Here is a 56,179-nt window from a genome sequence, read left to right on the forward strand (position 1 = left end):
GTAGACCCGAAACCAGGTGATCTACCCATGTCCAGGGTGAAGTTCAGGTAACACTGAATGGAGGCCCGAACCCACGCACGTTGAAAAGTGCGGGGATGAGGTGTGGGTAGCGGAGAAATTCCAATCGAACCTGGAGATAGCTGGTTCTCCCCGAAATAGCTTTAGGGCTAGCCTTAAGTGTAAGAGTCTTGGAGGTAGAGCACTGATTGGACTAGGGGTCCTCATCGGATTACCGAATTCAGTCAAACTCCGAATGCCAATGACTTATCCTTAGGAGTCAGACTGCGAGTGATAAGATCCGTAGTCAAAAGGGAAACAGCCCAGACCGCCAGCTAAGGTCCCAAAGTGTGTATTAAGTGGAAAAGGATGTGGAGTTGCTTAGACAACTAGGATGTTGGCTTAGAAGCAGCCACCATTTAAAGAGTGCGTAATAGCTCACTAGTCGAGTGACTCTGCGCCGAAAATGTACCGGGGCTAAATACACCACCGAAGCTGCGGATTGATACCGAATGGTATCAGTGGTAGGGGAGCGTTCTAAGGACAGTGAAGTCAGACCGTAAGGACTGGTGGAGTGCTTAGAAGTGAGAATGCCGGTATGAGTAGCGAAAGACGGGTGAGAATCCCGTCCACCGAATGCCTAAGGTTTCCTGAGGAAGGCTCGTCCGCTCAGGGTTAGTCAGGACCTAAGCCGAGGCCGACAGGCGTAGGCGATGGACAACAGGTTGATATTCCTGTACCACCTCTTTATCGTTTGAGCAATGGAGGGACGCAGAAGGATAGAAGAAGCGTGCGATTGGTTGTGCACGTCCAAGCAGTTAGGCTGATAAGTAGGCAAATCCGCTTATCGTGAAGGCTGAGCTGTGATGGGGAAGCTCCTTATGGAGCGAAGTCTTTGATTCCCCGCTGCCAAGAAAAGCTTCTAGCGAGATAAAAGGTGCCTGTACCGCAAACCGACACAGGTAGGCGAGGAGAGAATCCTAAGGTGTGCGAGAGAACTCTGGTTAAGGAACTCGGCAAAATGACCCCGTAACTTCGGGAGAAGGGGTGCTTTCTTAACGGAAAGCCGCAGTGAATAGGCCCAAGCGACTGTTTAGCAAAAACACAGCTCTCTGCGAAGCCGTAAGGCGAAGTATAGGGGGTGACACCTGCCCGGTGCTGGAAGGTTAAGGAGAGGGGTTAGCGTAAGCGAAGCTCTGAACTGAAGCCCCAGTAAACGGCGGCCGTAACTATAACGGTCCTAAGGTAGCGAAATTCCTTGTCGGGTAAGTTCCGACCCGCACGAAAGGTGTAACGATTTGGGCACTGTCTCAACCAGAGACTCGGTGAAATTATAGTACCTGTGAAGATGCAGGTTACCCGCGACAGGACGGAAAGACCCCGTGGAGCTTTACTGTAGCCTGATATTGAATTTTGGTACAGTTTGTACAGGATAGGCGGGAGCCATTGAAACCGGAGCGCTAGCTTCGGTGGAGGCGCTGGTGGGATACCGCCCTGACTGTATTGAAATTCTAACCTACGGGTCTTATCGACCCGGGAGACAGTGTCAGGTGGGCAGTTTGACTGGGGCGGTCGCCTCCTAAAGTGTAACGGAGGCGCCCAAAGGTTCCCTCAGAATGGTTGGAAATCATTCGTAGAGTGCAAAGGCATAAGGGAGCTTGACTGCGAGACCTACAAGTCGAGCAGGGACGAAAGTCGGGCTTAGTGATCCGGTGGTTCCGCATGGAAGGGCCATCGCTCAACGGATAAAAGCTACCCCGGGGATAACAGGCTTATCTCCCCCAAGAGTCCACATCGACGGGGAGGTTTGGCACCTCGATGTCGGCTCATCGCATCCTGGGGCTGTAGTCGGTCCCAAGGGTTGGGCTGTTCGCCCATTAAAGCGGTACGCGAGCTGGGTTCAGAACGTCGTGAGACAGTTCGGTCCCTATCCGTCGTGGGCGTAGGAAATTTGAGAGGAGCTGTCCTTAGTACGAGAGGACCGGGATGGACGCACCGCTGGTGTACCAGTTGTTCTGCCAAGGGCATAGCTGGGTAGCTATGTGCGGAAGGGATAAGTGCTGAAAGCATCTAAGCATGAAGCCCCCCTCAAGATGAGATTTCCCATAGCGTAAGCTAGTAAGATCCCTGAAAGATGATCAGGTTGATAGGTTCGAGGTGGAAGCATGGTGACATGTGGAGCTGACGAATACTAATAGATCGAGGACTTAACCATATAATATGAAGCAATGTTATCTAGTTTTGAAAGAATATAAAAAACTTGTTGACTTTAAAAGTTAAATAAGTTAAAATGATTCTTGTCTTAAATGAATACAGTCTGGTAATGATGGCAGAGAGGTCACACCCGTTCCCATACCGAACACGGAAGTTAAGCTCTCTAGCGCCGATGGTAGTTGGGACCTTGTCCCTGTGAGAGTAGGACGTTGCCAGGCAAAATGGAGGATTAGCTCAGCTGGGAGAGCACCTGCCTTACAAGCAGGGGGTCGGCGGTTCGATCCCGTCATCCTCCACCATATATGTCGGAGGGGTAGCGAAGTGGCTAAACGCGGCGGACTGTAAATCCGCTCCTTCGGGTTCGGCAGTTCGAATCTGCCCCCCTCCACCATTCTTAATTAATGGGCTATAGCCAAGCGGTAAGGCAACGGACTTTGACTCCGTCATGCGCTGGTTCGAATCCAGCTAGCCCAGCCATTAAGAGCCATTAGCTCAGTTGGTAGAGCATCTGACTTTTAATCAGAGGGTCGAAGGTTCGAGTCCTTCATGGCTCACCATTTTAATGAAATATGCGGGTGTGGCGGAATTGGCAGACGCACTAGACTTAGGATCTAGCGCCTTTGGCGTGGGGGTTCGACTCCCTTCACCCGCACTTTTAATAAAATAACTCATACATGTCTTGCGGAAGTAGTTCAGTGGTAGAATACAACCTTGCCAAGGTTGGGGTCGCGGGTTCGAATCCCGTCTTCCGCTCCAATTTTCAATATGACATGCCGGGGTGGCGGAACAGGCAGACGCACAGGACTTAAAATCCTGCGGTGGGTGACCACCGTGCGGGTTCGACCCCCGCCCTCGGCACCATATGCGCCCGTAGCTCAATTGGATAGAGCGTTTGACTACGGATCAAGAGGTTAGGGGTTCGACTCCTCTCGGGCGCGCTTTTATTAACGGGAAGTGGCTCAGCTTGGTAGAGCACCTGGTTTGGGACCAGGGGGTCGCAGGTTCAAATCCTGTCTTCCCGATATTCCCAAAAAACATGGGGCCTTAGCTCAGCTGGGAGAGCGCCTGCCTTGCACGCAGGAGGTCAGCGGTTCGATCCCGCTAGGCTCCACTTTATTTAATATATGTCTCGGAGGTATACCCAAGTTCGGCTGAAGGGATCGGTCTTGAAAACCGACAGGCGGTGAGAATCGCGCGGGGGTTCGAATCCCTCTACCTCCTCCATTTTTTCTTTAATGGTTTAGACATATAATAATAAAATATTTATTTTTTCCTTCATGGAGGTATACCCAAGTTCGGCTGAAGGGATCGGTCTTGAAAACCGACAGGCGGCGAGAGTCGCGCGGGGGTTCGAATCCCTCTACCTCCTCCATTTTTTAAAAATTTATATTGTCGCGGGGTGGAGCAGCACGGTAGCTCGTCGGGCTCATAACCCGAAGGTCGCAGGTTCAAATCCTGTCCCCGCAACCAAATGGTCCCGTGGTGTAGTGGTTAACATGCCTGCCTGTCACGCAGGAGATCGCCGGTTCGACCCCGGTCGGGACCGCCATTTATGTTGGCTCGGTAGCTCAGTCGGTAGAGCAGAGGACTGAAAATCCTCGTGTCGGCGGTTCGATTCCGTCCCGAGCCACCATTTTTTTATGCCGGCTTAGCTCAATTGGTAGAGCAACTGACTTGTAATCAGTAGGTTGGGGGTTCAAGTCCTCTAGCCGGCATCATTTAGGGGCATAGTTTAAAGGTAGAACTGAGGTCTCCAAAACCTCCAGTGTGGGTTCGATTCCTACTGCCCCTGTAAAGTATATGGGCCTATAGCTCAGCTGGTTAGAGCGCACGCCTGATAAGCGTGAGGTCGATGGTTCGAGTCCATTTAGGCCCACCATATATTATTCCGCAGTAGCTCAGTGGTAGAGCTATCGGCTGTTAACCGATCGGTCGTAGGTTCGAGTCCTACCTGCGGAGCCATGGCCCGTTGGTCAAGTGGTTAAGACACCGCCCTTTCACGGCGGTAACACGGGTTCGAATCCCGTACGGGTCATACAAAAAAGAGTCAGCATTATGCTGACTCTTTTTTATTTTGTTAATCCTTTTTATTACGTTACTTTCCAGAAATAAATAAAGGAATTTTGGAAAAGCTATGGTATGTATAAAAAGGAGGAAATCATAATGACACGAGTTAGAGACTTAATGAGTACCCATATTGTACATTGTACACCGCTAGACAATGTATATGAGGCAGCTGTTAAAATGAAGGAAGAATCAGTTGGATTAATTCCTGTTGTTGAAAATGAGCAAGTTGTTGGGCTTGTTACTGATCGTGATTTAGTCGTTCGAGGGATTGCTGAAAAACATCCTGGATCTAATAAAATTACAAATGTAATGACAACAAATATTATCTCAGTTTCTCCAAATGATTCTATTGAAAAAGCTACAGAGCTAATGGCACAGCATCAAATTAGACGATTACCAGTAGTTGATAGTGGTCAACTTATTGGCATGTTAGCACTAGGAGATTTAGCTATAAGGGAATCAGCAGATGATCAAGCTGGATTTGCCTTGAGCGAAATCTCAGAGCATACAGAGTAAATTGAAACTTTAATTAACCGAGAGTCTAATGGTCACTCATAAAGAGCTAAATTATATATAAAGTTCAGATACATTATTCTAGCATATATGGATTAAACTAATATGTTAGCGTGATGTATCTGAGACATTATATAATAAGGATACGGTTAATAATTTCGACAGTTTTTTTTAATTTCTTATTCTTCATTTTTAATAAGAGAAAAGATGATATACTGATAGATATAAGTATTATGAGAGATTTTGAATATAACAATATTAATTTTTAGTGGTGCGATAATAAATTAATATTTCCTACATAGATGAAAAGGGAAGGGGAATTATATGAAGGCTGTACAGGGCGATCCAAATTGGAATTTGGTTACAGATACATATATAGAACCAAATAATTTCGCTGAATTATTTTCTTTGCTTGTACCTTGTCACCCAAAAGGTGAGGGAAAAGAACGAACTATATTAGTATGGAAAGAAAAAGAATTTTATAAAGAAGAAAATTTAGCGGCATTTATCGTATATGGCATGAATAAAGCAAAGAAATTACCGCAGTTTCATAAAGATGAAATTCCAACTTTAGTGCGTATTCTTCGCTTATGCCAAGAGATTGGTTGGTATGAAGAGGCAAATGATTTTATGATAGCGCAAGGATTAGCTGAGTTTGTTCATACTTCATTGGAATATGAAACATGGGATCTTTTGACACAATCAGTTGCTTTAAATTATTTAATTATTAAATATCGTATAGGTGAATTGACAGATAGGGATATTGAAATTTGGGATAGAGTTAAATTTAATGAGAAGTGTATAACCGATTGTAAACATTTATTATCTCATAAAGAAGTATTGGAATTTACATTCTTTTATATGTGCAAGAGAGCGAAATCATTATCAAAAGAGCAATTAAATAGTGATATGATGAGTTTAGCAATGTATTGTAATACTTTTGTATATGATTTGTATACACATGATTTATTACGGAAATATCGTAAGTGTACAGATTTCCTATCATATTATGGACCTAGTCAGGCAGTTTTAGCATGTCAAAGAGCTGTATTATCTCAAATTTCCGATCGCTTAGACCCATTAAAGACAACGCATGTAGATGATTATTTATATGTGATGAAAGAAATGATGGAGCATATGACGATAGGAGTAATGGATCGATACGGTCATTTTATTGGAAAGCTACTATCTTATGTGCCATTTTTCGAAATGATACAAGTTCCACAGCATGCATATTATTGTGAAGAATTACTGTATATTTGTAAGGGCATTGAATATAAAGAAGAAATACTACGCAATTATATATTTATACAATTACATGATTGTTTACCATCATTCTTTAGGCTATTTCTTAAAAATAAGCGTTACGCAACGATTCATGATATTCTTTTCTATTGGTGCGATGACGAACAAAGAATGAGCTTAGAGAAAAAATATAATCTGAGCTTTATTTATGAAAAATATGCTTGTGGATAAACAATATTTCCGATATGAAAAATTAATATAAATTAAAAAGGATCTCCAGTTTATGTGAGATCCTTTTTTGTTAGTAAAACAAGGAGAAAGTGATTAAGACAAGAAACAACATTCCATATAGGAGAAGTTGTTCAGTATAACTTCCTTGTATACCAAAAAAAGTATTGGCTTTCTTATACAAATTCAATATGTATTTTATTGGAGTATCTTTGAAAGATTGGTACACAGTGTCTCCTCTTTCTAAGCTTCTTGTTCTTGTTTTTGTTTATAAGGGACATTAATATATCTAGCTACAAATAATAAAACAGCCATAAAGAATACTGGAAATACAGTAGATAAATAAAAGCCATTACTAATTATATTTGTTATGAGAGCACTCAAAAGAAAAATAGCATTATAAATATGGGCAATTTTTTGTTTTAGTTGCACTTGAAATGATTCCATCATAATTTCTAATGCAACAAAAGCAATAATAATAGATAAAAATACAATGTTTGTATTGTAAATGATTAAACAGCAGATTAAACCTAAAAAGGCTACGTATTCAATTATAAGAGGTATATTGCGTGGCATACAATTTACCTAACTAAATATGGCAGTGGATTTACTGCATTTGTTTTTTCAAAATTCCATTCTCCATTATGTAATTCAAAATGAAGATGTTGCCCGTATGAATGACCTGTGTTTCCCATATGACCTATTAATTGTCCAGTTTGTACTTGATCACCAGCTTGTACAGTGCGATCCTTCATATGAGCATAAACAGTTGTATATAATTTCCCATTGATTTGATGCGCAATGAAAACAACATTGCCATAGCTAGCTGAATAATAAGATTTCACAACTTTACCTGCAGCAGCAGCATGGATAGAGACGTTTCCTGGAGCGGCAATATCTATACCATAATGCATTTGTTCCCAGCGTATATCAAAGGTTGAGCTAATTCTTCCTTGAGCAGGGAATTTGAAAGCAGCTGGAATTGATGAAGGTTGATCTGTTTTAGCTTGTGGTTGATTTTGTACTACATAGTGTTTTGCTACATATCCGTATCCTGTGCCAAAACGAATTTTATACCAAGTTCCTACAGTTTCTACTACTTGTACTTGTGTACCGTTTTGTAATGAACCGAGTAGAGCGCTACTTGTACTAGCGTTGCTACGTACATTTAGATTAGGTGTTGCAACAGTATATTTTGTATTATTTTGAACGGTGATTCCTTTTACTAAGGGTTGTGAACCATTAGAGATGAATGCTTTTTGTACGTAACCTGTTTGGCCATTATGCGATATTTTATACCATTCGCCTTGATCTTCTTGAACGGTAATAAACTTGCCATTTGGTAATACATCTAAAATGGAAGATTCTAAATTAGGTTCAGAGCGAACGTTTAATGCATTAGCATTAACGATGTATTGATCATTAGAATGAAGTTTGTTTTTTAGTAAAATAGCATCTTTTTGTACATAACCTACTTTATTATGAACAGATACTTTATACCACTCATTAGTTGTTTCAAGGATGTTCACTTTTGTATTAAAGCGAATTGTATCAATTGATGTGCTTTTTACGTTATCTTCTGTATGTAATGCTACTTGATCGACTTTGACATACCCAGTTTTAATATTAGATAATTGTTCAGCGTTTGCTTTTTGTACATTTGTTTCACCCATAGAAGGAAGTAAAGAAGCAATCGCTACAGTAGTTGCTGTTAAAGCAGCAGCTTTCATATTCATGGAATAGAGACCTCCTCTAGTTGTATAGTTGTAATTTTATTATAGTATAAAGATATAATATAGTGGGTGTATTCACATAAATGTAATATGAAATCAATATAAAAATAAATTTTTTGAGGATAATGATTCCTTTTTATACAATTAATTGGGGTTTTATTTTCTAAAATAGAATGTATGTATTGTATAACTTTGATATTTTGTTAATAATTAAGAAAATTAAAAAAGTTGATGATGTCTTATTAGGGTGTTATACTGACAGTGATAATTTTATAGTTTGCTAGGAGAGCTGGTGTTGCCAGCTGAGAGTAGGCCGTAAGCCTTTGATCCTTTTTATTACCTGATCTAGATTATGCTAGCGTAGGGAAGCAATTCGGACACTAACAATGAGTCCCCGTTTCTTTGCGTATAGAAACGGGGCTTTTTTATTTGAAAATTTCATATTGAAACCACTAGGGGTGCTTGATTTGCTGAGAGAGGAATAATCCTTAACCCTTACAACACCTGATCTAGGTAATACTAGCGAAGGGAAGTGGAACATCGAATAAATGTATAACTTTATTTGCTGTAACCACTTCTTATATATAGAAGTGGTTTTTTATTTAGATACATATATTGAAAGGGGATAGAGAAATGAAATTTTGCGATAGATTATTAGAAACTGTGCAACCGGTTTGGGAGATGAGTCATAATCATCCGTTTGTAGTGGGTATGGGAGATGGCACGTTAGAAAAAGATAAATTCCAGTATTATATTATTCAAGATTATTTATATCTGCTAGATTATGCAAAGTTATATGCGATTGGTGTTGTAAAAGCAACGAATCCACAAGTAATGGGAAAGTTCGCTGAACAAATTGATGGAATATTAAATGGCGAAATGACAATCCATAAACAATATGCAAAAAGACTTGGAATTTCTATAGAGGAGATAGAGTCTGCGAAACCATCTGCTAAAAATTTAGCTTATACAAATTACATGATGTCTGTATCTCAAAATGGCACACTTGCGGAATTAATAGCAGCGCTTCTTCCATGTATGTGGAGCTATTGGGAAATTGGAAAGCGTTTAAATGATATTCCTGGAGCAAGAGATCATGAGTTTTTTGGTGAGTGGATTCAAGGATATAGTTCGGAAGAATACGGTAATCTTTGTATTTGGTTAATAGATTTATTAAATAAAATGGCAGTTGGAAAGTCTGAGACAGAACTAGAAAGATTAGAGGAGATTTTCTTATATTCCAGTCGATTTGAATATTTATTCTGGGATATGTCCTATCGTAAGGAGATGTGGGGATTTGAGGAGCAAGAACATACTACAGTTTCATAATGTTTCTTTTCATTACGATGAGAAACCAATCATCCATGAATTAAATGCTTCTATACATGAGAAAGAGTTTGTCAGTATTATCGGACCGAGTGGATGTGGGAAAAGTACTTTATTTCGCCTTATTACAGGTCTAGAAAAGGTAAGTACTGGACAGATAGAACTGACAGAAACAAAGCACCATCCTGTAGGATATATGCCGCAAAAAGATATGCTTTTGCCGTGGAGAACAATTATTGAGAATGCTGCCCTGCCGCTAGAGTGCCAAGGTGTACAGAAGAAAGAAGCACAAGTAAAGGCAAAGGAACTGTTACATAAATTTGGTTTGCAAGGGTATGAGAAAAAATATCCGAAAGATTTATCTGGTGGTATGAGACAACGTGTATCTTTTATTCGAACTTTATTAACAGGCGGGGAAATATTGCTGTTAGATGAACCATTTAGTGCGTTGGATGCTTTAACGAAGACCTCTTTGCAAGAATGGTTGTTTGAACAATGGCAAGAGTGGGAAAAAACAATTTTATTCATTACTCATGATGTTGAAGAAGCGTTATTTCTTTCAAACCGAGTTTTAGTAGTGGAACAGCAGCCGATAACGACTTTGACTGAGCGGACTGTACCGCTTGATCATAACAGAACACGAAAAGATTTATATAAACCGGAAGTATTAGCGCTGAAAGATGAGCTTCTTAGTATGTTACAAAGGCAGGTACTTGTGTGATGAACCGATTGAAAGAATTAGTTCCTGCTATTACACTTTCTAGTATTTTACTAGCTGTGTGGGAAATAGGAGCAAGAATTGTAGATGAGATGTACATTTTACCGTCACCTTCTGCGATTGTAATGAAGATATGGAAACTAAAAGACATATTATTTACAGTTCATTTACCTGCAACGTTATACGTCGTTTTAATAGGTGTTGTTATCTCTATCGTATTAGGTGTAGGGCTAGCGATGTTAATGAATGCGAGTACATGGATGGAGAGAGCATTTTATCCATTATTAGTTGCTTCACAAACGATTCCGATTACTGCGCTTGCTCCGCTATTTGTTTTATGGTTTGGATACACAATTTGGAGTAAGGTTGTTGTCACAGTTTTAATTACGTTTTTCCCAATTGCGGTCAATACGTATGATGGACTGCGTAGTACGAAAAAAGAATGGGAGGAGCTCTTAGTTACATATGGAGCAACAAAAAGAGATATTTTTCTTAAATTAAAGTTGCCGTCTGCTCTTCCTTATTTTTTCTCAGCTTTAAAAATTGCAGTTCCGCTTAGTGTTATCGGAGCAGCAATTGGAGAATGGCTCGGTGCACAAGCTGGGCTTGGATATTTCAGTAAGAGAATGATGACGCAGTTAGATGGAGCTGGCGTATTTGCACCTATTGTATTGTTATCATTATTAGCTATTTTCTTCGTCGTAATTATTTCCATATTAGAAAAGAAATTCATTAGTTGGAGGAAGTATTCATGAAATTTTTAAAGCGCATCTTTGTGTTTACATTATTAATTGCAATAATTGCAGGATGTTCGAGTAATTCAGCATCAGACAAAAGTAAAAAAGAGAAAGAAATAACAGTCATGTTAGATTGGTATCCAAATGCGGTACATAGCTTTATCTATGCAGCAATTGAAAAAGGATACTTTAAAGAAGAAGGTGTAAAGGTAAATATTAAATTCCCTTCTAATCCGACTGATCCATTAACGCTGGCAGCAGCAGGGAAGGTGACAGTTGGCTTGTATTATCAGCCAGATGTTGTTATGGCGAGAGCGAATGAGCAAATTCCAGTGAAATCAATTGGAGCTGTCGTACGTTCACCATTAAATCATGTTGTATCACTGAAATCAGCGGGCATTCAATCACCGAAAGATTTAGAAGGAAAAACAGTAGGATACTCTGGAACACCTTTAAGTGAGATGTATTTAAAAACGATGGTAAAAGAAGCTGGTGGTAATCCTGATACAGTGAAAGTAGTTGATGTTGGCTTTGATTTAGTACCAGCATTAATTACGAAGAAAGTAGATGCGGTGACAGGGGCATATATTAACCATGAAGTACCTGTTATGCGTCATGAAGGCCATGAACCAGCGTACTTTAATCCAGCTGATTACGGAGTACCAAACTACCATGAGCTTGTGTTTGTAACAGGTGATAAAACGTTGAAAAAAGATAAAGAAGCGTTGCAAGCTTTCTTACGTGGTACGAAAAAAGGCTATGATTTCATGAAGAAAAACCCAGATGAAGCATTGAATATTTTATTAAATCATCAAGAAAAAGAAAACTTCCCACTTGTGCCAGAAGTTGAAAAGGAAAGTATGAAAATTTTATTAGAGAAGATGGAAACGAAAGATGAGCCATTTTTATCAGATTCAAAAGAATCTTGGGAGAAACAAAATAAGTGGCTGAAGGACAAAGGAATGACGAAAGAAACCGTCCCAGCCGATGAACTATTCGAAAATATTTTAAAGTAGGCGAATGAATATGAAAAATGAGCTCCACGTAATCTCAAATGGCCATATGCCATTCGAAGAGTTAGTGAATGTAGCGATGCAAATTGAGAGTGAGATTGATTATTTGCATATTCGTGAGCGTGAGAAGAGTACAAAGGAATTGTATGAAGGTGTGGAAAGTCTTTTGAGGAAAGGCTTTCCAGCATCGAAAATAGTGATAAATGACCGAATTGATATTGCTATTTTATTAAACATTCCGCGCGTGCAGCTAGGATATCGAAGCGCAGATGTAAGGTCAGTGAAAGAAAAGTTTTCTTATTTGCATGTCGGTTATTCTGTGCATTCTTTAGAAGAGGCGATCGATGCATTTAAGAATGGGGCGGATTCACTTGTCTATGGCCATGTATTTCCGACAGATTGTAAAAAAGGTGTGCCAGCGAGAGGGCTTGAAGAAATTTCAGACATTGCAAGGTGTTTATCTATACCGATTACAGCAATTGGAGGAATTACCCCAGAAAACACAGTGGATGTTCTTACTAACGGTGTAAGTGGTATAGCAGTTATGTCTGGAATTGTAAGTAGTAGTAACCCGTATAGCAAAGCGAAATCTTATAAGGAATCAATAAGAAAGTGGGCGGAAAAACATGTGTGAGAAGTATGATGTAGCGATTATTGGTGGTGGTGTAATTGGCAGTTCAGTTGCACATTTTCTAGCAGAAAGAGGACATAAAGTAGCGATTGTGGAGAAGCAAAGTATTGCATCGGAAGCTTCCAAAGCAGCTGCTGGTTTACTTGGTGTTCAGGCAGAATGGGATGTGTATGATCCGCTATTTGAACTTGCTAGAGAAAGCCGAGCTATATTTCCACAACTTGCAGCAGTTTTACGTGAAAAGACGGGTATTGATATTGGATATGAAGAAAAAGGAATTTATCGTATTGCTCAAAATGAAGATGAGAAGGAAAGAATTCTTCACATTATGGATTGGCAGCAGAAAACAGGTGAAGATTCTTATTTTCTAACGGGAGACCATGTGCGGGAAAAAGAGCCATATCTATCCGAATCTATTATAGGAGCAGTATATTATCCGAAAGACGGTCATGTTATTGCACCAGAGCTTACGAAAGCATTCGCACATTCTGCGGCAATTTCCGGTGCTGATATATATGAACAGGCAGAAGTATTTGATATCCGTATTGAAAATAATAAAGTGACTGGAGTTATTACAAGTGAAGGTATTGTCACATGTGAGAAAGTCGTTATTGCAGGAGGTTCATGGAGCACGAAGTTACTCAGTTATTTTCACCGTGATTGGGGTACATATCCAGTTAAAGGAGAAGTGGTTGCGGTAAGAAGTAGAAAACAACTTTTAAAAGCACCTATTTTTCAAGAAAGATTTTACATTACTCCAAAGCGCGGTGGACGTTACGTAATTGGGGCAACAATGAAGCCACATACGTTCAATAAAACTGTGCAGCCAGAAAGTATAACTTCTATATTAGAGCGTGCTTATACAATATTGCCAGCTTTAAAAGAAGCAGAATGGGAAAGCACGTGGGCAGGATTACGACCACAATCGAATCATGAAGCTCCTTATATGGGAGAGCATGAAGAAATAAAAGGTTTATATGCTTGCACGGGCCATTATCGAAACGGTATTTTATTAAGTCCTATTTCTGGCCAATATATGGCTGATTTAATAGAAGGAAAGCAAGAGAATCATTTGCTAGATTCATTGCTTTCTAGAAGAGTTTAGAAAGGGGATGGAAGTTTGAATTTAAAAATTAATGGTAACCAAATTGAAGTGCCAGCGAGTGTAAAAACAGTAGCTGAGCTACTTACACATTTAGAGTTAGATAACAGAATTGTTGTAGTAGAGCGTAATAAAGATATTTTACAAAAAGATGATCATACAGATACATCTGTTTTTGATGGAGACCAAATTGAGATTGTAACTTTCGTAGGAGGCGGTTGATTATGTTAAACATTGGACCATTTTCATTTCATTCTAGACTTTTATTAGGAACAGGTAAATTCCCTGATTTTGACGTACAGCAAAAGGCAATTGACGTTTCTGAAGCTGAAATTTTAACGTTTGCAGTACGTCGTATGGATATCTTTGATGCAAAGCAACCTAATTTATTAGAGAAACTTGATGTGAAAAAATATACGTTATTACCAAATACAGCAGGAGCAAAAAATGCTGAAGAGGCTGTTCGTATTGCAAAATTAGCAAAAGCTTCTGGGCTTTGTGACATGATAAAGGTAGAAGTTATTGGTGATGATAGAACGTTATTACCTGATCCGGTAGAAACGTTAAAGGCATCTGAAATGTTACTGGAAGAAGGATTTATCGTACTTCCGTATACATCTGATGATGTTGTATTAGCACGTAAATTACAAGAGCTTGGCGTGCATGCGATTATGCCAGGAGCATCTCCAATCGGATCAGGACTTGGTATTGTAAATCCATTAAATTTGGGCTTCATTATTGAACAAGCGACAGTACCAGTTATCGTTGATGCCGGTATTGGTAGCCCAGCTGATGCGGCATTTGCAATGGAATTAGGAGCAGATGGCGTGTTATTAAATACAGCTGTATCAGGAGCAAAAGATCCTATTAAAATGGCAAAAGCAATGAAATTAAGTATTGAAGCAGGCCGTTTAGGATTTGAAGCAGGTCGTATTGCACGTAAGCGTTGTGCAACTGCAAGTAGTCCTTTAGAAGGAATGAGCGTAGTTGAATAATCGATATTCTCGCCAAGAACTATTTTCTCCAATTGGAGAAGAAGGACAGCAAAAGATAAGAGAAAAGCATGTGCTTATTATCGGTGCAGGTGCATTAGGTAGTGCAAATGCAGAGATGTTTGTAAGAGCAGGTGTTGGCAAGATAACAATTGTTGACCGTGATTATGTAGATTGGAGTAATTTACAAAGACAACAATTGTATGCAGAGAGCGACGTAAAGAATAATCTTCCAAAAGCTATAGCGGCTAAAAAACGTTTAGAAGAGATTAATAGTGATGTAACAATAGAAGCTCTCGTTCAAGATGTAACAGCTGAAGAGCTAGAAGAACTTGTTACAAATGTTGATGTAATTATTGATGCGACTGATAATTTTGAAACACGCTTTATTGTGAATGATATAGCACAAAAATATTCTATTCCATGGATTTACGGTGCATGTGTAGGTAGTTACGGTCTTTCTTACACAATCCTTCCTAGTAAAACACCATGTTTATCATGTTTATTACAGTCGATTCCGCTTGGCGGGGCAACATGTGATACAGCGGGTATTATATCACCTGCTGTATCTCTTGTCGTTTCTCATCAAGTAACAGAAGCTCTTAAACTGTTAGTAGAAGATTACGAATCACTTCGAGATGGGCTTGTATCGTTTGATATGTGGAAGAATGAGTATTCATGTATGAATGTGCAAAAACTTCGCCAGCATAATTGTCCTTCATGCGGAGAGAATGCATTATATCCGTATTTAAATAAAGAGAACACATCAAAAACAGCAGTTTTATGCGGGCGAAATACAGTTCAAATTAGACCACCTTATAAAGATGAAATGAATTTTGAACAATATAAAGAGTTGCTGGAAGGTCGCGTGAATGATTTAAATATAAATCTATATTTATTATCATTTTCTGTTGAAGACAAGAGGTTAGTAGCCTTTAAAGATGGCCGTGTGCTCGTACATGGAACGAAAGATATAAGCGAAGCAAAAACGATTTATCATCGCTATTTTGGATAGAAAAGGATGAGTGGGATGAAAGTGAATAAAGCTTTAACAATTGCAGGGTCTGATAGCGGCGGCGGTGCTGGAATTCAGGCAGATTTAAAAACATTCCAAGAGCTTGGTGTATACGGAATGACGGCTATTACGGCAATTACTGCTCAAAACACGCTTGGCGTTCAAGGGGTATATCCTGTTCCGTTAGAAGGTATTACAGAACAGCTGAATTCAATTGGTACGGATTTAACACCAGACGCAGTGAAACTAGGAATGTTATTTAGTAGTGAAATAATTCAAATTGTTGCAGAACAAATTAAAAAGTTTGGCTGGAATAATATTGTGCTAGATCCCGTTATGATTGCAAAAGGCGGTGCATCATTATTACAGCAAGAAGCAGTTCAAGCATTAAAAGAATATTTATTACCAGTAGCAACTGTTATAACACCGAATGTCCCAGAAGCAGAAGTGTTAACTGGGATGGAGATTCATAATGTTGAAGATAGTAAGGAAGCTGCAAAAGTATTGCATGAATTAGGTGCTAAATATGTGCTTATGAAGGGCGGACATGCAGAATATCAAGGGAATGAAGTAATTGATTTCCTCTTTGATGGAGAAAAATTTATTGAGTTTAGAAGCGAGCGAATTCCTTCAAAGCAAACGCATGGAAGTGGGTGTACATTTGCTTCAGCGGTTACAGCAGGACTTGCGAAAGGATACTCAATTGAAGATGCTGTTCAAGAAGCAAAACGATTTATTAGTATAGCAATTGAAGAGCCATTGAATATTGGTAGTGGTCATGGACCGACGAATCATTTTGCATATAAAGTGAATAGAACGCGTGCATAGGTAAGTGAAAAGCCAGTTTTATAACTGGCTTTTTTTCTGTTTACTTTTTCAAAATACAGGAGTAATATATCAGCCAGAATACATTTTTTTGTAAACGCTGAGTCCAATTATATGGAGCGGAGGAACCAATTTGTGCGTAGGCACTAGGGGTGAATCTTTCAAGTTTGAAAGTAGGGCTACTCTCAAAGTCCGAATCCGACAGCTAACTTCGTAAGCGTCTTGAGAGAGGACGGTGCCATGATGGATACATCACTTCATCGATCTGATTAGTATAGGGGAATATCAATCTATGTTTGATTTCTTTTATACTAAGGAGGATGAGGTACATGGAACTAACACTTATTTGTGTTGGAGAAGAAAGTAAGGTAGATAGTTTAAGAGATCTAGTACCATTTCAACATAAGTTAATTATTTTTACAGCAAATGAAGAGATAGCGGCTGAAGTTAGGAATTGTGGGTTTGATTGGACTTATAGCTGCAGTAAGGAGCAGGACTTTACTAGTATTTGTGAGTGTATTAAGAAGGTGATTTTACTAGGGGATGAGCTTCCAATCGTTAGTTTTTTCACAGAACACATTCGCTTTTCTTTTCAAGCACCTATTACTGTTGTTACAAGGAATAAACGATATCCAGCGAGGCTCTATGAAACAATTGGAGCTAAGTTTGTCGTGTTTACAAATTGTGATAATATTTCTTTTTTATTTTTTGAATAGGGCGGGGGAAGAAATGATGAAGGTATTATTACTTGGAGATATAGCAAATCGTTGGGCAGTATCGGTAGAGCGAGTTCAAGAATTGGTTCAGATCGATCCCCTTTTTCCAGGGCCGTATATTATATTACCATCAAAAGATGCTTTGTATTTAGAGGTGGATATTACCGAGTATGAGCAGCTACATGCAGAATTGACACAAGTTTATATTCGCGGGAGAAATTTACGTGCATTTTTACGAGGAGAATAAAGGTTGAATAAAAAAGAGCGAATGCTGAGTGCAACAAGCTATGCACTTCATCTCATTCGCTCTTTTTATTTCATATTTAAAAGGTCATTTTTAAGAAAAGAGAAGAGAAATAAAGAAAATAGATGAAATAATAGTAATAATCTTCAATGTAAGCGTTTAAATGAATATAAATATTATTATTTTCAGTAATTTAACCCTTTACAAGTGAAATATAGAGGAGTATATTTACTCTCATAAATCATTCATAAAATTTCCAAAAAAACCTAAAATCGCTGAGTTCCAGAAATGGAGCGGGGGAACCAATTTTGTGCATCGTCACTTGGGGTGAATCTTTCAGTTTTGAAAGTAGGGCTACTCTTTAGGCCCGAATCCGACAGCTAACCTCGTAAGCGTTTAGAGAGGAGGTTTACTTTTTGTTGTTCATTTTTTGAACACTGAGTAGAGCTCAGTGTTCTTTTTTAATAATTAAATGGTAAATTTTAACAAAAACAAAGCGAGGGATAGCTATGTTAGATGTTGTAATGGTCGGGATTTTTATTTTATTAGTTGCATCAATGGCAAGTCTTGCAAGTTGGTCAGATAAAGTTGTGAAAGAAGGAAAGCAATCATGATGATTGTCTTATCGGTTATTGTCGCAGCAATTACAGTGTATTTAGTGTATGCATTATTAAATCCAGAGAAGTTTTAATTAGGGGGAATCATTCATTATGATTTGGGTTGCAGTCATTATTACAATGCTCTTGTTTATTTTAGTAGCAAAGCCAATGGGGATTTATTTAGAAAAAGCTTTTCAAGGTAGCAAAATGCTAGATAAAGTATTCGGGCCTTTTGAAAAACTTATTTTTAAAATTATGGGTGTAAAAGAATACAATCAAACGTGGAAACAGTACGCATTATCATTAGTTTTACTCAACGGATTTATGATTGTTATTGTATATTTCATTTTCAGATTACAAGGTGTGTTGCCGCTAAATCCAGCGCATATTGAAGGGATGGAGCCTACGCTCGCTTTTAATACAGCGATTAGTTTTATGGCTGATACAAACTTACAGCATTATAGCGGTGAAAATGGTTTATCCTATTTATCACAATTAATCGGGATTACATTTTTAATGTTTGCGGCACCAGCAACGACATTGGCGCTCGTTATGGCTTTTATAAGAGGACTTGCTGGAAAAGAACTTGGTAACTTTTTCGTTGATTTTACAAGAGCGTTAACGAGAGTGTTTCTTCCTATCGCATTTATTGCGGCACTAGTTTTTGTTGCACTTGGCGTACCGCAAACGTTAGATGGGGCGGTTACAGCACAAACGATTGATGGGGCAAAGCAAAGTATATTACGTGGCCCTGTTGCATCATTCGTTTCTATTAAGGAACTTGGAAATAACGGCGGTGGATTTTTCGGAGCAAACTCTACGCATCCTTTTGAAAATCCAGGACAAATGAGTAATATTTTGCAAATGATGCTTATGATGTTATTACCAACAGCACTTCCATTTACGTACGGACGAATGGTAGGAAATAAAAAACAAGGTCGCATCCTTTTCGTGTCACTATTTATGGTATTTTTACTAGGGTTTATAACGATTACGACATCTGAACTAAACGGGAACCCGGCATTAAATGGAATGGGTATCGAACATGTACAAGGAAGTACAGAAGGGAAAGAAGTACGATTTGGAACAGTATTTTCTTCACTATACGCAACGGTAACGACAGCTGCTGAAACTGGGGCTGTTAATACGATGCATGATACGTTAACACCAATTGGCGGTCTAGTTCCACTTGTAAATATGATGTTAAATACAGTGTATGGCGGCGTTGGAGCAGGCTTTGTAAACATTATTATGTATGCAATTATTGCAGTGTTTATATCTGGGTTAATGGTTGGACGGACACCAGAGTTTTTAGGTAAAAAGATTGAAGGTAAGGAAATGAAATTAATTGCGGTCACGATTTTATTTCATCCATTGCTCATTTTAGGCTTTTCGGCATTAGCTCTTTCAACAAATTTAGGGACGGATGCTATTTCTCATTCTGGTTTCCACGGTTTAACGCAAGTTGTATATGAATATACATCGTCAGCTGCAAATAACGGATCTGGATTTGAAGGATTAGGAGATAATACACCGTTTTGGAATATTACGACTGGTTTAGTTATGTTTTTAGGACGCTACTTCAGTTTAATTACGATGTTAGCTGTGGCAGCTTCGCTGAAAGAAAAAACGGTAGTGCCAGAAACAGTTGGAACGTTCCGTACAGATAATAGTTTATTTGGTGGCATCTTCATCGGAACAATTGTAATTGTCGGTGCATTAACATTCTTCCCGATGTTAGTACTCGGTCCAATTGCAGAATTTCTTACATTGAAGTAATGGAGGGTAAATGATGAGACCGGTAGTAGTAAAAGAAAAACAATTAAATGAGTCACAAATACATGCTGTAGAAGATGAAGTTAGACAAGCGAAAACGATGGATCGTGATATCGTAACACATGCGATGAAGCAATCCGTTGCGAAATTGAATCCGAAAGTCATGATAAAGAATCCGATTATGTTCGTTGTGGAGATTGGATTTATCATTACGTTCATTTTATCTTTTCTTCCAAGTAGTTCTAGTAGTATACCAGATTGGTTTAATATAACAGTTTCTCTCATTCTATTATTTACAGTTTTATTTGCGAATTTTGCAGAAGCATTAGCAGAAGGTCGTGGTAAAGCGCAAGCCGATTCTTTAAAGCAGTCGAAGAAAGATGTGTTTGCAAATGTAGTAAAAGAAAATGGAGACATTGTCCAAGTTTCAGCAACTGATCTTAGAAAAGGTGACGTTGTTATCGTAAAACAAGGAGAAATGATTCCGAATGATGGCGAAGTAATCAAAGGATTAGCATCTGTAGATGAATCTGCAATTACAGGGGAATCAGCTCCTGTTATAAAAGAAGCAGGCGGTGATTTTTGTTCCGTAACAGGTGGAACGATGGTCGTAAGTGATGAAATTACAATTGTCATTACGAGTAATCCTGGTGAATCATTTATCGACAAAATGATTTCTTTAGTAGAAGGAGCTGCTCGTCAAAAAACGCCGAATGAGATTGCTTTAAATACAGTATTAACGAGCTTAACTCTTATTTTCTTGATCGTTGTTGTGACGTTGCCGATTTTTACAAATTATTTAGGGTTTCAAATTGATACTGCTGTGCTAGTTGCATTATTAGTTTGTTTAATTCCAACGACAATTGGTGGGCTATTATCGGCAATTGGTATTGCTGGGATGGACCGTGTGACAAAGTTTAACGTGTTAGCGATGTCGGGGAAAGCAGTAGAAGCTGCTGGCGATATTAATACAATTATTTTAGATAAAACAGGTACAATTACTTTTGGGAACCGGATGGCTCATACATTATTGCCTGTAGGAAATGAAACGATTGAGCAAGTTGGAAAGTGGGCCGCTATTAGTTCTGTTTTAGATGAAACACCAGAAGGTCGATCTGTTATCGAGTATGTGCAGGGAAAATCTATATCATACAATAGGGAACTTGCAGAACAAGGTGAGTTTGTTCCGTTTAAAGCAGAAACGAGAATGAGTGGTGTTGATTTACAAGACGGAACAAAAGTGAGAAAAGGTGCTGTAGGTGCCGTTATTGAATGGGTTGAGTTACAAGGCGGAATAATTCCGAAAGATGTAAATCAAAAAGCAGACTTAATTTCAAAAGAGGGTGGAACACCACTTGTAGTTGCAGTAGATAATCGTATTTATGGTTTAATTTATTTAAAGGATACAGTAAAACCGGGTATGCGTGAGCGTTTTGAACAGTTACGCCAAATGGGGATTAAAACGGTTATGTGTACAGGTGATAATCCGTTAACGGCAGCAACGATTGCAAAAGAAGCTGGAGTAGATGAATTCGTTGCCGAGTGTAAACCGGAAGATAAAATTGCTGTTATTAAAGCAGAGCAAGATAAAGGGAAACTTGTAGCAATGACAGGTGATGGTACAAATGATGCTCCAGCATTGGCACAGGCGGACGTTGGATTAGCGATGAACAGTGGTACGACAGCAGCGAAAGAAGCGGCCAACATGATTGATCTAGACTCGAATCCAACGAAAATTATTGAGGTTGTAGGAATCGGTAAGCAATTGTTAATGACGCGAGGTGCTTTAACGACGTTTAGTATTGCGAATGATATAGCGAAATATTTTGCAATCATTCCAGCAATGTTTACACTTGCGATTCCGCAAATGGAAGCATTGAACATTATGAAATTAACATCACCACTGTCAGCGATTTTATCAGCATTAATATTTAACGCTGTTATTATTCCATTACTCATTCCGTTAGCGATGAAAGGTATTGCATATAAACCGATGAGTTCTAATGCATTGCTTAGCCGAAACTTACTTATTTATGGGCTTGGTGGAGTTATCGTTCCGTTCATTGGAATTAAGGTAATTGATATGATTGTCGGCTTGTTTATATAAGGAAGAGGGGAAAAAGATGGAGAAGAAACAAAGTATACTATCACCAATTATCCGTATTACTTTTACATTTCTAGTATTGTGTGGACTTGTATACCCACTTATTGTTACTGGTATTGCACAAGCAGTGATGAAGGATAATGCGGATGGAAGTCTAATATATAATGATAAAAATGAAGTGATTGGTTCTAAATTAATTGGTCAAAACTTCACGGATCCACGTTATTTTCAAGGGCGTGTTTCTAGTATTGAATATAAGGCTGAAGCATCTGGTTCAAATAACTATGCACCATCTAATCCAGATTTAGCAAAGCGAGTAGAGAAAAGTATTGCGGACTGGAAGGAAAAAAATCCAGCTGTTCCAGTTACAGAAGTACCGATAGATTTAGTGACAAATTCAGGTTCAGGGCTTGATCCTGATATTAGTCCAAAGGCGGCCTCGGTGCAGGTGAATCGCATCTCAAAATTAACGAATATTCCGAAAGAAAAACTTAATCAATTGATTAAAGATCAAACAGAAGGTGCTGCGCTTGGTTTATTTGGAGAAGATCGAGTGAACGTCTTAAAGCTAAATTTGGCATTACAGAAATTAATGAAATAGTAACAGTGCTACCTCAATCTAATGGATTGAGGTAGCGTTGTTTCGAATGAAAGGTAGTGTTTATTTTGTATGCAGATGATTATGAACCGAAGTTTCAAAGGCGAACGCCAGAGGAATATTTAGAATATATTCGTCAGCAAAATCGCGGAAAGTTAAAGCTATATGTCGGAGCAGCTCCAGGCGTAGGAAAAAGTTATAAAATGCTCTTTGATGCAAGAGAAATGAAAAAAGATGGAATTGATATTGTAATTGGTTTAATTGAAACGCATGGAAGAAAAGAGACGGAAGAAGCAATTGCTGATTTAGAAAAAGTTCCTTTAAAAGAAATACAGTATAAAGGAAAGGTATTTTATGAGCTTGATGTGGAAGGAATAAAAAAACGCGCGCCGCAAGTAGTCGTAGTGGATGAACTTGCTCATAGTAATGTTCCTGGTTCTAAATATAAGAAACGTTATATGGATGTGCAGGAATTGTTAGAGGCTGGTATATCGGTATTATCAACTTTTAATATTCAACATTTAGAAAGTGTTCATGATATTGTAGCTCAAATTACGAATGTAAAAGTAAGAGAACGAATTCCAGATTTTATTTTACAAAAAGCAAATGAAATTCAGCTCGTTGATGCAACGCCTGAGGTATTAAGGAAGAGACTAATAGACGGAAAGATATATAAAGAAGAAAAAATTCAGCAAAGCTTACAAAACTTCTTTACACTTAATAATTTAGGAGCACTTAGGGAATTATCACTTCGAGAAGTTGCTGATGATATGGACGAGAAAATTAGCCAAACAGTAATAGAACCAATTGGCGTAAAAGAAAAAATTCTCGTTTGTGTACAATACAGTTCAACAGCGGAGAAATTAATAAGACGGGGATGGCGCATGGCTGATCGGTTAAATGCTGAATTGTACGTATTAAACGTTGAGAGGGAAAATATAGATTCTATTTCAGCTGGAAAAAAGCAGACGATTGAAGAGTGGAAATCGTTAACCAATCAATTTGATGCGAGTTTTGTATTAGAAGAGGCGAAAGGGAGAAAACCAGCGGATGTTATTATTGAAGTCGCAAGAAGATTACAAGTGACGCAAATTTTACTTGGACAATCTGCAAGAACAAGGTGGGAAGAAATACGAAAAGGCTCTATTGTAAATGAAATTATGAGACAAACAAAGTATATTGATATTCATATTGTTGCGGATCAAAGAGGGTAAAATAGAGCCGACATTTTGGGGGCTCTATTTTAATTTTTGTACAGCATGAAAACTTAGCATTTTCATTGCATATAAGATTACAAGTAAAAACATAATTGCGCCTAGGAAGAAAATCCAAAAGTAATTTTGGTTAAATAAAAGAAATCCACCTATAAGTGGCCCTGTACCCATACCAAGATAGCGGATGAAGTTGTATATACCGATAGCTGTTGCACGTTCTTGTACGAATTCTTCTGTTAATAAAGTAGTGTGAGTTGGCATAGAAAGTCCCATACTAAAACCGTACAAAGATGTAACGATAATGATGAAGGGGATATTGATGCTATATGTGAAAGAGAATAAAACGACACATATAATATTGAAGAAACTCGTAATAAATAAAGCTTGCTTTGTTGTGAGGCGTTTTTGCAAAAACTTGTAGCAAAAACTTCCTAGCATGATAGAAAGAGACATTGGTACAAACATAAGACCAATTTTATTTACAGTTAAATGAAATGAATTTGTTAAAATACTCGGTAAAAAAACGAGAAAGCAAAAGTAAATACAAAATTGAATGAAGCCAATAAGAGTAATAGAAAATCCAGTTTTACTTTTTAAGATAAGAGAGTAATTCTTTTGTGCTTTAGACTGCTTAATTACATTTGGCTTTGTTTCTGGAAGTAGTGAAATGTTTATCATTAATAAGATAATGCCAAGTGTAGATAAAAAGAGAAATACAGATAAGTGACCATTTATACTGCCAAGATAACCACCTATGAGAGGAGCCATTGCAGGTGCGAGGGCAAGTAACATTTGGTATAGGCTCATCGCTTCTCCGCGTTCTTTTCCTTCAAATAAATCGCCGATAATCGTTGCTGAAACTACAGGTATAGCCGCTATTCCTATAGCTTGAACAGCTCTAAAAAAGAGAAATAAATAAATGTTTGCCGAAAAAGCACATCCGATTGAAGCAATCGTACTAATAATTAAACTAGGAATAAGGACAGATTTTCTCCCTTTTGTATCAATTAAAGGGCCATATATGAGCTGCATAATCGCAAGAACGAATGTAAAAAGTGAAACTGTTACATTTACAAGATAAAGAGAAGTATGAAAAGAATTTTGAATCATCGGTAAGATAGGTGTGTAAATATTTTGAGCGAAGGAACCGAATAAGGCACTAATACAGATAACATATAAAATGAAATTTAGTTTAGATTTTTTCATCTTGTTAACCCCCTTGTAATTTAGTTTCCTAGGAAACTAAATTTATTTTAACATGATTTTCTCACTTGTAAAGATGAAAAAATAATTTTAAAATGGTATATAGTTAAATTGTTTCTTCGGAAACTTAGGAGGCGAACGGATTGAAGCATGCAACGAAGCAAATGGAAATACTGTCGGACATTCGTACACTTTTGCATAAAAAAGAAGAACATTTAAAACGACAAAATGAGAAGTTTCTTCGTGAGACAGGTGTAAGTAGTATGTCTTTATCTGAGTTACATGTAATCGAATGTATCGGAAAAAATGGTTTGATAAATGTAACGGCAATTACGACAGAAATGGGCATGACGAAGGGAGCAATCTCTAAAATTTGTACAAAGTTGTTTCAAAAGCAATTCGTTGAGAAGATGCAAATATTAGATAATCAAAAAGAAATCTTCTTCCGCTTAACGGAAAGTGGGAATAAAATATATAAAGCTCATGAAAAATTGCATAAGCAAGCTGAAGAAAAGTGGTTGTTACTTTTAGATGGATATACGAAAGAAGAGCAAGATTTTATTCAAAGGTTTATAAAGGATGTCTCCGGTCATTTGGAAATATAATTGGAAGAAAAAACTCCTTTTTCTCAAGTCTTTTAAATATAATTTCTGAAAGAACTCATATATAATAGAAAAAGATACTTAACATGGTGAATAATTAAAGAGTCAATATATATAGAGGAGAGAGTAACATGCTTGAAAATACGGGGTTAGTATTAGAAGGCGGCGGTATGCGTGGTGTGTACACGGGCGGGATATTAGAATACTTTATGGAACAAGATTTATATTTTCCATATGTAATTGGTGTATCAGCTGGTGCTTGTCATGCAGCGTCGTATCTTTCCAGACAAAGAAATAGAAATAAAACGGTCAATATTGATTATGCATCACATCCGAAATATTTATCGTATAAAAACTTATGGAGAAAACGGCAGTTATTTGATATGGATTTCATTTTTCATGAAATTCCAGAAAAGCATGTGCCGTTTGATTTTGAAACATACTTTAATAGCCCAGAACGTTTCCTTGTAGGAACGACGGATTGTGAAACTGGGCAATCTGTTTATTTTGAAAAAGAAGGAACGAATGATGATGCGCTAAATTTATTACAAGCGTCTAGTTCATTGCCTTTCATTGCACCAGTAGTAAATTACCGTGGTAAGCAATTATTAGATGGTGGGATTTCAGATCCGATTCCAGTTCGTAAAGCACAGGAAGATGGATTTAAAAAATCAGTCGTAATTTTAACGAGAAATCATGGCTACGCGAAGAAAAAATCAAAGTTTGGATGGGTTGCTGCGAAAGCTTATAAAAAATATCCGAATCTTGTTAACACGATGCTAAATCGTTATGAAGTGTATAATGAAACACTTCACTACATCGAAAAAGAAGAACAAGCGGGTAATTTATTTGTTATTCGCCCAGAAGTGCCGCTTCAAGTAGATCGTATGGAAAAAGATACAGCAAAACTACAAAATTTATATGAGCAAGGCTATGAAGATGCAAAGAGACAGTTTGCAGATTTGCAGGCGTTTTTGCAAAAATAAGTACTAGGCTGCGGAGATGGAGTTCTCTGCAGCCTTTTTTTGTATTGCTTGCTTATCCGTTACTTTTTAAAAATGTATGAATGTTTAAGTGTTTAAAGAGTTTGTAAAACATCGGGGTTTCTTGTTGAGGAGAATTTATTTGAAGGATATTATGATGATGTAGCGCGACTAAACTATTAAATTTATGAGGTGATTGTTAATGAAAGGAAAAGTTTTTTCAATTACGACTTTAGTATTATTAGCAACATCAATCTCAACAAGTGCATTCTATCCAACTCTAAGCGGTCACAAAAGCGGTAACCTACTATCTTACAGAGCTCAAACTACTACGAATCAAAATGCATCTCGTTGTTCAGTAGCAATTTCTTTTATTAAATCAAATGGAAATAATTCATATATTGAAAGCGCTTCAGACAAATTAGGATCCCATGAATCTGGAAGAGCATTAAACGCAACTGTGAGTAATGGTGCATATAACGCCTTTGGTGCAAAAGGACTATACTCGGAGCATTATGCAAATGAGAATAATGACTATCAAGAAGATACACACAAAGGTACTTTTGATAGTAATGGTAACTTACGATTACAGTGGTAAAAAGCATTAAACAGTTGTCTTTATAAATATTTAGATAAGGAGAAGGGGATGTTCATCATCTCCTTCTTATTTAAAAGGAGCACAGACATGTACCTAGCTTTTAAAAATATAAAAAGCAATAAACTGTTTTTCTTAATTCTCCTTATGTCATTTTTTATTTCTTTTCTTTCTATATCAATAGCCGCACTTTTAACAGAGTCTAAACGAAACTTTATATCGGCTTTTCAAATCGGTTTTCCAGAGAAGAACCAAGTTTTAACTGTTCCGATAGCGAATGCAACTGAATTGGAAGAGATAATTCCTTTCATACAAGATACTTTTGTTAAAAGTGATATTTATGTAGAGCATTTAAAAGCATTAAATAGTTCAGGGGCAACAAAGATCATAGCTGTGAATTTAAAAGATGATTATTATTGGAAGCCATATATTTCTGAAGGACAATATTTTCATCGTGAAAATGTAAACGATATGGTTGTTGGCGATCAAACGAATGTAGAGGAGTTATATGAATTTGATGATACATATAAAAAAATAGGAACTATATCAAGAAAAGACAGTGACGTCGGTGTAGCAGGCATATACGTTCCACTTCAAAACTTACCTACTATATCTAAAAAAGGTATTATCGAGAGTAAACAATTACAATTAACAGTTGTTAATCCTACATCATCTATTCATAACGAAATAAAAAAGTTTATGGGTAGGAGTAAAGAAGTGCTTTCGGGAGATGTTCAAATGCTGAATGAACGAGATCTTCAAGAACTACATGTGACACATATAGATCCAGCAAATAAGTATTATTATAAATTTATTCTTGTTGCAATTGTTTCTGGCATTTCTGCGGTTTTATTTTGGATTTATAAAAAAGAAAGAGAGATTTCATTAAAAAAAGCAGTAGGTGCTTCTAATATATCTATCTACTGCGAACTATATATTCAAATTTTGTTTATTTCTCTAGCAGCGATGTTCTTAGTTTTTATTACGTTAGAAATATTTTCGGGAACAATTCATACTTATTTTCAGACATACTTAGTAAAACCGTTAACACTATATGTATTGATATGCAATGTTATTTTTATAATTTTTCTTACAATTTTTGTTACTGTAATTCCAATCAAGCACATTATAAATATATATCCCGGAAAACATTTAAGAACGTAGGATGTCGTCATGTTTTTTATATTTGATTCTATACGGTCTGTGAAAAAACGGTTGTTACCAAGTTTGATTATAGTAATTTCTTTAATTATTGCATTTTCTTCAGCAATAGAATTTGTTAGTAATCTTTCGGGATATCGAAAAATGATGACGGTAGCAAATAATTTATCGACTCATAAAAATTTCTATGAACTTTATGCGACGCAAGATATAACCTTGTTTAGCGAAGAAAAAGCGAAAAATGATTATCAACATTTCATGCAAGGGTTATCTAATATGATACCAATAACAAATAAAACTAATTATCTGTTCCGTAACTATTCACTTAGTTTAAAAAAAGAAAATGGAACGATAAAGACTCTTATTGTTGATAAAGATATTAATAAGTACTTTCGTATACGAATTTCACAAGGAAGATATTTTGAGGAATCGGAATTTCATAAATCAGTATTTGATATTAGACCTGTTATATTAGGGGCTAATTATATAGAAAAGGTATCTATTGGTGATGTTATACCATCTGGAAAAATGAAGCTAAAAGTAATTGGTTTTTTAGAAAAAAATTCACCATTTACATATCCTCGAAGTGGTGAAATATCGGATAATCGTATTACATTATTAGATGACATGGCGATTTTACCAATTGGAACAGAAGAAATAGAGTTCTATAGTGTAGAACTTTTATACAATGGGTTAATTATAGAAACAAATGATAAGATAAATATAAATGAACTTCAAAAGAAAGTATTAAAGGTAACAGAAGGTAAGGGTTATTCGTATTATGTTACAAATCCGAATAAATTGTTAGAAAACGAAAAACAAGGTATTGATAATATGTCATACCCCTTATTATTAAGCGGTACAGTCTTATTTTTTTCATTTCTATCTATTGTATTAACATCAATGGCAGCACTTTATATGGAGCGTAAAAATATTTCTATTAGATCAGCGTTAGGTGCAAGCATTTTTCAAATATGTCTTCCATTTATTATTGAGTATATGTTGCTATTCGTTTTAGCGATATGTATAGGCATAATGTATTTTCAATGGGAGAATAGCGGAGTAATTGAAATTCAGAAAGGGCTAGAAAATAGTATAGTATCTTTCTTTGGAACGTTAAAAGTCTCTATAGAATCATTGGTTGTTATAGGTGCTTTATCAATTGTAATGATCCTCGTTATATATGCAATCATTTATTTCAATGTACTAAAAATAAAAAATACATATATGAAAGAGGTGTTATAGATGATTCAGCTCGCAAATGTGGCTAAGGGATACGGAAAGAGTAATTTTAGTGCTTTACAAGATATTAATCTTACAATAGAAAAAGGCGAAATGATAGCCATTATGGGACCATCTGGTTCTGGGAAATCAACCTTGCTTAACATTATTGGCTTAATTGATAGCCCCTCTACTGGAAAGTATTTTTTAGATGGAATGGATACGAGTACATTCAAGTCAAATTATCATAAGTATAGAAACACGGAAGTTGGATTTGTGTTTCAGAACTTTTCGCTATTAGATGATTATACAGTTGTTGAAAATGTAATGCTTCCGCTTATATATAGAAGAATTTCTCATAAGAAACGTATGCAAATATCAAAAGAAATGCTGAAAATGGTAGGGCTTGAGAGGCATATTAACAAATATCCTTACGAGTTATCAGGAGGAGAACAGCAAAGAACAGCAATAGCAAGGGCTTTAGCACAAGATACAAAAATTATACTTGCTGATGAACCGACTGGTGCTCTTGATCAAGAAAATGGGGAGAAAATTATGAGTATTTTACAAGAGATTAATAAAGAAGGAAAAACAGTGTTAGTTGTTACACATGATCAAAAGGTAGCTGCATATTGTCAGAGGACGATACGGTTACTTGATGGTTGTATGGTATAATATGGATAATGTTATGTGAAGAGGTGATACATATGGAAAATGTCTATAAAGGACTTAGGCATACTGGGTTTATTATGATGTTTATTTTTGGTAGCGTATTTTTACTTCGCTGGTTTATTCATGATGAAATGTTAATAGATCAACTTATTGGTTTTAGTGTGGGCATAGTAATGGTTATTTCATCAGTTTTCATTCAAAAGTATAGTAAAGAATTAAAGGTAGAAGAGAAGTATTAAAAGGTTATAACCTTCTTCATATTTTGGAGGTGCCTTTATAGTTTGAATGATTGTTGTAAAAGAAAAGTAGAGCATCGGATTTCGATGCTCTACTTTTTTAATGTGGTAAGAATATCAATTGATAAGCAAACAAAATTCCAAATACATATACAAGTGGGTGAACAGCACGGAATTTACCTTTTGCCACTTTCATAAGTGGATATGAAATAAATCCAAGTGCGATACCTGTTGCGATACTTGATGTAAGAGGCATGCTTAAGATTACTAAAAATGCTGGGAATGCTTCATCAAATGTGTCCCAATCGATGTGGCGAACTGAACCCATCATAAGACTACCAACGATAATTAATGATGGAGCAGTAATAGCTGATACACCAGAGACAGCACTTACTAATGGTCCGAAGAATGCTGCTAGTGCGAATAGAACAGCTACTGTAACAGTTGTTAAACCAGTACGACCACCAGCTGCAACACCAGCAGATGATTCAATGTAAGCTGTTGATGGTGTCGTTCCGAACATAGAACCAATAGTTGCTGAGAATGAGTCAGATAGAAGAGCTCGTCCAGCTTTTGGGAGTTTTCCGTCTTTCATAAATCCACCTTGTTGAGCTACCCCAAGTAATGTACCTGTTGTATCAAATAATGTAACAAGGAAGAATGAAAATACAACGCCGTATAATCCGTAGTTAATTACGTCAGATACAGCAGTAATTGGATTTGAAACGATAATTCCTTCTGGTAATCCAGGCATTGATGTAACACCGTTTGAGAATGTTAATTGTCCTGTGAAGAAAGCGATAATACCAGTTAATAGCATACCGATAAATAGTGCGCCATTTACATTTAAAGACATAAGGATAATAGTAATTCCAAGTCCAGCTAATGCTAGTAGAACTGGAGCAGAGTGAAGATCACCAAGTCCAACTAAGTTTGCATCATTTTTTGTAACGATACCTGTTAAACGTAAACCGATAAAGGCGATAAATAGCCCGATACCAGCAGTAATTGCATGTTTTAAGTTTTCAGGAATTGCTTCCATTAATTTTGTACGGAAAGATGTAAATGATAGCAAAATTAAAATCATACCTGCTACGAATACAGCAGAGAATGCAATTGCGAAAGTCATGCCTTCATGCGCTTTTACAACAGAGTAAGAGAAGTAAGCATTTAATCCCATACCTGGCGCGATTGCGATTGGTAAGTTTGTAAAGATTGCCATAAATAATGTTCCGACAACAGCAGCAATAATTGTTGCTGTAAATGCTTGTTCAAATGGAACACCTGCATCTCCAAGGATAACAGGGTTTACGACAATGATATATGCCATTGTTAAGAAGGTAATAATACCTGCCATAATTTCAGTTTTAATAGAAGTTTTATGTTTTGAAAGGTTAAACATATAAACATCCTTTCTGTTTACGAATAATTTTCACAACAGTTATATATAATATTCGTTTTTTATCTATTTTGCAATAGTTTTGCATAAAAAGTTTATAACAATTCATATTTTGTGTCTTAAATTCGAATATTAATCGTAAACCGATGTGTGAATTTCAGCTTTTTATTGTGCACATGCTAAGGAAAAGGAGTTGAAAGCAGCTATGCCACAGCAAAAAAACTTTATAACAATGCCTGCGCAACATCAAAATAAGCAGCCTGGTATTGAATCATTAATGAGCCCCCTTCCGCAGTTTGAAGATCCAAATTATCAAGGAAGTGAAAAGTTAAAAGGGAAGAATGTGTTAATTACGGGAGGAGATAGCGGAATTGGACGAGCAGTTTCCATCGCTTTTGCAAAAGAAGGAGCAAATGTTGCGATTGCTTATTTAGATGAGGAAGAAGATGCAAAAGAGACGAAACAACGTGTTGAAAAAGAAGGTGTAAAGTGTGTATTGTTGCCGGGGGATTTGAGTAATGAACAGCATTGTAAAGATATTGTGGAAGAGACCGCCCGGCAGTTAGGTAGTTTAAATATTTTAGTGAATAACGTTGCACAGCAATATCCGCAGCAAGGGCTAGAGTATATTACAACAGAACAGCTAGAAAAAACATTTCGTATTAATATTTTTTCTTATTTTCACGTTACGAAAGCAGCCCTTTCTCATTTGAAGAAAGGGGATGTCATTATAAATACGGCATCTATCGTTGCATATGAAGGAAATGAAACGTTAATTGATTATTCCGCAACGAAAGGAGCAATCGTAGCTTTTACAAGATCACTTTCTCAATCGTTAGTGCAAAAAGGGATTCGGGTAAATGGTGTTGCACCAGGACCGATTTGGACACCGCTTATTCCATCGAGCTTTGATGAGAAGAAAGTCTCTCAGTTTGGGAGCAATGTCCCAATGCAAAGGCCTGGTCAACCATATGAGTTAGCGCCGGCATACGTATATTTAGCGTCTGGTGATTCTTCTTATGTTACTGGACAAATGATACATGTAAATGGGGGCGTTATTGTAAATGGATAGTTTTCATTTATAAGAGCAAAGTAATGTTAATTCCACTTATTATAGTGAGCGCTAGGGGGGATATAGCTGAAAAAGTTATGTTTCGTCATACTATTATTTTTCATCCTACCGGTTAGTGCTTTTGCTAATACAGATCATTTAATATTAGTGAATCTTACGACAAATCAGTTGTCTTTTTTTGAGAATGGAAATTATACAAAAACATTTCCAGTAACGACTGGAAGAGATCGTACACCTACGCCTGAAGGTAACTTTTGTATTATAACTAAATTTAAAAATAAAGAATACCATCGAAAAAAAATACCTGGGGGTGCACCGAATAACCCTCTCGGTACGAGGTGGCTTGGACTAGATAAGAATGAATATGCGATTCACGGGACGAACCGGGAATGGACGATTGGAAGTAGGGAATCAAATGGTTGTATTCGCATGCATGACAGGGATATACAATGGTTATATGACAGAGTACAATTACAAACAAAAGTAATCATTTCTCGTTTTCATACGAGCCCCGAATATGAAGCGAATAAGCTTGGTTATCGCGTTGTGAGCTGGAATGGTCGAAAAATAGAAGAAGAACAAATTGGAGTACTAACGCTAGTAGACCGCGCGGATATATATTGGCAAGAACCAAATGGACAGTTAACGAAAGTGAAAACGGTATTGCCAAATGAAAGATATCCAGTGTACTCAAAACGAAAAGATGGAATATATTATATAGGAAACAATTCGTATATTATAGATGAAACAGGAGAGAAAATTCGTTACGAGCAAATTCCTTCTTCGATTTTAAGTAATATATATAAACGGAAATACAATGTTCCGTAATGGCTACCGTATTATAGACGGTAGCTTATTTATACTTGGAGTTTAACTGCAACTATTGTATTTTGCTGAATATAATACAGTACAGATAGGGGGCGGTTATATTATGAAAAGTGAATTTGCGTTTAAAGTTTTTTTAGTAACGACCTGTTTATTTATCGTGTATTTATATGCGTTTCTCGTCTTTTCTTTTTATGTTCCATATGTTGATTTAATATTGTTCTTCGGATTTATTTGGGCGTTTGTGAAAGCGAGGGAAGGAGAGAAGAGTATATATCGGCGCATTACCTTATGCGGGACGGCCGTTCTCGTTATTTTGTACTTTTTTATTATGCATGATTTTTGGAGGGGAATGTAAAAAAGCATACGATTAATCGTATGCTTTTATATCTGTTAATGATGGAAGAGAGGCAATTGCACCGTAATTTGTACATGTGATAGCGCCTACTTTATTTGCAAAGGAGATAAACGCTGTTAAGTCTTTGAAATGATACGAAAGTGTATGTTCACTTTGGGCAATCTGATATAACATTGCTCCAACGAAAGCATCACCAGCACCAGTTGTATCGACTTGTTGAATGGAAATAGAAGAGACAATGGTTTGACCTTCATTTGTCGCAAGAAGTGTACCGTCTTTTCCAAGTGTAATAGCTACTACTTTTGCGCCATAATTTAATAATTTGAGTGCAGCTTGTTGTAAATCACTCTCTTTAGAGAGCATAGTAGCTTCCTCTTGACTTACTTTTACGAAGTGTGCATGTTTTATAAAGGTTAGACAATCTTGAGAGAATTGTTCTGTATTTGTAATGAGTGCACTTCGATAATTTGGATCAAAAGAAATAAAATGGCCGTTATCTTTCGCATATTGTAACAACTGAAAATACGTTTCTTTTAATGGGCTTGATAGTAAAGCTGTCGCTGAACCGAAATGTATTAAATCATTCGTTTGTATTTTTGATAAATCAATGCTATTGAATTGATATTCACCATCTGCACCACGCATAAAAGTAAAATCACGTTCGCCATCTTGATCGATGGATACGAATGCAAGTGTTGTTTGTTTATCTTTTATGAGCATGGATGTATCGACTTGCGCACGCTGTAAAGTTTGTTCAAGAAACTCACCAAATGGGTCATTTCCTACTTGCCCCATAAATGTAGCGTGTCCACCTAATTTTGTAATCGCAGCAGCAACGTTAGCGGGTGCTCCACCAGCTTTTTTTTCGAAATCTGAACCGTTTACTAAAGAAACGTTAGTATTTCGGCACACAAAATCAATTAATAGTTCACCTATACAAAAGACATTTCTCATACAATCCCTCTTTTCAGCTTATATTGTGTGATGATAAAGTTTAGTTTTGCATCTGAAAAGATTGCGATATGATGTTTCATGTCTTTTCGAGGAAAAACTCGGGACGTAAAGACTGTTGAACCATCGTATAAGAAAATTTCCACGATGCTTTTATCTACAAATATTTGTAGTTCTATCGTATCTTGAATATCGATTTTTTTACAGCGTTCAAATCCATATTCTCCGCCAAATTGATGGTAGAAGTTGCCCCTGTCTATAGAAATAGTACCTTGTTCCCGATTAAATGTAATGGGGAAACATTCCTCCTCATTGTGGAAGAGAGAAAGCCCAAAACGCTTTGCATCTTCTGTTTTAAGTGTAACAATTAATTCATAGGAGCCTTTATCATCAAGCGTTGATAATACATTTAATCCAGCTGTTATATCTCCTGAAATTTCTTTTTTTGTTGTTCGTAGTTTTGTTAATTCTGAAACTGGTTTTTGTTTTAAGATGTTATCTTCTAATGTTAATTCACGTGGAAGTGTTAGGCAATGAGCCCACATATAATCATCAGAAGGATATGTGATTTCACTTGATCCTGCCCAAGCAAACAATAGGCGACGACTAGTAGAGTCTTCTAAAGTTTGAGGGGCATAAAAATCGAATCCTTTATCAGCTTCGTAATAGGAATCAACATGGAAATATAAATTTTTAATATCGAAATGGCCTATGGCATAAACGACATTGTATATATTGTGAAAGTTTTCGCCGTCTTTTTCAATTCCTTGCGGTGAAAAGAGAAGTACATCTTTCCCTGATAATTGGAAGTAATCGGGGCATTCCCACATAAATCCGAATTCTTTTAAATTTGTTGTAATTTCGCCTTGGAAATGCCAATTGTATAGGTCTTGTGATTTGTATAGTAATAGAGTTCCTGTTTTATTTTCACGTTGGGCACCGAGTAACATATAGTACATATCATTATGTTTCCAGACTTTTGGATCACGTACATGTTTTGTATATCCGTCAGGAATTATATCAATAACAGGATTATTACTATATTTCGTCATCGTATATTGTGAATCCATTGTTGCCATACATTGTTTTGCATCACGGGAATCATCAGGCTTTTTTATATTCCCTGTATAAAGTAAATGAAGAAGGCCATCTTTTACGATAGCACTACCAGAATATGCACCGTGTGATTCATAGCTTTCAGTAGGGATGATGGCTACAGGCATACGCTCCCAGTTAATAAGGTCTTTTGACTTCACATGCCCCCAATGCTTCATTCCATGAATGGGACCAAATGGATACCACTGATAAAAAACGTGATATTCATCATTGTAGTAGGATACACCGTTAGGATCATTCATTAATCCAAATGGTGGGTGGATATGATAAATTGGTTTCCATGAATCTTGGTTTGCAATTTCATATAAAGAATGTAATTCGTCTTTATTAGATTGCAGTATTGTTTTATATTTTGACATAGGTTTTCACCCCGTTATTATTTACTTTCTTTATATAAAATGAATGTGGCAACAAAAGCAGTGATAACTGCAATAGCGAAACCAATTATATAGTGAATCATGTTCATCATGCCAAGAGGTGCAACAATTGTAAGCATCGGAATACCTGTTAAACCGTATGCATTAGCCGCCACTTGCATCCAAACAACGTAAGCGCCGCCACTTGCGCCGCCAATAGCTGCTGCAATAAATGGTTTACCAAGTTTTAAATTGACACCAAAAATAGCTGGTTCTGTAATTCCTAAAAATGCTGAAGCTGCGGCCGGAATTGCAATTTCTTTCGTTTTTTTGTTTTTTGTTTTGAAATAGACAGCTAAAGTAGCACCGCCCTGTGCAACGTTCGCCATTGACCAAATAGGGAGTAAGAAATTGACACCGATATCTTTATTTGCGAGTAAGCCTGCTTCAATAGCGTGGAAGCTATGGTGTAAGCCAGTAAGAACGATTGTTGAATACAATCCGCCGAATATAAGTCCAGCTACTGGTCCTGCAAATTGATAGATTGTATTTAAAAGGTACGTAATGCCGTCACCGATTTTATATCCAATTGGTCCGATAATAATAAGTGATAAAAAGCCAGTTATAATAATTGTTAAGAATGGTGTAACTAATAAATCTAAAGAGTTCGGAACACGTTTTCGAAGTTCTTTTTCAATTGTACTCATAACATATACGCATAATAAAATAGGTAAAACAGTACCTTGATAGCCAATCATATCAATATTCATACCAAAGAAATGTAAAACAGTTGGTTTTGCATTTGAAAGAGTCCAAGGATTTGTTAAGCTTGGGTGAGTTAATATACCACCAACAACTGCACCTAAGAAAATGTTTCCACCAAATTCTTTAGCGGCACTAACTCCAATTAAAATAGGTAAAATAATGAAAGCTGCACTTGAGAACATATCAAGTAATTGGATAAGTGAGTGATCTCCAGGAACTAATTTAAACGCTTTCAACATTCCGAGTAGACCCATAAGTAAACCGCTTGCGACGATAGCTGGAATAATTGGAACAAAAATATTAGATAGTGTCTTTGCTAGGCGGGCGATAGGATTCATTTTTTTCTTAGGTATATCGTTTGATGTTGTAGAATCTAGTTCGGCTATTCCAATTAGTTTTGAGAATTCATCATATACTTTGTTTACTATGCCAGTTCCAAAAATAATTTGATATTGCTCGGTCGTTGCGAAAGCACCTTTTACTCCATCGATGTTTTCGATTTCTGCAGCGTTTATTTTCGTATCATCCTTTAATATAAGACGAAGGCGAGTCGCGCAATGTGTGGCACGGACAATGTTTTCCTTTCCACCAATGTTCTGTATTACTTGAGTTGCAATTTGTTTCATATCCATAAAAATTCCCCCTTACTATAAATTTTCTTATATGGAACCGGTTCCTTAAGGAACTAAAATAAAAAACAGGGAAATGATGTTGAAAATCCTGTTTTTAAAATGTGGAACCGGTTTTAATTTTATTATAGAGCGCCTTTATATTTTGTCAACGCTTTCTTGGATTTTTAATGTATAACGAGAGTGTAATATTTTTTGTATAGTTTTGTTTTCAACAAGCTGTGAAAGAGAAGTGGCAGCAAGCTTTCCAGCATACTCATAGTCAAACGCAATTGTCGTTAAACTAGGGTGTACCATTTCTGAAATATCATATCCACCGAATCCTGTTACAGAAATATCACCTGGTACAGAAAGGGAGTGGGAGTGAATGACTTTCATTGCGCCAAGAGCGATGTTATCTGTAGCACATACGATAAGAGTGGGGCGATTATTATCTAAAATATGTTGTACTTGTTTCATGGCATCTTCTATGCGGAAAGTTGTTTCGTAATATGAAACGTTGCAAGTTGGTTCTAAATTTTCAATTGCTTTTTGAAAACCATTTTTTCGATTTATTCCAACAGAAATATCATCTTTTCCTATCCCTAAATAGGCAATATGTCGATGGCCTTGTGATAAAACGTATGCCCCTAACTCATACGCTGCATCATAATCATCGTGAACGAGGCAATATTGATTTTTATATTCTTGCCCGACGAATAAAATAGGGATGTTTGAATTAGCCATAATTTTTTGATGTTCATTCGTTAATGTTTTTGTTAATAAAATAATGCCAGCTACCTTTTGTTTTATAAAGTTTTCAATTGCTTGTATTTCAGTTTCGGTTGTTTGATTTGCATTTGCTACAAGCATTTGATAGTTATTTTCCTGTAATGTTTTATCGATCCCGATAAGTGTTTTCATTGTAGCGAAGGAGTCTAATCGGGGGATGATGACACCAATTAAATTTGTTGTTTTTGCTTTTAAACTTTGAGCAAATGTATTGGGAGAGAAATTTGTTTCCTGAATAATACCTTCGATTTTAAGTTTTGTTTTATCACTTACATATCCGCCGTTTAAGTAACGAGAGACTGTGCTTTTTGCAACTCCAGCCAATTTGGCGATATCTGCAATTGTTTTAGCCATAGTATTTCACCTTCGTATTCATAAAAATGTTAACTTTATTATAGGGAGAATTAGAGATGACGTAAACAAGAAGAGGGAAAGAAAAAACCACCTCACGTATATGAGGTGGAATAATTGTTAATATTTAGGCTTAAATGTATGACAACAAGTCTCTACACTCGTTGCTACAGAACTTTCTAGTGTCTCGTTTGTTAAAACAGCAGCTGTATATGAATCATTTTCAGTTTGACCAGTTTCATCTGCATCAGGCTGAACGATGATCGCACTTGCTTGACAAAAGTTACCTTGTCCCCAAAAAGAACAGTTGGAAACAGAACATCTTACTTCTGGCATAAAACCCCCTCCTTATACATTAGTGTGGGATTTTACACCCATTTCATGTGTAGAAGGAGTTTCCTTTTCTCGTTACTTTTTCGTTTGCTCAAGCCATTCTTTTAATTTATCTTTCGGCTGTTCACCGCTAATACGGCTCACTTCTTTGCCATCTTTAAAATGAATGATTGTTGGTGTTCCTTGAATTTTATATTCATCCCAAGGAGCATCTAATTTTTCAATATCCATAACTTTCATATCAACGTTTAAGTCTTTAGCCATTGGCACTAGGACAGGAGATAATTTTTGGCAATGAACGCAGGATGTTTGATAAAAGTATACTGTTTCTTCTTTTTTCTCTTTTAAGTTCTTTTGAAGATCTGAAAGAGAAATTTTATTTGTGTAGTAGTCAGGACCGTTTGTCTTACTTTCAGTAGGATTATCAATCTTTTGGCTAGTAGCATTTTTTTCTTCCATTTGTGTGACCGCGAAAATTGCTACGAACAAGGCGATAATAATACCACCAAATATAAGCATTTTTTTCATTCTTTCATCTCCTTATTTGTTTTTGATGACAATAAAGCTACAAACAGCGATTGTAATAAAGCCGATAAGTGCTAAAAACGGGATTGTAATAAAACCAAACCAGTTTATAAATTCTCCGGTGCAGGGTACACGACCGCAAGCTGCTCCAGCAGCTGAAAACGCTGGGACTTTTTGAATTGCATAGTGATATAAAGAAATACAAGCACCAATACTTGCAATTGGTAAAGAATAACTTGCGATGCGATAATCTTTTTTTGCTACAGCGATACCGAGCCATAAAACGAATGGATACATAAAAATACGTTGATACCAACAAAGAACACAAGGCTCAAATTTCATGATTTCGGAAAAGTACAGACTTCCTAGTGTAGCGATAAAAGAAGCTCCCCATGCGGTAAGTAAAGCATATTCTTGCTTTTTTTCTCGTCCCATATTTTATACCTCTCTTATAATAGTTACATACTAAATTATAGTATGAAGTGGTATGGAAAAGAAAGAAAAAATATGTTTATCAATAAAAGTTTTATAAGAGGGAACTTTTATTAGTATTAATATTAATAAAAGCGCTACCCTCCTAAAGAGAATAGCGCTATATTTTACATTTGAATTTGTTCTACTTTTTCTACATGCGACTTTTGGGATGCGTGGTCAATATATTGAAATAGGAGCTGCAATTGTTTATCAACTTCTGGTAGTTCTTTACTGTATTGATAAGCGTGTAAAAAATGCTCAATACGCTTAGAAAATAATTGATCGTTCGTTTGAACCATGAGAACGAGTAATTTATCCCAATTACAGCAATACGTGTAATAGAGAGCTTTATCATAGTCGTTATATGTTTGCACTGTATACCCTCCTTACCGAGAGTTATATATAGTGTGTGATAAGTAAGGGGAAATACACTTGAAAGAATTTGTTAAGAAAAAAAGTGAATGAAAAGAAAAAACGAGGAGTTTCCTCGTTTTTTAAGCTTTTGGCATTGGCGTAGGTGTTGGTTTGCCATAGCCTTCCTTGTATTTATTATCGATATAGTTGCGAATTTCAAGCGTTGATTTTCCTTTTTGTTTCATGGAAGCAGATTCAACTGCGATTTCTAGGCAATTGACGCAAGTCGTTGCGTGGGAATCCCAAACAACTTCACCATTCTTTTTAATTTCACGGATAAAGCAGTTTTTATTATTTTTATGTCCTACACTTTCACCGCAACCACAATAGCATGGAATCCAATCTAATAGCTCTGCATTTTGTCCAGCGACGGTGTAGATATCTTTCATTTGTGGATCAAGCTTATCTAGGAAGGTTGGAAGTGTGTCGATTCCTTTTGTTTTCTCTTGAATGTCAGCTTGCTGAGTGTGCGATGCGTGGTCATGTTCTTCTTGTTTTGATTCAGAAGATTTTTGGTCATTTGTACCTGTACTTCCGCATCCAGCAAGAATTAAGCTTAGTACTGCAAGTAAAGAAAATACATACTTTTTCATTCGCTTGTCCCCTTTACAAATGTATTAATCAAATTGTATCAGACTAAGGGACACCTAGGGAGAAGTTTTTTTTGAACGATTTTTGAAGTGCCATCTTAGTGAATGAAACAAAAATAAAATCGGGATATAAGCGTATACAATATATAAACCCGCTTGAGATAGTACGGTATTTAATGTATTGATACTTTCACGGTTTGTGAAAAACAGAGAAGCTGAAAATATGATGAAAATAAAAAACGGTAATGTAAATTTAAATGAAATATGAAAGGAACGCTTCATCGTTTGACATGATGACCAAATGGTTAAGCAAAGGTTTGGTAAAATAATTAAAAACCAAACGAAAATAATAATATATTCAAAGCGCTGAATAAAAGGAACTTTAATTATTTTTAACATCGTTAAAGTAGGCCAAATAGTACGGTTTAATTGTCCCTCGCTATAATACATAAAAGATACGATAGCTAAAATCACATAAATTAAAGTGCTAAAAGCAATTCCAGCATGGGCCCATCGCTTTAAAGATTTTCCTTTTTCAATAAAGGGATAAAAGATAAGAATTGTTTCAAATCCCAGAAATTCCAATGCGGAGTGTTTTGCAGATATAAGCATGTCAAAAGGTGAATGCGTAAAAATAGGTAAAATATTACGAAAATGTGCATACTTCATCGGATAGATTAAAAAGAACACAACGAAAATAGGCAGCACAATACCCCAAAAGCATATCCCTGTCACAGAGCGAAAGCCGCCTTTTATAATGTAGTAAGTGACTAATAAAAACATAAGCGTAAGTTTCCATAACTTAATGGTAGGGAAAATCCAAACTTGTATTACTTCCATATATGTCCGAAGAACAGTAAGGCAAAATAATAAGCAATAAAGAGTGAAAATTACAGAAAATATAGAGCCAACCCATTTTCCAAAAGTTGTTGTATGAATGCTAATTAAATCTCCGTCTTTTTCAAGCATTTTTAACATACAAAATAGTACAATATGAGTTGCAATCCCCGCAATAATAAGAGAAATCCAAGCATCATAACCTGCATTTTTCAAAATTACACGTTGATATCCGAGAATTCCTATGCCGATTTGGAGAGAATGCAATAAAATAAATGCAAAATATGGAGAGACAGTTTTTGTCTTATTCATTGTATTCATTGCTCATTTCACCTCACTATTCTCCGATTCCAGATTGTACAATATTAAGATCTAAATTTATATCTACCGCTACATTTTTATACATATTTCGAATTTGTTTTATATTCCATTTTCTCGTATGGCTTCTAATTTCATCTCGTATTCCTAACGGATCAATTTCCTTTTCTTGAAATTGTTTTATTAAATCTTCACAGTCTTTTTCGACATTTCGTTCAATTTGTTTTTTTATATAATTGATATTTGTTTTTTTTCTTAGATCAATCCAATTAGGAGAGTTTTTAATTAATCCATTTAATTTTAAATTGATTTTTACTTTTGGTATGTCGCCAGTTTGATCTATATCATACTTATTTTCTCCGGCTAAGTTTTGTATAACAACCATACCTTTATGCTTATCCTTTTTTATTGCTGCTTCGTAACGTCCATTTTTCGTAGGATTAATAAGTAATTTTGCTAAAACAGAATGTCTTTTATCCGTATACATGACGACTTTATCGCCTTTTAAAAAGGCAAGTCCTTTGACAGCGACGGAATGATTATCGTCCATTTTAATATAAGGAACATAGGCATCACATACAGAAGAGTAATAATTATATAAAAAAATGTTTAATTCAGTTTGTGGAATGTTCTCATTTCTTATATTTTGCTCGAGTAAATCAGCAATATATAAAGACCCATTTTTTTTTCCGTAATTTAAAAGCTCTTCAGCCGATCCATCTACAATTGCTAGTTGTACATCACGCCCGATATTTGGGTCACGTTGTAAGTTAGTAATAATCTCTCCCATTCCGCGTTCTCCTAGAGCCTTTCCAAATAGGACGACACGCATTTGACCTACAACAACATTGTGAGGAGATTTCGCATTCAATCGTGAAGCAATTGTTTCAAGTGAACGGGCAGATGTTGTTTGAGTCTCTGGCTTAGACTTTACACCATGTGTGTACTCTGGGAACAGAATAGTTCCTTGGAATCCTTTGTTTTTTGTGATGTCAAATCCAGCAATATGAATAATACGCTGTGCATCCACTATATACGTTTGTGTACAGCCAGTTTGTAAAACGAAGAAGATAATGATAAGGTGCAATAAAATTTTCTTCATTCATTCTCACCATCACGTTTTTGCTTCGATTTGTTTGGATTGTAGCGCCATTTTGATTTTGGTCTAAGAAAAGAAGGTCTTTGAGCCGTTTGGCTAAATGGTAATCGAAGAAAACCTTCTGCTGTACCTAAACCACGAAATGGATATAAAGGTAATAAATAAGGTGATCCAAGTGATTTTAATTTAATTAAATGAGCTAAAATAAATACAAATCCGACAGCGAGGCCTAATCCTCCGAATGCACCAGCTAAAAGAATAAGCGGAAAGCGTAACAACCGGATAGTAGAAGACATCTTTACAGTCGGTGTTGTGAAAGATGCAAGGGCGGATAAAGCAACTGCAATTAATAAAATTGTACTTGTTAAAGCTGCTTCAACAGATGCTTGTCCAATTACAATCCCCCCAACAATCCCAATCGTTTGTCCGACTTTTGTCGGTAAACGCGCTCCAGCTTCACGAAGCAATTCAATTGTAATTTCTAAAAAGAGTGCTTCTAGAATAGGAGGGAAAGGTACGTTAGCTCTCGAGAAAATAATAGGACCTAGTAAATCGGCAGGAATCATTTGATAATGATATGTTAAAGCCGCTGTATAAATAGCGGAGGAAAAAAGAGAAAATATAGCTCCGAAAAAACGAATAATACGAAAGAACGATCCAATCATCCACGGTAAATAATAATCTTCTGGTGAAATGAAAAAATCCAGTAACGTTGTTGGTCCTGATAAAGCATATGGAGAGCCATCTGTTAAAATTAAAACTTCCCCGTTAATTAATGCAAATACAGCTCGATCTAATCGTTCTGTAGGTAATAGAACAGGAAAAGGTGAATTGCTATTATCACTAATAAATTGCTCAATCATAGTTGAATCAAATGGGACATCAAAGTCAATGTCTTCTAGCCGTTGAAGTGCGGTGTTGACAAATTGTTCATTTGTAATTCCTTCTATATAAGCAACTGCTACTTTCGTTTTTGATATAGATCCGACGGTAACTTCTTTAAAAATGAGTTGCTCCGTTACGATATTTCGGCGTAATAAGTGGATATTTGTATCAAGGTTTTCAACGAAACCGATTTTAGGCCCGATTACGCTATACTCATTTTCTGTATCGTTATATAATCGTTTTCCTAAAACAGTACTTTCGGCACGAATTAAAGCATATTGATCAGGATTCGAATTGTTTTTTAAGCGTATTAAAATATATCCACCTAATAATTTTTCACGAATATCATCAATAGAAGGGGAGGTAATAATGTCTTCAATAGAGATGATATTACATAAATCAGAGATGTTTTGGATTTGTTCCGATTCCTTTTTTATAGGAGTTAAAATGAATTGTTTAATAATAAGTGCTTCCACGACAGATTTATAATAAAATAAGCACAACGTTTCATCTTTAAGTATGTTATAAGAGACAAAATCGCTTGATTCTTTCATGGTTTGTATAAATTCTGGGATAGAACAAAGTGTTTTTGTATTAGTCTTTTTTGATTTCTTAGATGATAAACCGAACATTTTCTCACCCCTAACTTACATCATTTACTTGTGTTAGTTTTTGGGAAAGACGGGAATTTATACTTAAAAATTGAAAGTTCATAAAGAAAAGGAAGAGTGGTGAATGGCTCTTCCTTTTTAGCATTTTAATTTGTTTTTTGTTCTTTAATAGACTTCACTAATTTCATCATTTCCGCTCGTATATCTTCTCTTTTTACATTTAATTTTTCGGCAATTTGTTTAATGTCCATTCCATCTTTTTTCATTTTTAATACATCATCAAGAGGGGTATTGCTTTTTTGAGAGATGATTGTTAACACAGTAAGATGACGCAATTTGATGTTATATTCTTTCATTTTTTGCTTTAGCTGATCCGGTGTGGATTTTTGCATAGTTGCTAACTGTTGTAGCAGTGCTTGCTTTGTTTCTTTACTCATATGATGCTTTTTCAGCTTACTTGGATCTACACCGAAATGCTCGGCTGTTTTCTCCCAAGATTTATTTTGCTTATAGTAAGATAAAACATCTTTTATTTCTTGTTTACTGATTCTTGCAATGTGAGCAGCTTTCCAAATTTCATGTTTGTTATAGCCGAGCTTTTCTAGCGACTGCATTTCTTCTTCTGAAATTGGTTTATGGTGATGCATTGTTACTTCTTTCGGTGTGGCAGCGGAAGCCGGGAAGATAATTGCTCCGCATAATAATGCTGTCATAGTCATACTTACCGCGATTTTTTTGTACATGTAAACTCCTCCTAGATGGATAGTGTGGAAAACTGTACACATATCATTTCCATAAAATGTGAAATACTTGTGAACAAGTTAAGTTTTTTTATTCACAGCATGGAATGACGTTTTTAGAAGTTTTCCAACATAAAACATTGATTAATAGTAAAAAACTAAGGTATAATCGAAATTGAAAATCAATATCAATAATGAAGATAAAATTATACATATAGATAAAAATAAGGGAGAGATAAATATGACTACATATACTTCCATCGCTAATGTGATTAAAGAAAGGCGCTCTGTTCGTACATTTACAGACAAAGCAGTAGAAAAAGATCTATTAATTGAACTATTAAACGATGCAACATGGGCACCAAATCATAAGCACCGTGAACCATGGAATTGTAAACTATACATCGGAGAAGGCCGCAAGAAATTAGTAGATGCAGTATTAAACTCTTTCACAGAAGAAGAAAGAGCGAAACGCGGTAAAATTTTATCAGATCGTTTCTTAAACACGCCTGCACAAATCGTTGTATATATAAATGAAGATCCGCGTCAAATTCAACGTGATGAAGATTACGCTGCAACATGTGCATTTATGCAAAACTTCCAACTTCTTGCTTGGGAACGCGGATTAGGTTGCGTTTGGAAATCAGGCGGATTAAACTACAATCCATTATTTATAGAAGGAATCGGTTTAACAAGAGGTCAACGTATCGTTGGAATTCTTCACCTGGGCTATTTCGATAAAGCGCCAGAAGGAAAAGCTCGTACTCCGATTACGGAGAAGATGGAGATTATTGAAGGTTAATAGATGAGACATTCTCGTTTTTGCGGGGGTGTCTTTTTATTATGCAATCAATCCTCATGAAAGCTTGTTCTTCATCATACACTTTCTTAAGGGAAAGTGTAAGGAGGGAAAATAATGAGAGCAAGTGACGATAAAGCACTGCAATATGCGATTGCGGAAATTACGGAAATTGCGACTGGATTTGGGCTTGATTTTTATCCGATGCGTTATGAAGTATGTCCAGCGGAAATTATTTATACATTCGGTGCATATGGGATGCCGACGAGGTTTTCACATTGGAGTTTTGGAAAACAGTTTTTCAGAATGAAATTACAATACGATTTAGGTCTTAGTAAAATATACGAACTCGTTATTAACTCTGATCCATGTTACGCCTTTTTATTAGATACGAATTCTTTAATTCAAAATAAATTAATTGTAGCGCACGTTTTAGCGCACTGTGATTTCTTCAAAAATAATATTCGTTTCTCTAATACGAAACGCGATATGGTGGAGAGTATGGCAGCGACAGCAGATCGTGTGAAGGCGTATGAACATAAGTATGGAAGAGAAGAGGTAGAAACGTTCTTGGATGCAGTACTTGCCATTCAAGAACATATTGATCCATCGCTTATGCGTCCGAAACTTGCTTGGAGTATTGGAGATTTAGAAGAGGATGTAGAAAAGAAGAAGATATCACAGTACGATGATTTATGGAATTTAGATGATCGAAACAAAAAGAGGGAACGACCTAATATGCATAAAAAGAAGAAAATCCCACCGCAGCCAGAAAAAGATTTACTCCTCTTTATTGAAGAATATAGCCGTGAGCTAGAAGAGTGGCAGCGCGACATATTAACGATGATGCGCGAGGAAATGTTATATTTCTGGCCACAGCTTGAAACGAAGATTATGAATGAAGGCTGGGCTTCCTTCTGGCATCAACGCATACTCCGTGAAATGGACTTAACATCTTCTGAAGCGATTGAATTTGCAAAGCTTAATGCAGGTGTAGTTCAACCATCAAAAACAAGCATTAACCCATACTACCTCGGTATTAAAATGTTTGAAGATATAGAGGAGCGCTACAACAACCCGACAGAAGAAATGAAACGACGCGGTGTAAAACCAGGATCTGGTCGAGACAAAATTTTTGAAGTACGTGAAATTGAGTGGGACGTATCGTTCTTAAGAAACTACTTAAATAAAGATCTTGTTATGCGAGAAGATATGTACTTATTCCAGCGCCAAGGAAAAGAATATAAAGTAATAGATAAAGAATGGGAGAATGTGCGTGATCAACTCGTAAATATGCGGACAAATGGTGGGTTCCCGTACTTAGTAGTAGAAGATGGAGACTACTTAAAGAACGGAGAATTATACATTAAACATAGTTACGAAGGAATCGAGCTCGATTTAAAATACTTAGAAAAAGTACTGCCATATCTTCATCAATTATGGGGAAGAACGGTGCATATGGAGTCCATTGTGGAGAGTAAGGGCGTTGTGTTTTCTTATGATGGGAAGATGGTGCATCGGAAGTATGTGTGAGGGGAAGAACGGACATAGGATACTGTGTTCGTTCTTTTTTATTTAAAATAGGAAAAATATGCCATTCTTGAAAAAAGGGAGTTATATAGAGAAATGGAGCGATTAAAATGAGCAAAGTAGGGGTATGCAAGGTTGATATTACGCCGCCTGTAGGTATTGATTTTGTCGGATATCATAGAGAGACAGGAATAAATAATATTGAAGAGCGTATTTATGGGACAGTTTTTGTATTTGAAAAAGATGAAATGAAAACTGTGTTTATAAGTATTGATAATATTGGAATGTTAGTAGAAGATACGAATATGATTCGTGAGCGAGTAGCAAGTAGGCTTCATGTTCCATTTGAGCGAATAACAGTTGTTTATACACATACCCACTCTGGTCCAGAAACGGTCGGTGATAATTCGCTCGTACAGTCGTATAAAACGATTTTAGTAAATAATGTGGTGCAAGGTGCTGTTACTGCTAATAAAAACTTGAAGCGATGTGAAGTTGGCTGGAGTGTTACGACAGGTGATATTGGGGTCAATTGAAGAGAGAGAACATCTGATGGAAAAGCGAAGATGGGAACAAATATAGATGGTGTTGTAGATAAACGAATTGGTATGTTAGCAATAAGAGATGCTGAAACGAAGGAGTTATCTGGGGTTTTAGTATTTTGTACTGCGCATCCGAATGTTTTAAAAGGTGATAGCGATGTATTATCAGCAGATTATCCTGGAATGACGAGAGAGATTCTTGAGAAAATCGTAAACTGTCCTGTTATTATTGTGCAAGGAGCTGCTGGTAATGTAAATGCAAAGTATCGCGGTTCAAGTGAAGCGTTAAAACAAATGGCTTACATACTTAGTGGACATATATTAACGATGTTGCCAGCAGTTACATATAGCCCAATTTTAAATTTAAGGACAGTTTCAAGTACGGTGCAAATGAAGTTGAATGATATTCCTGAAATTGATGAGATACGAAGCATGGCTCGATTAGCTGAGAAGCAGTGGGGCGTAAATACGGAAGAATGGCTTACTATCGTTTTAGAGAAATATAGGCAAGGTATTCGGCGGTTAAGTATTGATTTAGAAGTGCAACTGTTTCAAGTTAATGATGGTATGTTTTCAGGTATACCGATGGAACCTTTTTCAGAAACTGCCTTAGAAATGAAAGAGAGCCTTCAAAATGAATTGGCTTTCTTTGGTGGATATATGAACGGATATCTTGGTTATTTACCGACAAAAGACGAATATGCATATGGCGGATATGAAGTAGAATTAAGTCCTATTGTGTATGGAACAGTTACAAATTTGTTAATGCCACCGGGAGAGAATACTGCGGAGTTGATTGTGAAAAAGGTTATGGATTTATGTAATATGGTGAAACTTTAATGAGACAGATTTTTGAACGCAGAGTAAAGAATATGACTAATTGTGTGATTTTGTTAAGTCAACGTAATTAATAATGATTATCATTATTAATTACGTTGACTTTTAAAAAAGAAAAACTAGAATTTATAAAGGGATCTTCAATTGTTCGCTATCATTTGTATAGGAGGTAAGTTATGTTGTATAGCTTTATTTCTATAAGATGTAGGTTGGCTCTTTATAGTTTTGGTGTTCTTTTTATCTTTTTTTGTATAGTATTTTTGGTGAATCAGAAGGTGTATGCAGAAGATGTACCGTGGACATCAGTTTCAAATGAGGGAGAACGTGTACTTTTTCAAGAACAATCTTTGTATAGTAATGATCGAAGGGGAGAAGATCTTGTTTCACCTTCATTTGAAGGGCGTAAACATGGTGGGGAAGATTGGGGATACTTATTAAGAGACAGTAATTTTAATTATCCATCTAATATCCTTACACATTCTATAATAGGAAGAGATGATCGAATTAGAGTTACTGATACAACTTTGTATCCTTATAGGGCTATAGTACACATAGTAATTCAATTTAATGGACAAGAGGTTTATGGGTGTACAGGAGCGCTAATTAGTAAAGATACAGTATTTACAGCTGGGCACTGTGTTTACAATAAAAAGCTTGGTGGATGGGCAAAAAATGTTATTGTGACTCCTGGTAGAAATGGAAACCAAGCACCGTATTTGCCTTATAGTTGGACAAAGCTTTATTCAGTAAGTGGATGGACTGATGATGGAGATTCGGAATTTGATTATGGAGCCATTAAATTAAATGGATCTCCTGGAGATTATACAGGGTGGTTAGGATATAGAACTACTAATGTAGAGTCTCCAAAGGGGTTACTCGCAGTAGTTCCAGGGTATCCGTGTGATAAAGTAGGAAATGAAAAATATACTATGTGGACAGATTATGGACCAATTGAAGGCACTAGTCCTAGAATTTTAACATATAGGATGGACACTTATGGATGTCAAAGTGGAGCACCCGTATATCATGACTATTCTCGCACGGGTGTAACAATAATAGCTACCCATACAGTAGGAAGTAATTCTTGGAATTCTGGAAACCGGGTGACAGACGATGTTTTTAATAATCTTAAAAAATGGTCTGAATAAATATAATAAGCTTTTATGGATTTTATGTTGTGTACTGGTCATAATCATAATGTCTAGTTCTATAGCAAATAATGAAAAGAAGTTTAGTAAGGTTGTTAATTCTGTAACTTTTCACGTAAAAAATAAAGAAAAACAGCCAATAAAAGATTTTGAAATTATACTTATGAAAGACGAATCACCTGAACCCAGTAAAGAAATTGGGATCTCAATAGGGAAAACAGACGAAGAAGGAAAAGTTATTTGGAGGAATGTGAGAACGGGAAAATATATCGTATTTTTGCCAAATAACGAGATACAGATGGTTATGATTAATGATAGAGGTGCAACGAAAAAAATAAATATATCATTGTAGAAAAAGAGTCCATTGGGATTCGTTTTCTCAGGTTGTGGCATTAAAGAATTTTACGTGGAATGGATCTAACCTTATGTGAAGAAGCTATTGATTTTGAAAATTTAAATACAGGTGTATTTAAATTTTCAAAACACGTATTTATACATTGGTTTAATCGTACAGAAAGTTATAGAACTATACGTAAAAGAACTTGGAGATATCTAAGTTCTTTTTTATCTCGCTATTTGCCGGGCAGTAAGACCCCCACCTCAAAATTCAGCGGAAGCAAAGAAGTTAGGTGGGGGATTAACTGTCCGTAAAAGCCCGATTGGTGAGGGATGATTAAAGTTTCACTTTATTTGTTTCAAATTTGTGAAAGAAAGACATATTGATTGAAATTAAATTTTTTATACTCTATCATATACCCATACAGGTATAGGTTTTTGTTTAATGCATGAGGAAATCAAATAATAAATAACATGGAGGTTTGAAATATGTCTAGAAAAATTGTAGTAGTAGGTGGAGTTGCCGGCGGGGCATCAGTAGCTGCAAGGCTTCGTCGTTTAAGCGAAGAAGATGAAATTATTATGGTGGAGCGTGGTGAATATATTTCATTTGCAAATTGTGGCTTACCATACTATATTGGCGGTGTCATTACAGAAAGAGAAAAGTTATTAGTACAAACTGTTGAAAGGATGTCAAAGCGTTTTAATTTAGATATACGTGTATTGAGTGAAGTGGTAAAGATAAATAAAGAAGAGAAAACAATTACGATAAAGAATGTAACTACAAATGAAACATATAACGAGGAATATGATACTTTAATTCTTTCACCAGGGGCAAAACCAATTGTTCCACCTATTCCAGGTATTGAAGAAGCGAAGGCGTTGTTTACGTTACGAAATGTACCTGATACAGATCGTATTAAAGCGTACATTGATGAGAAGAAACCACATCATGCGACGGTTATTGGTGGCGGATTTATTGGAGTAGAAATGGTTGAAAACTTAAGAGAACGAGGAATTGATGTTACTCTTGTAGAGATGGCAAATCAAGTAATGCCACCAATTGATTATGAAATGGCAGCATATGTGCATGAGCATATGAAAAAGCACAATGTTGAGCTTGTTTTAGAAGATGGTGTAGATGCATTAGAAGAGCACGGGACTGTTGTACGTTTAAAAAGTGGTTCAATCATAAAGACAGATATGATTATTTTAGCAATTGGTGTGCAACCAGAGAGCAGTTTAGCGAAGGATGCAGAGTTAGCACTAGGAGTTAGAGGAACGATAAAGGTAGATGAGAGTTTTCAAACGTCGGACCCGCACATATATGCAATTGGTGATGCGATTGAAGTAAAGGATTTTGTTACAGAAACAGAAACGATGATTCCGTTAGCGTGGCCAGCTAATCGTCAAGGTCGCATGTTAGCAGATATTATTCATGGTCATACAGATTCTTTATATAAAGGTACGCTGGGAACTTCTGTAGCTAAAGTTTTTGATTTAACAGTTGCTGCGACGGGAGTAAATGAGAAAATATTAAAACGATTAAATATACCCTATGAGGTAGTACATGTACAGGCGAATTCGCATGCCGGATATTATCCGAATGCGACGCCAGTGTTAATAAAATTAATTTTTAATAAAGAAAGCGGAAAAATTTATGGGGCGCAGGCGTTAGGGCGTGAGGGTGTAGATAAGCGTATTGATGTTATTGCAACGGCAATGAAGGCAAACTTAACCGTAATTGATTTGCCAGATTTAGAATTATCATATGCCCCGCCTTATTCTTCTGCAAAAGACCCAGTAAACATGGTGGGGTATGCGGCAAGTAATATAGTAGATGGTTTTGTGGACACAGTACAATGGCATGAGGTAGATCGTATTGTTGAAAATGGTGGATATCTTATTGATGTTCGAGAGCCTAATGAACTCAAACAAGGAATGATTAAAGGTTCTATTAATATCCCCTTAGATGAGTTACGTGATCGTTTGGATGAAGTACCGGTAGATAAAGAAATATATATTACCTGTCAACTTGGTATGAGAGGTTATGTCGCAGCGCGCATGTTAATGGAAAAAGGATATAAGGTAAAGAATGTAGATGGTGGCTTTAAATTGTATGGGACAGTATTACCAGAACGTGTTGCGTATTAATATTTTTTCATCTTCCACTTCAAAATTTAGTGGAAGATGAAAGCTTACGTATTAAGGTTTCACTTTTTGTTTTGTGAACATATAAGATAAACATTAAAAATAGGGGTTTACAAAATACCCTATAGGGTATAATATATTGTCATAGGTTATAAATAGTGACATAATGGTAATGAGGTGATTATAGAATGGAATATAATCAAGATATGAAAAATAGATTGAAACGTATTGAAGGTCAAGTTCGTGGTGTGCTTCGTATGATGGAAGAAGGAAAAGATTGCCGAGAGGTTATTACACAGTTAACGGCATCTCGTTCTGCACTTGATCGTACAATTGGACTTGTTGTTGGAACGAATCTAGAGCAATGTTTGCGTGAGCAGTTTGAAAGCGGTAATGGTTCAAATGAAGAGTTAATTAAAGAAGCTGTTCAATTACTTGTAAAAAGCCGATAATCTGTCAAACATAAGTGTTGACAGATTTTCAAAAACATTTTAATATACCCCTACAGGTATATGTATATAAATTATGGAGGAATCGACTATGAGTATAAAAGTGGATATGAGTTTAGATTGTAAAGGTTTGGCCTGTCCGATGCCGATTGTGAAGACGAAGAAGGCGATGGAAGGTTTGACATCAGGGCAAGTGATTGAAGTTCAGGCAACAGATAAAGGGTCTACTGTAGATATACAAAGTTGGGCGAGTAAAGTAGGTCATCAGTACATCGGGACGAAACACGAAGGTGATCTATTGATGCATTACGTTAGAAAAGCACACGAGCATGAAGTGAATGAAGTAGTGAAATATCCTCATACAATTACGAATTCGGAATTGGAAGAGATAGTATTAAGTGGTGAAGAGTGTATTGTAGTAGATGTTCGTGAAGCGGCGGAATTCGCTTTTGGTCATATTCCATCGGCTGTTTCCGTGCCGTTAGGAGAATTAGACAGTGCAGCGTTAGATCAGAAGAAGCAAATTTATGTTGTTTGCCGAACTGGTAACCGTAGTGATGTAGCTTGCCACATGTTGAAAGAGAAAGGTTATGCAAATGTGAAAAATGTCATTCCAGGCATGTTAGAGTGGCAAGGCAATGTGGAAAAATAAAATTTTTTAAATAAAAATATACCTATGGGGGTAATGAGATGAACGTTAAACCGTTACAAGCAAAAGATGTTGCAGAGAAAGTTTTATTCGGAAAGTTATTTATTTTAGATGTTCGTAATGAGGCGGATTATGAAGATTGGAAAATTGAAGGAAAAGAAGTTACTTCAATGAATGTGCCGTACTTTGATTTATTAGAGGGTGTAGATCATATTGTAAGTGAACTACCTAAAGATAAAGATGTTTTAGTAGTATGCGCAAAAGAAGGGTCTTCTATATTTGTGGCAGAGCAATTAACAGAGGCTGGATTAGAAAATGTTTATTATTTATCTGGTGGTATGAAGGCTTGGAGTGAATATATAAAGCCTATAAAAGTTGGAGATTTAAAAGATGGCGGAAGTATGTATCAGTTTAACCGTCTTGGAAAAGGTTGCTTATCTTATATGGTCGTTTCAAACGGTGAAGCAGCAATTATTGATGCAGTAAGAACAGTTGAAGCGTACGAAGAGTTTGCGAAAGAGCATGGTGTTACGATTACGAATGTAATGGATACACATTTACATGCAGACCATATTTCTGGCGGACGTAAGTTAGCGGAAAAAGTAGGTGGTACGTATTGGTTGCCGCCAAAAGATGCGGAGGAAGTTGTGTTCTCATATAAACCACTTGTTGAAGGATCTGTTATTACGGTGGGGGGTACTAAAATTGAAATTGACGCATTATACTCACCGGGGCATACGATTGGAAGTACGTCATTTATTGTAGATGATTCCTATTTATTATCAGGCGATATTTTATTTGTAGATTCAATTGGGCGTCCAGACCTTGCTGGGAAAGCTGAAGATTGGGTAAGTGATTTACGTACTACTTTGTATAGCCGATATAAAGAAATATCTCAAAACTTAGTTGTGTTACCGGCTCATTATTCAAAAATAAGTGAAATGGACGAGAGTGGCATTGTTAGTGCTAAATTAAAAGATTTATTTGCGTATAATGCAGGATTAAATATTGAGGATGAGGGAGAGTTTCGTAAAGTTGTAACAGAGAATTTACCACCTCAACCGAATGCATATCAAGAGATTCGTCAAACAAATATGGGGCGATTAAATCCAAGTCAAGACGAAGAGCGTGAAATGGAGATTGGTCCAAACCGTTGTGCTGTTCATAATTAATTCGGTTTCAAATGAAATAAAAATAGGAGGTATATAAGATGAAGGTGAAAGAAGTATTAGATGTAAAAGGATTAGCATGTCCAATGCCAATTGTGAAAACAAAGAAGGCGATGGAAGCATTACAATCGGGGGAAGTGTTAGAAGTACACTTAACAGATAAAGGTGCGATTAAAGATATTCCAGCATGGTCACAAAAAGGCGGTCATGAAGTGTTAAAGCATACAGAAGAAGACGGCGAATTAAAGTTCTGGATTAAGAAAGCATAGCAGTTCAATTATGTTTTATATAGTTATATCTCTACTAGTATGGATGCTAGGAATTTTAGTAAAACGTTACATTCCGGTTTTAAACGTTGCATATATTTCGTTAGAACAAGTAAGGGAAATGGAAAGTGTTGTTGTAGATGTACGCAATTATACAGAGAGTCACAGTGATAACACTTCTAGAATTATGTGTATACCGTATGCGTATTTAAAACGGTATTATCATGAAATACCAAATAAGCCTTTGCATCTTATTGTTCATAATAAAGTGGATCGGAATTTAAGTGTTCGTTTTTTAAGAAAGAAAGGGTTCCATATTCAAAGCTATAGTATATATTTGGACGGGAAAAAAGCACAAAAGGAGTTTAAATAGTTTTATGGATGTAAAGACAATATTAAATGTAATCTTAATTGTACTTGTATCATGGTTTATTATTTCTCGCTTCTTACCAGTTAGAGGAGTAAAAAACATTTCAGGAAAAGATTTAAAACGGATGATGGGGCAAAAGAATAAACAATTTATCGATGTACGTACAGTAGGTGAGTATAGAGGGAATCATATGAAAGGGTTTCAGAATATCCCATTAAATGAGTTAGCTAGTAA

Annotated in this window: 59 protein-coding genes, 20 tRNA genes, 2 rRNA genes, 1 pseudogene and 4 riboswitches (2 of these 86 running past the window's edge); of the genes and pseudogenes, 65 read left to right on the top strand and 17 right to left on the bottom strand. The window is 36.4% G+C overall.

Annotated elements, in window-relative coordinates:
* The 24 genes from MKY21_RS03625 to MKY21_RS03740 all read left to right on the top strand — a co-directional run.
* Positions 1 to 2,212, top strand: a 23S ribosomal RNA gene (locus MKY21_RS03625); it begins 711 nt to the left of the window's first position.
* A 101-nt stretch (positions 2,213 to 2,313) separates the two neighbouring features.
* A 5S ribosomal RNA gene (gene rrf / locus MKY21_RS03630) occupies positions 2,314 to 2,429 on the top strand.
* 5 nt (positions 2,430 to 2,434) lie between these two features.
* Positions 2,435 to 2,510 (top strand) — tRNA-Val (locus MKY21_RS03635).
* Positions 2,511 to 2,518: 8 nt separating this feature from the next.
* Positions 2,519 to 2,602 (top strand) — tRNA-Tyr (locus MKY21_RS03640).
* Positions 2,603 to 2,613: 11 nt separating this feature from the next.
* Positions 2,614 to 2,688, top strand: a tRNA-Gln gene (locus MKY21_RS03645).
* A gap of 4 nt (positions 2,689 to 2,692) precedes the next feature.
* Positions 2,693 to 2,768, top strand: a tRNA-Lys gene (locus MKY21_RS03650).
* 14 nt (positions 2,769 to 2,782) lie between these two features.
* Positions 2,783 to 2,863 (top strand) — tRNA-Leu (locus MKY21_RS03655).
* Between the two features lie 29 nt (positions 2,864 to 2,892).
* Positions 2,893 to 2,967, top strand: a tRNA-Gly gene (locus MKY21_RS03660).
* 16 nt (positions 2,968 to 2,983) lie between these two features.
* Positions 2,984 to 3,072, top strand: a tRNA-Leu gene (locus MKY21_RS03665).
* Between the two features lie 3 nt (positions 3,073 to 3,075).
* Positions 3,076 to 3,149: transfer RNA gene (locus MKY21_RS03670), tRNA-Arg, on the top strand.
* A gap of 10 nt (positions 3,150 to 3,159) precedes the next feature.
* Positions 3,160 to 3,233: transfer RNA gene (locus MKY21_RS03675), tRNA-Pro, on the top strand.
* 16 nt (positions 3,234 to 3,249) lie between these two features.
* Positions 3,250 to 3,322, top strand: a tRNA-Ala gene (locus MKY21_RS03680).
* Between the two features lie 20 nt (positions 3,323 to 3,342).
* Positions 3,343 to 3,435, top strand: a tRNA-Ser gene (locus MKY21_RS03685).
* Positions 3,436 to 3,490: 55 nt separating this feature from the next.
* A tRNA-Ser gene (locus tag MKY21_RS03690) sits at positions 3,491 to 3,583 on the top strand.
* A 21-nt stretch (positions 3,584 to 3,604) separates the two neighbouring features.
* Positions 3,605 to 3,681 (top strand) — tRNA-Met (locus MKY21_RS03695).
* A 3-nt stretch (positions 3,682 to 3,684) separates the two neighbouring features.
* A tRNA-Asp gene (locus tag MKY21_RS03700) sits at positions 3,685 to 3,760 on the top strand.
* An 8-nt stretch (positions 3,761 to 3,768) separates the two neighbouring features.
* Positions 3,769 to 3,844: transfer RNA gene (locus MKY21_RS03705), tRNA-Phe, on the top strand.
* A 9-nt stretch (positions 3,845 to 3,853) separates the two neighbouring features.
* Positions 3,854 to 3,926 (top strand) — tRNA-Thr (locus MKY21_RS03710).
* Positions 3,927 to 3,932: 6 nt separating this feature from the next.
* Positions 3,933 to 4,003, top strand: a tRNA-Trp gene (locus MKY21_RS03715).
* Positions 4,004 to 4,013: 10 nt separating this feature from the next.
* Positions 4,014 to 4,090 (top strand) — tRNA-Ile (locus tag MKY21_RS03720).
* Between the two features lie 8 nt (positions 4,091 to 4,098).
* A tRNA-Asn gene (locus tag MKY21_RS03725) sits at positions 4,099 to 4,173 on the top strand.
* 1 nt (position 4,174) lies between these two features.
* Positions 4,175 to 4,246 (top strand) — tRNA-Glu (locus tag MKY21_RS03730).
* 128 nt (positions 4,247 to 4,374) lie between these two features.
* The gene (locus MKY21_RS03735; RefSeq protein WP_000199010.1) at positions 4,375 to 4,794 is read left to right on the top strand and encodes a CBS domain-containing protein; all 420 of its coding nucleotides are present in this window, start codon (positions 4,375 to 4,377) and stop codon (positions 4,792 to 4,794) included.
* Positions 4,795 to 5,115: 321 nt separating this feature from the next.
* The gene (locus MKY21_RS03740; protein ID WP_000648911.1) at positions 5,116 to 6,267 is read left to right on the top strand and encodes a DUF3965 domain-containing protein; all 1,152 of its coding nucleotides are present in this window, start codon (positions 5,116 to 5,118) and stop codon (positions 6,265 to 6,267) included.
* Positions 6,268 to 6,507: 240 nt separating this feature from the next.
* Here MKY21_RS03740 and MKY21_RS03745 read toward each other — a convergent pair whose 3' ends face one another.
* Together MKY21_RS03745 and MKY21_RS03750 are read right to left on the bottom strand one after the other, a co-directional pair.
* On the bottom strand, positions 6,508 to 6,840 hold the full coding sequence (locus MKY21_RS03745) for a hypothetical protein (protein WP_001137821.1): 333 nt from the start codon (positions 6,838 to 6,840) through the stop codon (positions 6,508 to 6,510).
* A gap of 5 nt (positions 6,841 to 6,845) precedes the next feature.
* Positions 6,846 to 8,000: an SH3 domain-containing protein gene (locus MKY21_RS03750; protein WP_086423989.1), complete on the bottom strand. Its 1,155-nt coding sequence runs from the start codon at positions 7,998 to 8,000 to the stop codon at positions 6,846 to 6,848.
* A gap of 269 nt (positions 8,001 to 8,269) precedes the next feature.
* A riboswitch (TPP riboswitch) is annotated at positions 8,270 to 8,381 on the top strand.
* A gap of 60 nt (positions 8,382 to 8,441) precedes the next feature.
* Positions 8,442 to 8,545: riboswitch (TPP riboswitch) on the top strand.
* A gap of 85 nt (positions 8,546 to 8,630) precedes the next feature.
* Here MKY21_RS03750 and tenA point away from each other — a divergent pair.
* From tenA to kdpDN, 19 genes are all read left to right on the top strand, one after another.
* The gene (tenA, locus tag MKY21_RS03755; RefSeq protein WP_000666830.1) at positions 8,631 to 9,326 is read left to right on the top strand and encodes a thiaminase II; all 696 of its coding nucleotides are present in this window, start codon (positions 8,631 to 8,633) and stop codon (positions 9,324 to 9,326) included.
* A complete protein-coding gene (locus tag MKY21_RS03760) occupies positions 9,295 to 10,044 on the top strand; it encodes an ABC transporter ATP-binding protein (RefSeq protein ID WP_001256793.1) in 750 nt (249 codons plus the stop codon). The genes tenA and MKY21_RS03760 overlap by 32 nt, the downstream gene beginning before the upstream one ends.
* Positions 10,044 to 10,796 (top strand): ABC transporter permease, encoded by a 753-nt coding sequence (locus MKY21_RS03765; protein ID WP_001080856.1) that lies wholly within the window; start codon positions 10,044 to 10,046, stop codon positions 10,794 to 10,796. The genes MKY21_RS03760 and MKY21_RS03765 overlap by 1 nt, the downstream gene beginning before the upstream one ends.
* The gene (locus tag MKY21_RS03770; protein WP_000670416.1) at positions 10,793 to 11,794 is read left to right on the top strand and encodes an ABC transporter substrate-binding protein; all 1,002 of its coding nucleotides are present in this window, start codon (positions 10,793 to 10,795) and stop codon (positions 11,792 to 11,794) included. The genes MKY21_RS03765 and MKY21_RS03770 overlap by 4 nt, the downstream gene beginning before the upstream one ends.
* 10 nt (positions 11,795 to 11,804) lie before the next feature.
* Positions 11,805 to 12,425, top strand: coding sequence for a thiazole tautomerase TenI (gene tenI / locus MKY21_RS03775; protein WP_016117180.1), 621 nt, complete (start codon positions 11,805 to 11,807; stop codon positions 12,423 to 12,425).
* A complete protein-coding gene (gene thiO, locus MKY21_RS03780; RefSeq protein WP_000333315.1) occupies positions 12,418 to 13,527 on the top strand; it encodes a glycine oxidase ThiO in 1,110 nt (369 codons plus the stop codon). The genes tenI and thiO overlap by 8 nt, the downstream gene beginning before the upstream one ends.
* Before the next feature lie 15 nt (positions 13,528 to 13,542).
* Complete coding sequence (thiS, locus tag MKY21_RS03785) at positions 13,543 to 13,746, top strand: sulfur carrier protein ThiS (protein WP_001049502.1); 204 nt, start codon at positions 13,543 to 13,545, stop codon at positions 13,744 to 13,746.
* A 2-nt stretch (positions 13,747 to 13,748) separates the two neighbouring features.
* Entirely contained in the window at positions 13,749 to 14,519 is a 771-nt protein-coding gene (gene thiG / locus MKY21_RS03790; RefSeq protein WP_061664463.1) for a thiazole synthase, read from the top strand.
* Positions 14,512 to 15,531, top strand: coding sequence for a thiazole biosynthesis adenylyltransferase ThiF (gene thiF / locus MKY21_RS03795; RefSeq protein WP_001065423.1), 1,020 nt, complete (start codon positions 14,512 to 14,514; stop codon positions 15,529 to 15,531). Before thiG ends, thiF begins: the two co-directional genes overlap by 8 nt.
* A gap of 15 nt (positions 15,532 to 15,546) precedes the next feature.
* Positions 15,547 to 16,359, top strand: a complete 813-nt coding sequence (thiD, locus tag MKY21_RS03800; protein ID WP_000867379.1) for a bifunctional hydroxymethylpyrimidine kinase/phosphomethylpyrimidine kinase — start codon at positions 15,547 to 15,549, stop codon at positions 16,357 to 16,359.
* An 85-nt stretch (positions 16,360 to 16,444) separates the two neighbouring features.
* Positions 16,445 to 16,592, top strand: a riboswitch (cyclic di-AMP (ydaO/yuaA leader).
* A gap of 93 nt (positions 16,593 to 16,685) precedes the next feature.
* A complete protein-coding gene (locus MKY21_RS03805; protein ID WP_000424066.1) occupies positions 16,686 to 17,072 on the top strand; it encodes a hypothetical protein in 387 nt (128 codons plus the stop codon).
* A 13-nt stretch (positions 17,073 to 17,085) separates the two neighbouring features.
* Positions 17,086 to 17,319: a hypothetical protein gene (locus MKY21_RS03810; protein ID WP_001985933.1), complete on the top strand. Its 234-nt coding sequence runs from the start codon at positions 17,086 to 17,088 to the stop codon at positions 17,317 to 17,319.
* Between the two features lie 3 nt (positions 17,320 to 17,322).
* A complete protein-coding gene (locus tag MKY21_RS03815) occupies positions 17,323 to 17,445 on the top strand; it encodes a hypothetical protein (RefSeq protein ID WP_001999105.1) in 123 nt (40 codons plus the stop codon).
* Between the two features lie 134 nt (positions 17,446 to 17,579).
* Positions 17,580 to 17,725: riboswitch (cyclic di-AMP (ydaO/yuaA leader) on the top strand.
* A 100-nt stretch (positions 17,726 to 17,825) separates the two neighbouring features.
* Positions 17,826 to 17,930 (top strand): SipW-dependent-type signal peptide-containing protein, encoded by a 105-nt coding sequence (locus tag MKY21_RS03820; protein WP_000887894.1) that lies wholly within the window; start codon positions 17,826 to 17,828, stop codon positions 17,928 to 17,930.
* Positions 17,930 to 18,007, top strand: a complete 78-nt coding sequence (gene kdpF / locus MKY21_RS03825; RefSeq protein ID WP_223153441.1) for a K(+)-transporting ATPase subunit F — start codon at positions 17,930 to 17,932, stop codon at positions 18,005 to 18,007. The genes MKY21_RS03820 and kdpF overlap by 1 nt, the downstream gene beginning before the upstream one ends.
* A 19-nt stretch (positions 18,008 to 18,026) precedes the next feature.
* Complete coding sequence (kdpA, locus tag MKY21_RS03830) at positions 18,027 to 19,694, top strand: potassium-transporting ATPase subunit KdpA (RefSeq protein WP_000638317.1); 1,668 nt, start codon at positions 18,027 to 18,029, stop codon at positions 19,692 to 19,694.
* A gap of 13 nt (positions 19,695 to 19,707) precedes the next feature.
* The gene (gene kdpB / locus MKY21_RS03835; protein WP_341075456.1) at positions 19,708 to 21,798 is read left to right on the top strand and encodes a potassium-transporting ATPase subunit KdpB; all 2,091 of its coding nucleotides are present in this window, start codon (positions 19,708 to 19,710) and stop codon (positions 21,796 to 21,798) included.
* A 16-nt stretch (positions 21,799 to 21,814) separates the two neighbouring features.
* The gene (gene kdpC, locus MKY21_RS03840; RefSeq protein ID WP_016117185.1) at positions 21,815 to 22,396 is read left to right on the top strand and encodes a K(+)-transporting ATPase subunit C; all 582 of its coding nucleotides are present in this window, start codon (positions 21,815 to 21,817) and stop codon (positions 22,394 to 22,396) included.
* 56 nt (positions 22,397 to 22,452) lie between these two features.
* Positions 22,453 to 23,607, top strand: a complete 1,155-nt coding sequence (gene kdpDN, locus MKY21_RS03845) for a KdpD-like non-kinase potassium sensor (protein ID WP_341075458.1) — start codon at positions 22,453 to 22,455, stop codon at positions 23,605 to 23,607.
* A gap of 24 nt (positions 23,608 to 23,631) precedes the next feature.
* On the opposite strand, the gene MKY21_RS03850 is transcribed toward kdpDN, so the two are convergent.
* Positions 23,632 to 24,813, bottom strand: a complete 1,182-nt coding sequence (locus MKY21_RS03850; RefSeq protein WP_341075460.1) for an MFS transporter — start codon at positions 24,811 to 24,813, stop codon at positions 23,632 to 23,634.
* 140 nt (positions 24,814 to 24,953) lie between these two features.
* On the opposite strand from MKY21_RS03850, the gene MKY21_RS03855 reads away from it, so the two are divergent.
* The 7 genes from MKY21_RS03855 (at position 24,954) to MKY21_RS03885 (ending at position 30,283) form a co-directional block, all read left to right on the top strand.
* On the top strand, positions 24,954 to 25,415 hold the full coding sequence (locus tag MKY21_RS03855) for a MarR family transcriptional regulator (RefSeq protein WP_341075462.1): 462 nt from the start codon (positions 24,954 to 24,956) through the stop codon (positions 25,413 to 25,415).
* Between the two features lie 128 nt (positions 25,416 to 25,543).
* Positions 25,544 to 26,398, top strand: coding sequence for a patatin-like phospholipase family protein (locus MKY21_RS03860; RefSeq protein ID WP_000892677.1), 855 nt, complete (start codon positions 25,544 to 25,546; stop codon positions 26,396 to 26,398).
* Positions 26,399 to 26,597: 199 nt separating this feature from the next.
* The gene (locus tag MKY21_RS03865; protein ID WP_000676983.1) at positions 26,598 to 26,993 is read left to right on the top strand and encodes a hypothetical protein; all 396 of its coding nucleotides are present in this window, start codon (positions 26,598 to 26,600) and stop codon (positions 26,991 to 26,993) included.
* Positions 26,994 to 27,080: 87 nt separating this feature from the next.
* Positions 27,081 to 28,154: an ABC transporter permease gene (locus MKY21_RS03870; RefSeq protein ID WP_000280228.1), complete on the top strand. Its 1,074-nt coding sequence runs from the start codon at positions 27,081 to 27,083 to the stop codon at positions 28,152 to 28,154.
* A gap of 9 nt (positions 28,155 to 28,163) precedes the next feature.
* Complete coding sequence (locus tag MKY21_RS03875) at positions 28,164 to 29,396, top strand: ABC transporter permease (protein ID WP_000465072.1); 1,233 nt, start codon at positions 28,164 to 28,166, stop codon at positions 29,394 to 29,396.
* Positions 29,397 to 30,047 carry an ABC transporter ATP-binding protein gene (locus MKY21_RS03880; RefSeq protein WP_000615295.1) on the top strand — a complete coding sequence of 217 codons (651 nt, stop codon included), beginning with the start codon at positions 29,397 to 29,399 and terminating at the stop codon, positions 30,045 to 30,047.
* Positions 30,048 to 30,079: 32 nt separating this feature from the next.
* A complete protein-coding gene (locus tag MKY21_RS03885; protein ID WP_000432806.1) occupies positions 30,080 to 30,283 on the top strand; it encodes a hypothetical protein in 204 nt (67 codons plus the stop codon).
* 97 nt (positions 30,284 to 30,380) lie between these two features.
* On the opposite strand, the gene MKY21_RS03890 is transcribed toward MKY21_RS03885, so the two are convergent.
* The gene (locus tag MKY21_RS03890; protein ID WP_000482711.1) at positions 30,381 to 31,682 is read right to left on the bottom strand and encodes an NCS2 family permease; all 1,302 of its coding nucleotides are present in this window, start codon (positions 31,680 to 31,682) and stop codon (positions 30,381 to 30,383) included.
* A gap of 202 nt (positions 31,683 to 31,884) precedes the next feature.
* Between MKY21_RS03890 and MKY21_RS03895 the strand changes: the two genes are divergently transcribed.
* From MKY21_RS03895 to MKY21_RS03905, 3 genes are all read left to right on the top strand, one after another.
* On the top strand, positions 31,885 to 32,751 hold the full coding sequence (locus tag MKY21_RS03895) for an SDR family oxidoreductase (RefSeq protein ID WP_341075467.1): 867 nt from the start codon (positions 31,885 to 31,887) through the stop codon (positions 32,749 to 32,751).
* A 66-nt stretch (positions 32,752 to 32,817) separates the two neighbouring features.
* Entirely contained in the window at positions 32,818 to 33,579 is a 762-nt protein-coding gene (locus MKY21_RS03900) for a L,D-transpeptidase (protein ID WP_033682769.1), read from the top strand.
* A 103-nt stretch (positions 33,580 to 33,682) separates the two neighbouring features.
* Positions 33,683 to 33,934, top strand: coding sequence for a hypothetical protein (locus MKY21_RS03905; RefSeq protein ID WP_000834195.1), 252 nt, complete (start codon positions 33,683 to 33,685; stop codon positions 33,932 to 33,934).
* 12 nt (positions 33,935 to 33,946) lie between these two features.
* On the opposite strand, the gene MKY21_RS03910 is transcribed toward MKY21_RS03905, so the two are convergent.
* The 13 genes from MKY21_RS03910 to MKY21_RS03970 all read right to left on the bottom strand — a co-directional run bounded on the left by MKY21_RS03910 (position 33,947) and on the right by MKY21_RS03970 (position 45,702).
* Complete coding sequence (locus tag MKY21_RS03910) at positions 33,947 to 34,888, bottom strand: carbohydrate kinase family protein (RefSeq protein WP_001246642.1); 942 nt, start codon at positions 34,886 to 34,888, stop codon at positions 33,947 to 33,949.
* Positions 34,885 to 36,360 carry a beta-fructofuranosidase gene (gene scrB / locus MKY21_RS03915; protein WP_000049743.1) on the bottom strand — a complete coding sequence of 492 codons (1,476 nt, stop codon included), beginning with the start codon at positions 36,358 to 36,360 and terminating at the stop codon, positions 34,885 to 34,887. The genes MKY21_RS03910 and scrB overlap by 4 nt, the downstream gene beginning before the upstream one ends.
* A 17-nt stretch (positions 36,361 to 36,377) precedes the next feature.
* Positions 36,378 to 37,754 (bottom strand): sucrose-specific PTS transporter subunit IIBC, encoded by a 1,377-nt coding sequence (locus MKY21_RS03920; protein WP_341075469.1) that lies wholly within the window; start codon positions 37,752 to 37,754, stop codon positions 36,378 to 36,380.
* A 135-nt stretch (positions 37,755 to 37,889) separates the two neighbouring features.
* Positions 37,890 to 38,876 carry a LacI family DNA-binding transcriptional regulator gene (locus tag MKY21_RS03925; protein WP_341075472.1) on the bottom strand — a complete coding sequence of 329 codons (987 nt, stop codon included), beginning with the start codon at positions 38,874 to 38,876 and terminating at the stop codon, positions 37,890 to 37,892.
* Between the two features lie 117 nt (positions 38,877 to 38,993).
* On the bottom strand, positions 38,994 to 39,209 hold the full coding sequence (locus MKY21_RS03930) for a DUF1540 domain-containing protein (RefSeq protein WP_001115481.1): 216 nt from the start codon (positions 39,207 to 39,209) through the stop codon (positions 38,994 to 38,996).
* A 72-nt stretch (positions 39,210 to 39,281) separates the two neighbouring features.
* Positions 39,282 to 39,734, bottom strand: coding sequence for a thioredoxin family protein (locus tag MKY21_RS03935; RefSeq protein WP_000738450.1), 453 nt, complete (start codon positions 39,732 to 39,734; stop codon positions 39,282 to 39,284).
* Between the two features lie 12 nt (positions 39,735 to 39,746).
* Complete coding sequence (locus tag MKY21_RS03940) at positions 39,747 to 40,166, bottom strand: disulfide formation protein C (RefSeq protein ID WP_000532264.1); 420 nt, start codon at positions 40,164 to 40,166, stop codon at positions 39,747 to 39,749.
* Positions 40,167 to 40,330: 164 nt separating this feature from the next.
* A complete protein-coding gene (locus MKY21_RS03945) occupies positions 40,331 to 40,579 on the bottom strand; it encodes a YhdB family protein (protein WP_341075475.1) in 249 nt (82 codons plus the stop codon).
* A gap of 120 nt (positions 40,580 to 40,699) precedes the next feature.
* Positions 40,700 to 41,212, bottom strand: coding sequence for a PCYCGC domain-containing protein (locus MKY21_RS03950; protein WP_000761028.1), 513 nt, complete (start codon positions 41,210 to 41,212; stop codon positions 40,700 to 40,702).
* Between the two features lie 54 nt (positions 41,213 to 41,266).
* On the bottom strand, positions 41,267 to 42,367 hold the full coding sequence (locus MKY21_RS03955; RefSeq protein ID WP_001095036.1) for a GerAB/ArcD/ProY family transporter: 1,101 nt from the start codon (positions 42,365 to 42,367) through the stop codon (positions 41,267 to 41,269).
* A 16-nt stretch (positions 42,368 to 42,383) separates the two neighbouring features.
* The gene (locus MKY21_RS03960) at positions 42,384 to 43,466 is read right to left on the bottom strand and encodes a Ger(x)C family spore germination protein (protein ID WP_000722243.1); all 1,083 of its coding nucleotides are present in this window, start codon (positions 43,464 to 43,466) and stop codon (positions 42,384 to 42,386) included.
* On the bottom strand, positions 43,463 to 44,980 hold the full coding sequence (locus MKY21_RS03965) for a spore germination protein (protein ID WP_000467493.1): 1,518 nt from the start codon (positions 44,978 to 44,980) through the stop codon (positions 43,463 to 43,465). The genes MKY21_RS03960 and MKY21_RS03965 overlap by 4 nt, the downstream gene beginning before the upstream one ends.
* 125 nt (positions 44,981 to 45,105) lie before the next feature.
* Positions 45,106 to 45,702: a hypothetical protein gene (locus tag MKY21_RS03970; RefSeq protein ID WP_000276998.1), complete on the bottom strand. Its 597-nt coding sequence runs from the start codon at positions 45,700 to 45,702 to the stop codon at positions 45,106 to 45,108.
* A 238-nt stretch (positions 45,703 to 45,940) separates the two neighbouring features.
* On the opposite strand from MKY21_RS03970, the gene MKY21_RS03975 reads away from it, so the two are divergent.
* The 12 genes and pseudogenes from MKY21_RS03975 to MKY21_RS04030 form a co-directional block, all read left to right on the top strand.
* Positions 45,941 to 46,501: a nitroreductase family protein gene (locus MKY21_RS03975; RefSeq protein WP_000214816.1), complete on the top strand. Its 561-nt coding sequence runs from the start codon at positions 45,941 to 45,943 to the stop codon at positions 46,499 to 46,501.
* 114 nt (positions 46,502 to 46,615) lie between these two features.
* Positions 46,616 to 48,031: a stage V sporulation protein SpoVR gene (spoVR, locus tag MKY21_RS03980; protein WP_001202724.1), complete on the top strand. Its 1,416-nt coding sequence runs from the start codon at positions 46,616 to 46,618 to the stop codon at positions 48,029 to 48,031.
* Positions 48,032 to 48,138: 107 nt separating this feature from the next.
* Positions 48,139 to 49,410 (top strand): annotated as a pseudogene (locus MKY21_RS03985) (neutral/alkaline non-lysosomal ceramidase N-terminal domain-containing protein).
* A 173-nt stretch (positions 49,411 to 49,583) separates the two neighbouring features.
* Complete coding sequence (locus MKY21_RS03990; protein ID WP_000966972.1) at positions 49,584 to 50,555, top strand: trypsin-like serine peptidase; 972 nt, start codon at positions 49,584 to 49,586, stop codon at positions 50,553 to 50,555.
* Positions 50,521 to 50,907: a DUF2606 family protein gene (locus MKY21_RS03995; protein WP_000478585.1), complete on the top strand. Its 387-nt coding sequence runs from the start codon at positions 50,521 to 50,523 to the stop codon at positions 50,905 to 50,907. The genes MKY21_RS03990 and MKY21_RS03995 overlap by 35 nt, the downstream gene beginning before the upstream one ends.
* Positions 50,908 to 51,380: 473 nt before the next feature.
* A complete protein-coding gene (cdr, locus tag MKY21_RS04000; RefSeq protein ID WP_341075481.1) occupies positions 51,381 to 53,045 on the top strand; it encodes a CoA-disulfide reductase in 1,665 nt (554 codons plus the stop codon).
* A 185-nt stretch (positions 53,046 to 53,230) separates the two neighbouring features.
* On the top strand, positions 53,231 to 53,494 hold the full coding sequence (locus MKY21_RS04005; RefSeq protein WP_000456206.1) for a metal-sensitive transcriptional regulator: 264 nt from the start codon (positions 53,231 to 53,233) through the stop codon (positions 53,492 to 53,494).
* Between the two features lie 88 nt (positions 53,495 to 53,582).
* Positions 53,583 to 54,143 carry a sulfurtransferase TusA family protein gene (locus tag MKY21_RS04010; RefSeq protein WP_341075483.1) on the top strand — a complete coding sequence of 187 codons (561 nt, stop codon included), beginning with the start codon at positions 53,583 to 53,585 and terminating at the stop codon, positions 54,141 to 54,143.
* 38 nt (positions 54,144 to 54,181) lie between these two features.
* A complete protein-coding gene (locus MKY21_RS04015) occupies positions 54,182 to 55,312 on the top strand; it encodes an MBL fold metallo-hydrolase (protein WP_044796319.1) in 1,131 nt (376 codons plus the stop codon).
* Positions 55,313 to 55,350: 38 nt separating this feature from the next.
* Complete coding sequence (locus MKY21_RS04020; protein WP_044796320.1) at positions 55,351 to 55,578, top strand: sulfurtransferase TusA family protein; 228 nt, start codon at positions 55,351 to 55,353, stop codon at positions 55,576 to 55,578.
* 10 nt (positions 55,579 to 55,588) lie between these two features.
* Positions 55,589 to 55,948, top strand: a complete 360-nt coding sequence (locus tag MKY21_RS04025; protein WP_044796322.1) for a hypothetical protein — start codon at positions 55,589 to 55,591, stop codon at positions 55,946 to 55,948.
* Positions 55,949 to 55,952: 4 nt separating this feature from the next.
* Positions 55,953 to 56,179 carry the 5' portion of a rhodanese-like domain-containing protein gene (locus MKY21_RS04030; protein WP_000382694.1) on the top strand. The gene runs 139 nt beyond the window's last position, so only the first 227 of its 366 coding nucleotides appear in the window; it begins with the start codon at positions 55,953 to 55,955; its stop codon lies off the right edge, out of view.

Origin of the sequence: Bacillus sp. FSL R9-9497 (genome assembly GCF_038005805.1) — a bacterium.
Lineage (GTDB): Bacteria > Bacillota > Bacilli > Bacillales > Bacillaceae_G > Bacillus_A > Bacillus_A cereus.

Excerpts from the sequence above, each read along its gene's own strand:
- MKY21_RS03905 (WP_000834195.1), top strand. The coding sequence starts at position 33,683 with ATGAAAAGTGAATTTGCGTTTAAAGTTTTTTTAGTAACGACCTGTTTA.
- MKY21_RS03960 (WP_000722243.1), bottom strand. The coding sequence starts at position 43,466 with ATGAAGAAAATTTTATTGCACCTTATCATTATCTTCTTCGTTTTACAA.
- MKY21_RS03820 (WP_000887894.1), top strand. The coding sequence starts at position 17,826 with ATGTTAGATGTTGTAATGGTCGGGATTTTTATTTTATTAGTTGCATCA.
- MKY21_RS03885 (WP_000432806.1), top strand. The coding sequence starts at position 30,080 with ATGGAAAATGTCTATAAAGGACTTAGGCATACTGGGTTTATTATGATG.
- MKY21_RS03935 (WP_000738450.1), bottom strand. The coding sequence starts at position 39,734 with ATGAAAAAAATGCTTATATTTGGTGGTATTATTATCGCCTTGTTCGTA.
- MKY21_RS04020 (WP_044796320.1), top strand. The coding sequence starts at position 55,351 with ATGAAGGTGAAAGAAGTATTAGATGTAAAAGGATTAGCATGTCCAATG.
- MKY21_RS03910 (WP_001246642.1), bottom strand. The coding sequence starts at position 34,888 with ATGAGAAATGTCTTTTGTATAGGTGAACTATTAATTGATTTTGTGTGC.
- kdpF (WP_223153441.1), top strand. The coding sequence starts at position 17,930 with ATGATTGTCTTATCGGTTATTGTCGCAGCAATTACAGTGTATTTAGTG.
- MKY21_RS03810 (WP_001985933.1), top strand. The coding sequence starts at position 17,086 with ATGATGAAGGTATTATTACTTGGAGATATAGCAAATCGTTGGGCAGTA.
- MKY21_RS03860 (WP_000892677.1), top strand. The coding sequence starts at position 25,544 with ATGCTTGAAAATACGGGGTTAGTATTAGAAGGCGGCGGTATGCGTGGT.
- MKY21_RS03965 (WP_000467493.1), bottom strand. The coding sequence starts at position 44,980 with ATGTTCGGTTTATCATCTAAGAAATCAAAAAAGACTAATACAAAAACA.
- thiD (WP_000867379.1), top strand. The coding sequence starts at position 15,547 with ATGAAAGTGAATAAAGCTTTAACAATTGCAGGGTCTGATAGCGGCGGC.
- MKY21_RS03990 (WP_000966972.1), top strand. The coding sequence starts at position 49,584 with ATGTTGTATAGCTTTATTTCTATAAGATGTAGGTTGGCTCTTTATAGT.
- MKY21_RS03875 (WP_000465072.1), top strand. The coding sequence starts at position 28,164 with ATGTTTTTTATATTTGATTCTATACGGTCTGTGAAAAAACGGTTGTTA.
- MKY21_RS03740 (WP_000648911.1), top strand. The coding sequence starts at position 5,116 with ATGAAGGCTGTACAGGGCGATCCAAATTGGAATTTGGTTACAGATACA.
- MKY21_RS04005 (WP_000456206.1), top strand. The coding sequence starts at position 53,231 with ATGGAATATAATCAAGATATGAAAAATAGATTGAAACGTATTGAAGGT.
- MKY21_RS03920 (WP_341075469.1), bottom strand. The coding sequence starts at position 37,754 with ATGGATATGAAACAAATTGCAACTCAAGTAATACAGAACATTGGTGGA.
- MKY21_RS03880 (WP_000615295.1), top strand. The coding sequence starts at position 29,397 with ATGATTCAGCTCGCAAATGTGGCTAAGGGATACGGAAAGAGTAATTTT.
- MKY21_RS03995 (WP_000478585.1), top strand. The coding sequence starts at position 50,521 with ATGTTTTTAATAATCTTAAAAAATGGTCTGAATAAATATAATAAGCTT.
- MKY21_RS03890 (WP_000482711.1), bottom strand. The coding sequence starts at position 31,682 with ATGTTTAACCTTTCAAAACATAAAACTTCTATTAAAACTGAAATTATG.
- kdpA (WP_000638317.1), top strand. The coding sequence starts at position 18,027 with ATGATTTGGGTTGCAGTCATTATTACAATGCTCTTGTTTATTTTAGTA.
- MKY21_RS04015 (WP_044796319.1), top strand. The coding sequence starts at position 54,182 with ATGAACGTTAAACCGTTACAAGCAAAAGATGTTGCAGAGAAAGTTTTA.
- MKY21_RS03930 (WP_001115481.1), bottom strand. The coding sequence starts at position 39,209 with ATGCCAGAAGTAAGATGTTCTGTTTCCAACTGTTCTTTTTGGGGACAA.
- spoVR (WP_001202724.1), top strand. The coding sequence starts at position 46,616 with ATGAGAGCAAGTGACGATAAAGCACTGCAATATGCGATTGCGGAAATT.
- MKY21_RS03865 (WP_000676983.1), top strand. The coding sequence starts at position 26,598 with ATGAAAGGAAAAGTTTTTTCAATTACGACTTTAGTATTATTAGCAACA.
- MKY21_RS03805 (WP_000424066.1), top strand. The coding sequence starts at position 16,686 with ATGGAACTAACACTTATTTGTGTTGGAGAAGAAAGTAAGGTAGATAGT.
- MKY21_RS03735 (WP_000199010.1), top strand. The coding sequence starts at position 4,375 with ATGACACGAGTTAGAGACTTAATGAGTACCCATATTGTACATTGTACA.
- MKY21_RS03745 (WP_001137821.1), bottom strand. The coding sequence starts at position 6,840 with ATGCCACGCAATATACCTCTTATAATTGAATACGTAGCCTTTTTAGGT.
- MKY21_RS04025 (WP_044796322.1), top strand. The coding sequence starts at position 55,589 with ATGTTTTATATAGTTATATCTCTACTAGTATGGATGCTAGGAATTTTA.
- MKY21_RS03955 (WP_001095036.1), bottom strand. The coding sequence starts at position 42,367 with ATGAATACAATGAATAAGACAAAAACTGTCTCTCCATATTTTGCATTT.
- MKY21_RS03925 (WP_341075472.1), bottom strand. The coding sequence starts at position 38,876 with ATGGCTAAAACAATTGCAGATATCGCCAAATTGGCTGGAGTTGCAAAA.
- thiG (WP_061664463.1), top strand. The coding sequence starts at position 13,749 with ATGTTAAACATTGGACCATTTTCATTTCATTCTAGACTTTTATTAGGA.
- MKY21_RS03975 (WP_000214816.1), top strand. The coding sequence starts at position 45,941 with ATGACTACATATACTTCCATCGCTAATGTGATTAAAGAAAGGCGCTCT.
- kdpC (WP_016117185.1), top strand. The coding sequence starts at position 21,815 with ATGGAGAAGAAACAAAGTATACTATCACCAATTATCCGTATTACTTTT.
- MKY21_RS03870 (WP_000280228.1), top strand. The coding sequence starts at position 27,081 with ATGTACCTAGCTTTTAAAAATATAAAAAGCAATAAACTGTTTTTCTTA.
- MKY21_RS03765 (WP_001080856.1), top strand. The coding sequence starts at position 10,044 with ATGAACCGATTGAAAGAATTAGTTCCTGCTATTACACTTTCTAGTATT.
- MKY21_RS03950 (WP_000761028.1), bottom strand. The coding sequence starts at position 41,212 with ATGAAAAAGTATGTATTTTCTTTACTTGCAGTACTAAGCTTAATTCTT.
- thiO (WP_000333315.1), top strand. The coding sequence starts at position 12,418 with ATGTGTGAGAAGTATGATGTAGCGATTATTGGTGGTGGTGTAATTGGC.
- MKY21_RS03750 (WP_086423989.1), bottom strand. The coding sequence starts at position 8,000 with ATGAATATGAAAGCTGCTGCTTTAACAGCAACTACTGTAGCGATTGCT.
- MKY21_RS04010 (WP_341075483.1), top strand. The coding sequence starts at position 53,583 with ATGAGTATAAAAGTGGATATGAGTTTAGATTGTAAAGGTTTGGCCTGT.
- cdr (WP_341075481.1), top strand. The coding sequence starts at position 51,381 with ATGTCTAGAAAAATTGTAGTAGTAGGTGGAGTTGCCGGCGGGGCATCA.
- tenA (WP_000666830.1), top strand. The coding sequence starts at position 8,631 with ATGAAATTTTGCGATAGATTATTAGAAACTGTGCAACCGGTTTGGGAG.
- MKY21_RS03940 (WP_000532264.1), bottom strand. The coding sequence starts at position 40,166 with ATGGGACGAGAAAAAAAGCAAGAATATGCTTTACTTACCGCATGGGGA.
- MKY21_RS03895 (WP_341075467.1), top strand. The coding sequence starts at position 31,885 with ATGCCACAGCAAAAAAACTTTATAACAATGCCTGCGCAACATCAAAAT.
- MKY21_RS03770 (WP_000670416.1), top strand. The coding sequence starts at position 10,793 with ATGAAATTTTTAAAGCGCATCTTTGTGTTTACATTATTAATTGCAATA.
- MKY21_RS03850 (WP_341075460.1), bottom strand. The coding sequence starts at position 24,813 with ATGAAAAAATCTAAACTAAATTTCATTTTATATGTTATCTGTATTAGT.
- MKY21_RS03970 (WP_000276998.1), bottom strand. The coding sequence starts at position 45,702 with ATGTACAAAAAAATCGCGGTAAGTATGACTATGACAGCATTATTATGC.
- scrB (WP_000049743.1), bottom strand. The coding sequence starts at position 36,360 with ATGTCAAAATATAAAACAATACTGCAATCTAATAAAGACGAATTACAT.
- tenI (WP_016117180.1), top strand. The coding sequence starts at position 11,805 with ATGAAAAATGAGCTCCACGTAATCTCAAATGGCCATATGCCATTCGAA.
- kdpB (WP_341075456.1), top strand. The coding sequence starts at position 19,708 with ATGAGACCGGTAGTAGTAAAAGAAAAACAATTAAATGAGTCACAAATA.